The sequence below is a fragment of the Micromonospora sp. NPDC004704 genome, from assembly GCF_053601675.1.
The window spans coordinates 1-57076 of sequence record NZ_JBSGCD010000037.1 but is presented as its reverse complement, the minus strand read 5'-3'; the positions used below and the strand labels follow the sequence as shown (position 1 = coordinate 57076).

Below are 57076 nucleotides of genomic sequence, written 5' to 3'. Positions count from 1 at the left end.
TCCGGCTCCTGCCAGGACCGGGCCACCGGCCCCGCCGCCAGGTACTCCGCCACCGCCCGGGTCAGCGGGTCGGCGTCGGCGCCACGCGGGACGTACAACCCGGTGGCGACGAGCAGGGCGCGGACCCGACCGGGCCAGTCCCGCAGCAGCCCACCGGGCGGGACCGGGGCGTGCTCGTTGGTCCAGCCGACCGCCGCCGAAACCGCGGCACGGTCGCGCAGCCAGCCCGCCGCCGCAGCCTCGCACAGGCCCTCGACCTGCTCGTCCAGCCAGGCGGCTACCGCCGTACCCGAACCGCCCCGGCGGCCCAGCGCGGCGCCGGTCTCCTCCACCGCGGCGGCACCGCTCTCGACCAGGTGCGGGACGAACCGGTCCAGCAGCTCCGCCGGCCCCGGCGGCAACACCCCCGACCGGCCCTCCCAGCTCAGCGCCGCGAGCGTGACCAGCAACGGGTTGCCCGTCAGCTCGGCCAGGTCGACCCGGTCCAGCTCCACCCGGAACCGGTCCCGGTCGCGATCGGCCCGCTCCGGGTCGGCCACCCGGTCCCGGAACCAGCGCTCGGCAAACACCGACAGGTCGGCCGGGTCGAACGGCAGCAGGCGATGCTCGGCGAAGTACGTCCGCAGCGCGGTCGTCTCCTCCGCCGCCAGCGGGCGGGTGGTGAGCAGCAGCCGGTACGGGTGGTCCACCCGGGCCGCCCACTCCCGCAACTGCCCCAGGACCCGTGACCGGACGTTCGGATCGGTGATCCGGTCCACCCCGTCGACCAGCACCAGCCACCGGCCCGACCGCCCCGGCGGCTGACCCGTCAACACGGTCGGCAGCCCGAACCGGTACGCCTCGGCCAGCGCCTCCGGCAACGACCGGTCGACCAGGGCGGTCGCCGACAGCGCCAACCCGACCTGCTCCGGCGCCCCGGCCCGACCCCGACCGGTCCCGGTGCCGGTGAAGCCGCGCGCCAGTTCCCGCACCGCGTGCCCGACGAAGGTGGTCTTGCCGCTGCCCGCCGGTCCGACCAGCAACAGGTGCGGGTCGGTACGGAGCAGCCGGTCGGCCTCGAACGCCGGGACCGGCCCGATCGGACCGGCACCCGGCGCGACCCGTTGCCGTACGTAGATCGCAGAGAGCGAGGAGACCGAACCGTCGAGGAACTGGTACGCGTGCGCCGGTACCGCGTCGCGCTGGGCGGCCACCAGTGCGCGTACCGATTCCGTGGTCACCGCGGTCCGGCCCGGCCGGCGGCGCTGCCAGGCGGCACTGCCCCCGATCATCGCCAGTACGGCGATCGTGCTGACCACGATCGACGAGATGTTGTCGAACCGCTCCAGCCACTCGAAGAGGTCGAAGGCCATCAGCCGGTCCAGCTCGCGTGGAAGTCGTACCGGCACCGCTCGCAGAACCGCCCCCGGCGGCGGGTCCGGCACTCCGGGCACTCGTCCGGCAGCGGGGCGACCTCCACCTCCGGCGAGCGTGGACCCGGCACCCCACCGAGCGGTACGGGACCGGAGGCGCCGTTGTCGGGCCCGTCGTTCGGGCCGCTGAGACCGGTCGGACCGGCGGTGTCCCAGGAACGGGTGTGGTGGCCGGTCACGGTCGGCACCTGCCAGTGGCCGGGGTCGACGTCCGGCCGGAGCCGCACCCGTCCCGACGCGGCGTCCTCGATCTTCACCACCCGGTCGAAGACGGCCAGCTTGTCGTGCGCACCGGCGGCGTACGCCAACGCCACCGCCCGCCCCATCAACGCCTCGGCGTCGGCGAGCCGGCGCTCGTCGAACGCCTCCCAGGCGGCCCGGATCGCCGCCGCCAGCTCCTGCTGCCGGGTGTAGTGGGCCACCGTCGGGTTGATCCCGGTGTAGCGGGCGATGTCCTCGGTCCACTCCACCGCCACCGCCGTCTGCCCGACCTCGGCGATCCCGACCCCGGCCGGCCGGTCCTGGTCGGGCAGCACGTCGGCCGGCTCGGCCACGCCCGGCACCAGCAGGCTCAGCCAGGCCACCCGGCGGGTCTCGTTGGCCGCCATCGGCTGCACCGCCAGCCCGATGTGGTAGTCCCGGTGCCCCTCGCCCCACGACCCGATCGGATAGTCGGTGGTCTGACCGTCGACCGGTTGGGCCAGCTCGGCGAGGTCGGCGATGGTCGGGTACACCTGCTTGACGAACCGGACCCCGGCCAGCGCCGACGTCCGTACGCGCAACCGGACGTCCGCCGTCCGCTGACCCAGGGCGCCCGCGATGAGCTGCGTGAACTCGGCGGAGAGCCGGTCGAGGTCCTCCACCGGCACCACCGGGTTCGCGCCGAGCGCGTCGGCGATCCGGATCAGCTCGGTGCCCCGCCAGGCGTGCACCCCCGGCCGCTCGGCGATCGCCCGGCAGTCCACCGTGTACTGACCGGCGCACTCGCCCAGGATCGCGTCCAACTCGGCGACGGGTTCGCTCTCGTTGCGCCCGTCGGTGAGCATGATCGCGTGCCGTACGCTGCCCGGCGCCTCGTCGAAGATCCGGGCCGCCAGCCGGAGCCACCTGCTCATCGCCGTACCGCCACCGGCACCGGTACGGCGCAGCGCCTCTTTCGCGGCGGTCCGGGTGGTGTCGCCGGCAACCATCAACCGGGCCGTCCCCGGATAGATCATCTCCGCGGTGTGGGTCCCCGCCACCACGGCGAACCGGACCCCGTCCGGCAGCGCGTCGATGGCCGCGATCGCCGCCCGACGAGCCTGGATCAGCTTGCTCGTCGGTGACCCCATCGAACCCGAACAGTCCAGCAGGATCACCTCGGCGAGGTGCGGCGCCACCAGTCCGGACCCACCGTCCCCGGCCGCCGTGCCGGTCGAGCGGACGGTGGCGACCACGTCCACCAGCGTCCCCTCGGTCGGCAGGTACATCTCGTAGTGGGTGCTGATATCGAAGCTCGGGCCAGCGCTCACCGGCGCACCTCCCCGGATCGAAGCGGGCAGAGACGGCGCGGCACTGCGCGGGTACGGAGGTTCACAGCCAGGTCCAGGGACGTACCTGATTGGCCCGGTCCACCAGGGCGACCCGCTCCTGGCGCAACACACTCTGCCGGGCCAGCGAGCGGTAGACCTCGGCCAGCCGCTCCCGCAGCCGCTCCTCGGCCAGCGGCACCCCGAACACCTGTTCCGTGCCGGCCGGCTGGCGCGGCACCGCCCAGGCGAGCGCCACCTCCAGCACCTCGGCGGTGAGGCTGTCCCGGGCGGCCCCGGTCAGGTCGATCGCCTCCGCCGCGACGGCGGCGTCCACCAGGTCGACCTCGGCCGGATCCGCCACCCGGGCACCGGACAACAGCGCCCTGACCTTCGCGACCTGCGCCGGCACCCGGTAGCTGGCCGTCTCCGGCACCTCGTCCAGGGCCGCCGCGGCTCCCCGCCGGTCACCCTGCCCCAACCGGGTACGGGCCAGCCCGAACAGCGCGCTCAGCGACGAGCGCTCGGTGGCCCAGACTGCCGCGTAGTGCCGCTCGGCCGTGGGCAGGTCGCCGTCGAGTTCGCTGGTCACCGCGTACCCGAGTCGGGCCGGCAGTTCGCCGGGGAGCAGCCCGTACACGGTGTCGAAGTGCTGGCGGGCGGCGCCGATGTCGCCCGAGGCCAGGGCGACCAGCCCGTGGTGCCAGTCCAGCCGCCAGTCGTCGACCGGGGCGTCCGGCCGGGCGGCCAGCTCGGTCAGGGTGCCGGCGGCCAGCTCGGGCTGCCCGGCGTCCAGGTAGGCCCGGGTCAGCCGGAGCAGCACGTCCCGGCTGCGCTCCGGTGCCCGACCGAGCAGGCCGATCAGCTCCGCCGGCTGGACCGCGCCGACCGAGCCGAGAAAACCGGCACCGGGATCGGCGAGATCCATCAGCGGCGCCGGGAGCGCGGTGGCGACCATCGCCGCCGGCACCGGCGTGGTCAGATCGTCGTACGCGCCGAACGGGCGGGGCGCGAGCCCGAACAGGGTGGACGCCGTGGGCGGCACCTCCTGCCCCTGCTCCGCGAGCACCTGCCGGAGTACGCCGTGCACCTGCGCGTACATCTCGTCGGCGGAACCGAACCTGCGGCCCGGCTCCGGGTGGGTCGACCGGGCCAGCAACCGGCGGTACGACTCGTGCTCGTCGAGCAACTGCGGCACCGCGTCCGGCAGCCGCCCGTCCGGGAACCGGCTCACGTACTGGCTGGTGTTGGCGGCCAGGCTGAGCGCCCCGAGGGTGCGCCCGACGGTGTAGAGGTCGGAGCGGACCGAGGCGGCCCGTGCCCCGTGCCTGTGCACCTCGGGCGCCTCGAAACCACGGGTGCCGAGCAGCGGGCTGTCCAGGTCGTCGGCGCGGCGGGCGGCACCGAGGTCGAGCAGCTTGAGGCGGTTGCCGACGTGCATGACGTTGTCCGGCTTCAGGTCACAGTAGAGCCAGTCCTGCTCGTGCAGGTGCTCGAAGGCGTCCAGGATGGCCAGCCCGTACGCCAGCACCTGCGGCAACGGCAGCGGCCCCGGTACGCCCCAGCCGGACGGGCGCGGTCGCATCTCGTCCAGCGACTGCCCGCCCACGAACTCCATCACGATGTACGGCGTACCGTCGCCCGCCTCCGGCGGCACGAAGTCGTAGATCTTGACGATGTTCGGGTGGTCCAGGGCGATCAGTGCCCGCCGTTCCCCGACGAACGCCTCGGCGGCGGTGGCGTCCTCGGCGGCCCGCTGGCGCTTGAGCACCCGCCAGCTTGCGTCCATGTCCTCGTCCCGGGCGGCGAAGATCCAGCCCATCCCGCCGTAGCCGATGCAGCCCCGGATCCGGTACCGCTGCTTGATCACGTCGCCGTCGTGCAGCGGCGGGACGAACGAGAACGGGGTGCCGCAGTGCGGGCAGTAGCCGGTGGTGATGCCGGAGTCGGTGCCGTCGGTCCGGCCGACCGGGCGCCGGCAGGAGGACCGGGCACAGATCCGGGCGTGTTCGGGTACGGCGTGCTCGGCCCGGATCGCGGTGAGCGGATCCCGGGGCGGGACCACCGGCATCTCGACCAGCCCGAACCAGCGCCGGGTCCCGCCGCCGAAGCCGGGTGGTGGTCCACCGCCCGGCCGGGCGCCCGCACCCCCACCGGAGCCGCCACCGGTCGATCCGCTGCCCGACCCCGTACGCCAGCCGGCACCACCCGAGCTGACCCCGACCGGGCCCGGAACGCTCGGTCCCGCCGGGCTGCTCGCTCCCGCCGACGCTGACGGTGCGGTGGCGGGCCGGCTCGGACGGGCGGCCACCGACGGCCGGGCGAACGCGCTCGGAGCGCCGCCGCGCACCGGCCCGGATCCCGCCACCGAGCCACCCTCGACGCCGTTCGAGCCGTTGGAGCCGGCGGAGTCCTCACCGGACTGGCCGGCGCAGCGGTGGCCCCACTTGAGGCAGAAGCCGTCGAGGTCGACGGCGCCCGGACAGTCGCGGGCGAGACAGCCGTTCATGCCGGACCCTCCTCGTTCACCGCGTGCAGGTACCGGTTGACCGCCCGGTCGGCGGCCGGGGCGTCGAGCGGATCCGCCCGGAGTCGACGCCGGGCCTCGTTGTAGAGGTCGGTCAGGGCCAGGTCCTCGGAACGGCCGGCACCGAACGCCTTGCGCTGGAAGGCGTCCAGCCGGCCCCGAAGCTCGATCCGGTAGTCGTAGAGGCGTCGCCGCCGTATCCCGGCCGCGTCCCGGGCCCGCGCGGCCTGTTCCGCCGCCGAGGTCACCGCGGCACCGATCTCGGCCGGCTCGGACTCCTCGTCGACCGCGTCCCACCACTCGCCCCGGCGGCATCGGCGTTCGACCGCGCGCAGCCGTACCCGCAGGGTCGCGGCCTGCGGCACCGGTGGGCCGGAATCGGGGCCGGGGTCGGGATCGCCCGGGATCGGGGTGAGGCCCCGCCACGCGTGTCGCGCCTCGGTCTCGTCCGCGTCGAGTCGACCGATCAGCAGCCGCAACTCGTCCACCAGGCCCGGCAACCGGCCGCGCAGCTCCTCGGCCCGTCCCACCCGTACGCCGAGTTCGGTGATCCGGGCGGCGAGCCGGTCCCGGGCTGCGGCCCAGGCCACCCCGTCGGCCGCCCCCAGCGGATCCCGCTCCCCGCCCCGGCGCAGCGAGTCGATCTCGGCCTGCAAGCCCTCGACCAGCGCGTCCGGTACGGACACCCCGGCCGCCCGGCCCCGCACCTCGGCGAGCCGCCCGACCACCGTTTCGAGCCGGGTGAGCATGGTGGCGCGGGCGGCGGCGACCGCCTCGGCCACGGCCAGGATCGCGGCGTGGTGCTCGCCGGCCCGGACGATCACCTCCGGCAGCGGCAACGTGATCACCTCGACGGGTGCACCGGTGGCCGCGGTCAGGACCACCTCGCACGGGCCGCGCAGCAGTGCCCACAGCTCGGTGTCACCCGCCGGTGCGCCCGGGTCCAGCTCGGCGACCAGGCCCGACCGTTCGACCGGGCCGGCGAAGCGGCGCTGACGCAACAGGTCCGCCCGGTCGAGCAACTGCTGGGCGGCGGCGAGTTGGGCGGCGAGCTCTCCGATCCGCCACTGGACGTCCTGCCAGGCGCGGGCGGTCGCCCCGGCGGCGTCCGGCCGCTCCAACTGCCGGTAGCCGTCCGCTTCGTCGCGGACCACCAGGGCGCCGGCCAGCCGGGCGCACTCGGCCCGCAGCCGGCGCAGTTCCGCCTCCGGCTGAGCCGACCCGCCCTGCTGGTGCTGCACCTCCGGCTGGTGCTGTCCTCCCGGATGTTCCCGTGCGCGTGGTTCGGCCATCCCGTCCTCACATGCCCGGGGGCCAGGACAGGTTGGGGCCGTAGCGGGCCGGGGGCGGCCCGTTGTCCGGGTGCTCCTCCAGCCACTTCTCGTGCATCTGCACCCACCTGCCGTTCTGCCGGACCTGCTCCAGCACGTGGTTGACGAACCGGAGCAGGGCGACGTCGTCCTGCCGGGTGGCGATCGCGTGCGGTTCGTCGCTGAACCAGGTGCAGGCCGATTTCGGCTCGTCGTGCCAGTCGCAGGAGGTGTCACCGGTCGGGCGCGACGGCGGTTGGGTGACCAGCCGGGTGGTCGGGTCGAGGTCCCGGAGACCGAGTAGCACATTGTGGTCGGTGGAGATCGCCTCGACCTGCTTCTGTTGCAGCATGACCAGGCAGTCGGTCCAGTTCGGCACCGACACCGGGAGCGGCTTCTCCGGCCGGGCCCGGGTGTGCTCCAGCGAGGTGGTGCCGGTCGCCGCACAGACCGCCTTGCCGCCCAGGTCCCCGATCCCCTGGTACGGGGAGTCGCCGCGCACCAGCACGGTCTGCCCCGAGTCGAGGTAGTCGGTGGAGAAGGCGACCTCCGTGGCACGCGCGCAGGTCGCGGTCATCGAGTCGGCGACGATGTCCACCGTCCCGTCGTTGAGCCGCTGCTGCCGCTCGCCCGAGGTGACCACGACGAACCGTAGCGTCTCCTTCGGGTCCCTGCCGGGGAACATCGCCTTGGCGACCTCGTGCAGCAACTCGATGTCGAAGCCCTCGAACTCCCCGGTGGCCGGATTACGGGAAGTCATCCGGGTCATCGTCTGGTCCACCCCGGCCCGGATGTAACCCTGCTCGACGTATGTGCCCGGCGGGGTCGGATCCGGCCGCAGGCTCAGCCGCGCGTCACAGTCGGGCGCGCTGATCGGGCTGGGGGTCGGCGCCGGCCGCTGCGCCCCGACCGGGTACGGCGAAGCCACCGGCGGCGGCTGGTAACTGCTCGCACAGCCGCTCCCGGCGAGCAGCAGCACCACAGCGAGTACGGCGGTGGCGCGACGCGGTCCGGTCGGGTAACTCGTCATCGGTACTCCCTCACCCGTACCCCGATGCCGACCGCCACCCCGGCGGCGCCGATCAGGCAGAGCAGCAGCGTGACCACACCCAGCGAGGTCGGTGCCGGTGGCGTGTTGGTCAGCTCCTGGTAGATCTCCCGGTCGACCCGGTTGATCTCCTTCGTCAGCTCGGTGTCGTAGTGGGTGAACGCGGTGGCGACCTCCCCGCCGGGCAGCGCCGCGGCGACCGCCGCCGGGTGGGCGCCGAGCCGCTCGTTCTCCACGATGTACCGATCGTGACCGGTGCACCAGACGCCGACCAGGACCCGCATCTGGTCGGTGAAGCCGGCCACGGTCGAATCGCAGTGCGCGTCCCGCCGGAACCGCTCGTTCAGGGCCACCATGCCGTACTGGTTGCTGTTACCGCCGAGTCGCAGGTGGACGTCGGCACGGGCGCGAAGTGCGTCGCGCTGGATCTCGATCAGGTCCCGGTGCTGGTCGAGCTTGCGGCCCGCGACCGTCAGCCGCTCCTCGGCCTGCGGCCAGTGCCGCCAGGAGACCACCAGCCAGCAGGTGGTGGCGAGCATGGCGGCGGTGGCCAACGCCAGCCCGGGGTTGACCCGACGCTTGGTCCGCCGCCGCAGGTAGCGCTGGCTCCACCAGAGCGGGACCAGGGTGAGCAGGGTGATGCCGATCGACCCGAACAGGGCGAGCTGGCCGTCCCGCCGGGCCTCGCTCAGCCTGGTCGTCTCGTCCTCCCAGAGCTGCTGCGCGGCGGGCAGCAGGACACCGCGCAGGTAGCCGGACGCCTCCCGCAGGTACGCCGAGCCGAGCAGCGCGTCCAGCCGCCTGTCGGCCGGCTCCGCCCCCAGCTCCTGGGCCCGCCGAACGAGGTCGGTGTAGACCGGCAACTGGTTCGCCACCCGGGCCAACCCGGTGGCCCGGTCCGGGTCGCCGCCGGTCAGCCCGGCCGACTCGGCCAGCAGCCGGCGTACCTCGCCGAGCGCGTCCTCGTAGTTGCGGTTGAGCTGCACCCGCTGGCCGGAGTCGGGTGGGGCGAGGAACCGGCCGGTGGCGGCGGCATCGGCCTCGGCCAGCCACCGGTGCATCGCCTGGGCGTTGCCGCTCATCTGGGCGGCGCTGGTGACCATCACCTCCCCGGCGTCGACGGCGGCCCGTGCGGCCAGCCCGGCGATGCCGGCGGTCAGCGCGAACAGCAGCACCAGCATGATTCCGACCAGGACGAACCGGTTGGGGGTCGGCACCAGCAGCCGGCGCAACCGGCGGCGCCGGACACCCCGCAGCCGGCGACCACCCGGCCGGGCGGGCCCGGCGGCGAGGTCCGGCCGCGGATCGGTGTCCAGTTCGGTCAGTGTCATCGTCACCACCCCTCGTCGACCGGGTGCGGCGGGTCGGTGGTGACCCAACCCACATCCGCACGCAATGCTACTGAGGGCATGCGACAGGTGAGGTCCCGCGCCACGGCGGCGTGGGCTCGTCCGTTCGTCCGACATGCACTGACAGCGCAGATATCGAAACAGTCGGATGGGATGAGCGTCGACCGGCGGGACGGTCGGCAGACTGACCCGATGAGGCCACCCAGTGATCGGCGCCCGAGCCGGCTCGTCGCGGCGATCGTCGTACTCGGGCTGCTCCTGGGTGGGGTCTCCTGCGACCGGGGTGAGGCGCCGGACCGTACCGGGTCGTCCTGGGTGACCGGGGAAAGGTCCGCGACGGCCGGCGCGAGCGCGCCCACCGCGACCGCCGCGCCCGACACCCGGTGGTCGGACCCGGCCGGGGTGGGCCAGCCGTACGGCGACAAGGTCCCCGGTCTGCTCACCTTCCGCGGCAACCCGACCCGCACCTGGTACGGCACCGGCCCGCTGCCGCGCACCGCCCCGAAGCCGGCGTGGAAGTTCCCCCGCAGCGGCGGGCTCTGCGCCGAGTCCACCGACGACAAGGGCACCCGGCAGTGGTGCGGATCCGGCTGGACCGGTCAACCGGCCGTGTTCGAACGGGCCGGGCGGACCTGGGTGGTCTTCGGCGCGTACGACCGCAAGGTGCACTTCCTCGACGCGGTGACCGGCGAGCGGATCCTGCCCGACTTCCCCACCGGCGACATCATCAAGGGCTCGGTCACGGTGGACCCGGACGGCTTCCCGCTGGTCTACACCGGGTCCCGGGACAACTACTACCGGATCATCGCGATCGACCGGGGCAAGCCGACCGAGCTGTGGAAGCTCTCCGCCCGGGCGGTCTCACCGACGCTCTGGAACGACGACTGGGACGGTTCCGCCATCGTCATCGACGACTACCTGTTCGAGGGCGGCGAGAACAGCCAGTTCCACATCGTCAAGCTCAACCGGGGCTACGGCCCGGACGGGAAGGTGACGGTCGCCCCGAAGCTGGTCTTCCACGCCCCCGGCTGGGACGCGCAACTCCTGCGCGACATCGGCGACCGGATGGTGTCGATCGAGAGTTCGGTCGCCGTGTACGGCGACACCGTCTACTTCGCCAACTCCGGTGGCCTGGTGCAGGGCTGGGACATCAGCGGGCTGAAGGAGGGCCGTACGCCGAAACGGGTCTTCCGGTTCTGGATGGGCGACGACACCGACGCCACGGTGGTGGTCGACGCCGAGGGCGCGCTCTACGTCGGCGCCGAGTACGAACGCGGCACCGCCCGCTCCCGCGAGGTCGGCCAACTGGTCAAACTCGATCCCCGCCGGGCGGACGACCCGCTGGTCTGGCGGGTGCACGACACCGACGGGCGGCCCGCCGGGGCCTGGGGCACCCCGGCCCTGCACCGGGACGTGGCCATCTTCGACACCAACGGGGGTGAGGTGCTCGGCATCGACCGGGCCACCGGTACGGTCCGCTGGCGGTTCGACCTGCCCGGACCGACCTGGCAGTCCCCGGTGGTGGTCGACGACGTCCTGCTGATCGGCGACTGCGCCGGGGTTCTGCACGCCTACGACGTCGCCGACACCACGGTCATGCCGAAACCCCTCTGGCAGGTCAAGCTCGGCGGCTGCATCGAGTCCACCCCGGCCGTCTGGCGCGGCCGCATCTACGTCGCCACCCGCGCCGGCGCCTTCCACGCCCTGACCCCATAACCCCCTCCTCCCCTCCTCCCCTCCCCCCTCCCCCCGTCCGCGATCTAGGGCAAATGGGGGCTCGTTGATCTCTTGAGCACAACCATTTGCCCTAGATCGCGGACGCGCGGGGTGGGGGGGAGGAGGGGTGGGGGGAGGGAGGGGAGGGAGGGAGGGGGTGTTAGGCGGGGAGGAGGACGAGTTTGCCGCGGATGTGGCCGGCCTGGCTGATCCGGTGGGCGTCGGCGGCCCGTTCCAGCGGGAAGGTCTCCGCGACCGGGAGGGTGAAGCTGTCCTGTTCGATCAGGCGGGCGACCTGGTCCAGGGCCGGGAACGGGTTCTTGGCGCGGTTGGCGGCGAAGCGTACGCCGTACTTCTGGGCCTCGGGGTCGGCGACGGTGAGCACGTTGTCGGTGCCGTGGGCCAGCTCGATCAGGTCGGGCAGACCGCCCCGACCGGCCACGTCCAGGGCCCGGTCCACCCCGGTCGGGGAGATGTCGAGCACCCGCCGGACCAGACCTTCGCCGTAGGTGACCGGGGTGACGCCGATCGAGCGGAGGAAGTCGTGGTTCGGTTCGCTCGCGGTGCCGATCACGGTCGCACCGCGCTGCATGGCGAACTGCACAGCGGCCAGCCCGACCCCACCGGCGGCACCGTTGACCAGCAGGGTCTGCCCCTCGGCGAGGTCGAGCGAGTCCAGGGCGCGTACGGCGGTCTCGGCCGCGACCGGCAGCGCCGCCGCCTCCGGCCAGGGCAGGGCCGCCGGCTTGTGCGCGAAGTGGTCCTGCGCCAGCACGGCGTACTCGGCGTACGCGGCGCCGACGACGAACCCGAACACCTCGTCCCCGACCGAGACACCGGTGATGCCGTCGCCGATCTCGTCGACCACACCCGCGACCTCACTGCCCGGAATGGTGGGCAGGGTCAGCGGTAGGAATCCCTGCATGGCGCCGCTGCGTACCTTCCATTCCCACGGGTTGACGCCGACCGCCCGTACCGCCACCCGGATCTGCCCCGCCCCGGCGTGCGGCTCGGGCACCTCGGCCACCCGCAGCACGTCGGGCTCTCCGTACTCGCTGAACTGAACGGCCTTCACGTCGGACTCCCTTGTCAGATACCGCCGGATCACGGGTGCCGCCGGCCGCGGCACGCAGGTGGGAACAACACCGGACCCTTACCGAATCTTGCCGGATCGGCGGATTCGAGAGCCGGCACACACCGGAAAAGGACCCGGTCCGGGGCCGCCGTCGAAGGCGACCCCGGACCGGGGGTGTGCGCTACCGCTTCGGTACGTCGTCAGGTCAGAGCCGGGCGCACTGCCCGCTCGCCGGACCGCGTACGGTGTTCGGCCGGCCGTCGTTGCCCGGCGCGGGCGTGTTGCCCGAGCAGGAGAGCGGACCGTTGACCGTGTTCCCGGCGACCAGCACGGGCTGGCTGCCGGAGCTGCCGGTCACGGTGACCGGGCCGGCGATGGTGAGCGTGTCGAGGCGTACCCCGCCGGTGTTGTTGGTCACCGAGACCGGGCCGGAGATCCGGCCCTTCTCGACCAGCACCGCACCGGTCGCACCGGTCACCGTCACCGGACCCGAGACCGTGGTCCCGGTGAGGGTGAACAGCGCCGGGCGGTTGGCCGTGACCGGTCCGGAGATGGTGCTTCCGGTGCTGATCAGCGACGCCCCGGCGGCGACCGTGACCGGTCCGGAGACGGTCGCGTTCTCCAGGCAGGTCAGGCCCGACGAGACGGTCAGCGGCTTGCTGTAGCGGCCGGTGATCGTCGTGGTGCACTGCGGGCCGGGCTGACCGACCGAGGAACGCGGCGCCGCGTCCGCCGTCACCGGCGAGTTCGCGGCGAGGTGGTCGGTCAGCATGGTCAGGTCGTTGTCACCGGTGGTGACCCGGTTGGTGCCGCCGGCCAGGACGAGGAAGTTGTCCCCGCCCGCCGCCAGGAAGGAGTTCACCGTGACCCGGTAGCTGGCCGTCGGGTTGATCGCGACGCCGTTGAGCTTCATCGACGTGATCCGCGAGCCCTGCGGGGCGTCCGGGAGGTAGGTGTAGGTGAAGCCCTTCGAGACACCGAGCCAGAGCAGCGGACGGGAGGCCCCCGCCGGCTGCCACTGCTGCTCCAGAGCCTGCTTGATCTCGGCCCCGGTGTAGCTCTTGGTCACCACGTCGTTCGAGAACGGCTGGACCGAGAACGCCTCGGAGTAGGTGACCACCCCGTCCGGGGCGTACACCAGGTCGGCCCGGAGACCGCCCGGGTTCATCAGGGCGATCTGCGCCCCACCCCGACCGGCGTCCTTCGTGCCGGCGAGCTGCACGTCGGCGATGAAGTTGCCGAGAGCCGACTCCTTGCCCCGGTCCTCCTGGCCGTTGGTGGTAGCCCGCCGGATGTCGGCGGTGATCGCACCGAGCGGCCGCTGGCCGAGGACGTCGGCGTTGGCCTTGGCGGTCGCGACGAGCTGGGCGATCGCCGGGTCGGACGGTGCGCCGACCACGTCGAGCAGGCCGGCGTCGGCGGCGGTGACCGCCTTCGTCGTCGGGTCGACGCTCAGCGTCACCTGGGCGAGCTTGCGGCCGTACTCCTGTGCCTCGACGACCGGCCGGAGCCGGTCCGTGCCGGGGATCGGCATCTCGAAGGCGTACGGCTGGTGGGTGTGCCCGCTGACGATGACGTCAATGTCGGCGCTGGCGCGTACGAAGGCACCGAACACCGGGTCGGCGGCGAGCGCCTCCGGGGTGGCGATGTTCTCCAGTGCCGCACCCTCGTGCGCGACGAGGACCACGACGTCGGCCTCGCCGTTGGCCGGGTTGCCGTCCTTCAGCTCGGCGGCGACCGCCTCGGCCTCCGGAACCGGCGACCTGAAGGTGAGGCCGGCGATGCCGTCCGGGCTGACCAGCGACGCGGTCTGCTCGGTGACCACACCGACGATGCCGACGCGTACGCCGCCCACCGTCTTCACCGCGTACGCGGGCAGGGCCCGCTCGTTGCCCCGGTAGACGTTCGCACCGAGGTACGGGAAGTCGGCCCGGTCGGTGACCCGGCCGGCGAGGTCGGCGAAGCCCTTGTCGAACTCGTGGTTGCCGACCGAGGCGGCGTCCAGGCCCATCATGTTCAGCGCGTCCAAGGTCGGGTTGTCCCCGTCGATGGCCGAGATGAACGTCGACGCGCCGATGTTGTCGCCGGCCGACACGAACACGGTGTTCGGGTTGGCCGTACGGAGCTGACCGACCAGGCCGGCGAGCTGGGCGGCTCCGCCGATCGGCCGACCGTCCGGGGCGTTGCCCGGCGATTCGAGCCGACCGTGGAAGTCGTTGATGCCCAGGAGCTGCACCTGCACCGGACCGGCCGGGGCGGTGTCGAGGCCGACCACGATCGGGTTGTGGTCACTGGCCCGGTACGGGTTCGGCGCGTAGAACGCCGGGTGTCCGTCGTACTCGAACGCGAACGACTCGTGCGAGTTGATCTGCCACACGTCGACCCCGGTGACCCGGGCCGCCAGCGACGGCGACGCGATGGCGTGGTCCAGCGAACCGGACTCGCCACCGAAGACGTAGCTCGCCTCACCGGTGGTGTTCAGGTCGACGTACTGCTTGTCGTAGAGGACCTGGAGCGGGTCCTCGTGGGTGTAGGCGTTGAAGTCGCCGAGCAGCAGGACGTCGTCGCTGCCGCTGTCGGTCTTCAACTGGTCGACGAAGGTGGCCAGCGCCCGCGCCTGGCGGACCCGGTCACCGTTGAACGCGCCCTGACCGTCACCGGCGTCGGCGTTGTCGCCGGTCGCCGCGTCCGAGGTGCTCTTGGACTTCAGGTGGTTGGCGACCACGGTGAAGGTGGCCGCACCGGAGGTGAAGCTCTGCGCGATCGGCTCGCGCGCGTTGAACCAGACGCTCTCGTCGTTGACCGAGCGGGACTCGCCCTTGGGCGTGGCCTTCGCCGGCTTGAAGATGATCGCCGTGGTGATGAAGTCCTGCGCGGTCGCGGGCGGCAACTGCGCGGGCGTACGGACGTAGTCCCAGGTGCCCGCACCGGCGGCGGTGTTCAGGGCGGCGACCAGCCGCTTGAGCGCCTGCTGCGGGTCGGCGGTGTTGAACCGTACCGAGTTCTCGATCTCCTCCAGCGCGACCACGTCGGCACCGAGCGCGTTGATGGCCGAAACGATCTTCGCCTCCTGCTTCAGCAGACCGGCCTCGTCGTCCGCGCCGCGCGCCTCGCCACCGAAGTGGACGAAGTAGTTCAGCACGTTGAAGCTCGCCAGGCGGAGGTCCCCGCCGACGTTCTCCGGTGCCGCCGTACGCGGGTTGGTCGACGTGAAGGTGGTGCGGGCAGCCGGCGGGGTGGCCGCGTCGACCGGGGTGGTCGGCTGGAGCCGCCACTCGTTGAAGCCGTACGACAGCACCGTCGGGCCGAACGCACCGACCCGGTCACCCACACGCAGCGGGCTGGTCGGCGAGAAGTACGGCGGCAGGGTGTTGTCCGTCGACAGGTTGGTGGTGCGACCGTCGTCGAGCAGCAGCCGGGCGAGCTTGTTCGCGGCGGCGACCTGCTGGGCCTCGGGGGTGCCGGGGCGGGCCAGGTCGGTCGGGATGACCGCGGCGTGCTCACCGGCGGCGAGCACGACCTCGCCGTACCGGTTGGTGTTGTAGACCTCGGAGACCGTGTACGGGCCGCCCGGGGCGACCAGCATCGACTCCACCGACTCCCGCCCGGCCGGGTCGAGCGGCAGGCCGAACGCGGCCGGGGTCGGCAGCGCCACACCCTGCTCGCAGACCTGCACGTCGGCCTCGGTGCCGATGCTGAGCTGGGTGAGCCCGTTGAACTCGCTGGCCGTGCCGCTGACCCGGATCCGGTCGCCGATCGCGACCGACGGGTGGTTCGCGGCGTTCGTGGTCAGGTAGACGAAGATGCCGTCGGAGGCGGTGCCGGCGGCCGGCGCGCGTCCGCCACTGCCGACGCTCTGCACCGAGATGCCGTTGTAGCCGCCGGTGCGGTAGTCACCGGTCACCACGCCCTCGACGGTGACCCGGGTGCCGGCCAGCGGGGTCGCGTCCCCGGTGCCCTGGACCTGGGCGATGGTCCGGTCGACGGTGACGTCACAACCGACCGGGTCGGGATCGGGGTCGGGGTCCGGGTCGCCACCGGCGTTGCGTACGCCGAAGGTGTTCTGGGCCGCGTCCCGCCAGGTCCCGCCGATCTTCTGCAACGAGAAGCCGACCGGGCTCGACGAGCCCTCGGAAACGCCGATGTCGGTGCCGGTCAGGCCGTTGGCCGGGCCGCCGACGGCGGCGAAGGTGCCCTCGTAGGTGAGGTATTCGGCCACGGTGCCACCGGGTGCGACCAGCGCGATCCCGTCCGGGGCACCGTTCTGGATGCCGTCGACCGGGTAGGTCGCGACGACCACGCCGGCCGCCGGGACGACGCCGCTGAGCGTACGGGTGTTGTACGCGGCACCGTTGTTGCCGTTGTAGAGCACGATCTGCCAGCCGGACAGGTCGAACCCGGCCGGTGCCTCGATCTCGATCGCCTCACCGGAGTCGGTGCCGGCGTTGTCGTAGTGGATTTCGCTGACGAACGGGGTGGCCGTCGGTTCGGCGGCCACCGCGGCGGTGCCACTGGCCAGGCCGAGCGCACCTGTGGTGAGGAGTACGCCCAGCGCGTTGAGTGAGCGCGTGCGTCTGTTCCGGCGCATCAAACTAAGCCTCCGTAAAGGGGGGTAGACGCGCTGGAGCATATGCGGAAACAGTGTCGTTACAAGAACTGCCGGGTGTACGGGACGGTGTAAATTTTCGGCCTCGTCGCCTGCGTAAACGGGCTATCCGGTGTTGTCCGAACGTCGCTCGCATAACGCCCCCACCGCAAATGCGCACGGTACGGGCGAACGGTTGTTCCCGCCACCGGGAGGACGGACGGCGGGAACAACCGTTCGCTGAACCGGGCTCGCTACTTCAGGGCGAGGGTGCGGGCATCGGCGGCGATCACACTGGCCACCTCGGCCGGTACGAGTTTGCCGGCCTGGCGGTCGACGTAGCTGGCGAGTTCGGCGTACTTGCCGTCGACCAGCTTGGCGGTCATCGTCCCGATCGCGGCCGGGTCGGCGGCCGAGGTGAGGATGAGGTAGCCGAGCCCGGCCTGGCTCACCGTCACGGTGAAGGTGCTGGTCACGGTCGCGGTGCCCTCCGGCCCGGTGACCACGGTGTTGACGGTGTGCTTGCCGGCGGTGAGCTTGGCCAGGTCGAGCTTGCGCCCGGCGGCCGACTTCTTGCCGTCGAGGGTGACGGTGACGGTGTCGGAGTTGGTCGCGGCGACCGCGATCACCGGGGACTGCGCCCGGTCGAGGCGTGCCCCGTCGGCCGGCGAGGTGATCGCCACGGTCGGGTCACCGGAGGCGCGCTGCATGAAGGCGGAGTTCCAACCGACCAGTTCGGACGCCCGGTTGGTGATGATCGCGTCGGTGCCGGCCCGCTCCAGCCGCTGCCAGAGGCCGGCGGAGTCCATCGTCCACGCCATCACGGCCACCCCGGCGGCGTGCAGCGGGGCGATGATCTCCGGCTTGGCGAGCAGCGCGTTGCCGTCCGGGTTGTACGCGGTCAGGTGGAGCTGCTTCGAGATCGCCACCGGGTCGGCGTCGAGGCCGCTGCGGAGCAGGCCGAGCGGCAGCTCGGGGGCGAGTTCGTAGGTGTACTGGAGGGCGTCGACCTCGAAGCTCTGGACGAAGACCCGGCTCATCATCTGCTCGTCCCGAATCACCTGGATGATCGTGGCGACCTCGTCCTTCGTGTGCTTGCCCTTGATCTCCAGGAGCAGGCTCCCGCCACGCGTACGCAGGTCGGCGAGTTGCTCGGCGAGGGTCGGTACCCGCTCGCCGACGTACTGGGGGCCGAACCAGGAGCCGGCGTCGAGGGCCTTGATCTGCTCGGCGGTCAGGTCCCGGATGTTGCCGGTGCCGTCGGTGGTCCGGTCGACGGTGCCGTCGTGCAGGATGAACGGGACGCCGTCCTTGCTCGGCTGCACGTCGTTCTCGATCCAGTCGGCGCCGCCCTTGCGGGCGATCTCCTGCGCGACCAGGGTGTTCTCCGGTGCGGCGGCCGACGCGCCACGGTGGGCGATGACCGTGAACGGGCTGCCCTCGGGGCGGATGTAGCCGTTCGGCGGCAGCTCGGTGACGGTGACGTCGTCGTACGAGACGGTGGCGCCGTTGACGAACAGAGCCTGGATGCCGTCGGCGGAACGCTGAAGACTGTTGGTACGCATCGCCTCACGCCCGTCGAAGATCCAGCGGGCCTGGTTGCCGTGCACCTCGACGGCGACCCGGATGTCCCGGCCGGTGCCGGCGGCGTACGGGGCGGAGGCGGTGTTCGGCACGACCCAGGTGTTGGCGGTGGTCCGCTGGGCGAACTCGAGCCCGTTGGCGGCGGTGGTGCCGCTGCGCATGGTGGCGATCCACCACGGGGTGGCGCCGTCGGCGGGGACGTCCAGGCCGAGCGAGGCCCAGCGGGTGGCGGCCGACACCGTCTCGAAGCGCATGGTCGCCTCGAACCGGAAGTCGTTCAGGTGCCGCCCAAAAGTGATCTTGTTGTTGTCGGCCGAACTGGCGGAGGTGCCGTACAGCCGACCGTTCTCGACCTTCCAGGCACCGTCGACCGCGTTCCAGCCCGCGGGCAGGGATCCGGAGGAGAAGTTCTCCGAGACGACAACGTTGCCCGGTTCGGCGGCGGCGGGCGACGAGGCGGTGACGGCCACGGCGGCGCCACCGGTGACCGCGAGCGCGGCGAGCGCGGCGGCAGCGCGGGTACGCGTGGCGTGCAGCCCCGTCGCGGCCCGGCGCAGCGGTGATGATGCGGAAAGGACAGTCATGATCACGGACGGTACGAAGCCCACCCGACGCCATGATCAATTCGGAGTGGCCGTCACCGGAACGCCGCGTGTAGTCCCCACCACCCGACCACCCGGTTCCGTACCCGGTCGCATCGCCCCTGGTCGGCAACAGGTTTCGATGTCTGCCCGCGGCGCGCTCGCGACGGATAGTGTCCGGTGACGGGAGGTAACCGGGAGGTGATGCTCGTGGACGGTGCGGAAGCGGTGCTGCGTACGCTCGCCGGGTCGGGGATCGAGGTCTGCTTCACCAACCCCGGTACGACCGAACTGCACCTGGTCCGGGCACTGGACACCGTCCCCGAGGTGCGGCCCGTACTCGGCCTGTTCGAGGGCGTCGTCACCGGCGCCGCCGACGGGTACGCCCGGATGGCCGGCAAACCCGCCGCGACCCTGCTGCACCTCGGACCCGGTCTCGGGCACGGGATGGCGAACCTGCACAACACCCGGCGGGCCAACTCGCCGGTGGTGAACATCGTCGGCGACCACCCCAGCCGGCACAAGGTGCAGGACCCGCCGTTGGAGTCCGACATCGCCGCCGTCGCCGGTACGCTCCGTGGCCCGGTCCGGCGCCCCGAGAACCCGGCCGGCGCCGGTCCCGACGCCGCGTCCGCGTACGCCGAGGCGCTCGAATCGCCGGGACAGATCGCCACGCTGATCATGCCGGCGGACGTCTCCTGGAGCGACGGCGGTCTGGTCGGCGAGCCGATCCCGGCGCGACCGGTGCCGACCGTCGACCCGGCGGTGATCGCCCGGATCTGCACGGTCCTGCGCGGCGGTGACCGCTCCGTCCTGGTCGTCGGCGGACCGGCGGGACGGGAGGCGGGGCTGCGTGCCGCCGGCCGGATCGCCGCCAGTACCGGGGTGAAGGTGCTGCTGGAGACGTACACGCCACGGTTGGAGCACGGCGCCGGGGTCCCGTCGTTCGACCGGTTGGCGTCCTACCCGGAGCAGGTCGCGGCGCAACTCGACGGGGTCGAGCAGGTGATCGTCGCGGGCACGAAGGTGCCGGTGTCGTTCTTCGCCTACCCCGGCAAACCGAGCTGCCTGGTCCCACCCGGGGCGAACACCCAGGTCCTGGCCGAGGTCGGTCAGGACGCGGTCGCCGCGCTGACCGACCTCGCCGACCTGCTCGACCCGGCCAGCGAACCCGAGTTGCCGGCTCCGGCCCGACCGCCGCTGCCGACCGGAGCGCTCACCGCCGCCAACTGGGCCGACGTGGTCGGCGCGCTGCTGCCCGAGCGGGCGATCGTGGTCGACGAGACGATCAGCTCGCGGGGCGCGCTGGCCGCCGCCACCGTCGGCGCGCCCCGGCACGACGTGCTGGTCCAGTGCGGCGGCGCGATGGGCGAGGGGATGCCGTTGGCGATCGGCGCCGCGATCGCCGCGCCGGACCGCCCGGTGGTGACCCTGGAGGGCGACGGGTGCGCGGTCTACACCCTCTCTGCGCTCTGGACCCAGGCGCGGGAGAACCTGGACATCACCAACGTGATCCTGGTCAACCGCTCCTACGCCATCCTCCGCGAGGAGTGGCAGCACCTGGTCGGCGCGGACGTCGACCCGGAGTCCAACAGCCTCTTCGACCTCACCGGGCCGACGATCGACTACGTCAAACTCGCCGAGGGCTTCGGGGTGCCGGCCAGCCGGGCGACCACCGCCGAGGAACTCGCCGAGCAGTTCTCCCGGGCGCTGCGCGAACCCGGACCGCACGTGATCGAAGCGATCTTCCCGCCGGTCGCCTGACGACCCCCGGCGGTCTCAGTTGAGCAGCGTGTCGAGCGCGGCGCCCACCCGTGGGGTCAGACTTCGGGCGTAGGTGGCGGTCAGGTGACTGCTGTCCCGGTAGACCAGCACCCCGCCGATCACCGGGGCACACCGGTCGGCCGGGCAGATCGCGTCGGTCAGGTCTACCAGCCGCACCCCGGACAGTCCCCCGACCGCCTCCGCCTGGGCCGGACCGGCGCTGGCCGTAACGGCAAGCTCCCTCGGCGCGGTGCACCTCGTCAGCCTGGTCCGGTTCGCCGACACGCACTCGGCGACCCGTACGTTCAGGTGCGGGGTGTCGCGCAGGACCACCGTACGAATTCCCGCGTCGGTCATCGCGGTCCAGGTCCGGCGCATCGCCTCGACCGTGGCCCGGTACCCGTCGGCGCCGTTGAGCAGGGCGTCGCCACGGATCGGGACGTAGAACGCGCCACTGGTCAACAGCAGGTCGGGCCGGGCCATCCCGGTCAGCTCCGCGCGTACGTTGCGGTTCCACTCGGCACACGCCGGCTGGGTACGCGACAGCACCGAGATCTCCAGGTCGAGGAACGGGCACGACTGCTTCAGGTACGTCACCAGCCGCCACTTCCGCTCGGTGGCGACCGCCTGCAACGCCGGGATCCAGTTGCCGGCGTGCGAGTCCCCCACCACCGCCACCGTGTAGTCGGCCCCGCGGTCGCCGTAGACGCAGGTCACGATCTCGGTCCTGGTGCCCTCGGAGAAACACTTGTGCGGGTAGACATCGGGCAGGTCGTCCTTGGCGGCGAGCGGATCCGGGACGATGACGTCCACCTTGTCCACGGGCACCCCGTCCCTGCTGGTCCGGGGCGTGTCACCCAGAATCGCCGCACCCGGCGGTCCGGACCGCACCGGCACCGAGGTGCCGGACGAGGCACCGGCCCAGGGGATCGTGTCGGTCACCGGCGCCGGGCGCGGTGGCGGCCAGACGGTGAACTGGAACAGCAGCCCGGCCAGCACCGGTACGGCGGTGAAGAACAACCCCAACCGCAGCGCCCGTACGGGATAGAACGCCAGTCGCTTCGAACGCCGTACCGGGTTCTCCAGATAGTGGTACGTCGCCCAGGCCGGAAGCGCGGAGAGGAGCACAACGGCCAGTCCCGCCGCCACGCTCAACTCGCCGAACCGGGCTTGCGCCGCCACCAGGAGCGGCCAGTGCCACAGGTAGAGCGAGTAGGACAGGGCACCGATCGCGCGTACCGGGCGCAGGCCGAGCACCAGTTCGGGACCGTAGCGGCCGGCGGTCCCGGCGGCGATCACGGCGGCGGCACCGAGGGTGGGCAGCACGGCCAGGTAACCGGGGAAGGCCATGCTCGGGGTGATCCGGAGTGCGGCGACGGCGATCGCCACCAACCCGGCCCAGCCGAGCCCGGCGGCGACCGGTCGGGGCAGCCGGGACAGCCGGAAGCTCAGCAGGGCCAGGCCACCACCGAGGGCGAGTTCCCACATCCGGGTGGTGGTGACGAAGTAGGCACGGGACGGGTCGGACGAGGTCAGGTAGATGGACCAGGCGAACGACGGAACTCCGATCAGGGCGAGGGCGAGCAGGAACCACCTGCGCCTGCTGACGCCCGTACGGCCGGGGGTGTCGACCTTGGTGGCGCGGCGCCGGCGCCGGCCCGACCAGCCGACCAGGATCAGCAGCAGCGGCCAGACCAGGTAGAACTGCTCCTCGACCGCGAGCGACCAGTAGTGCTGGAGGATGCTCGGCGCGTCCCCGACCGCGAGATAGTCGACGGCCTGCTCGGCCAGCCGCCAGTTCATCACGTAGAGCCCGCTGGCGACCACGTCCCAGCCGGTGTCCGCCCACCGGGTCCTCGGCAGGAAGAACAGGGTCAGCAACAGGCTCGTGCCGAGCACCAGCCCGGCGGCGGGGAGCAGCCGCTTCGCCCGCCGGGCGTAGAAGCCGGTCAGCGAGATCCTGCCGGTGCGCTCCAACTCCTCGACCAGCAGCCCCGTGATCAGGAAGCCGGAGATGACAAAAAAGACGTCCACCCCGACGAAGCCGCCGGGGAGGACGTCCCGGCCCGCGTGCGACAGCAACACGAGTACGACCGCGACCGCGCGCAGTCCCTCGATGTCACCGCGGTAACCGGCCCGGTTGTCGGTCTTCGGCTCCGGTCGGCTGTCCAGTCGTGTCATCGCGCGCACCCCTCCATGCCCGTCCCGTGCCGGCGGCGGACCCCGGGCGCGGAGGGGGCGCGGCCCGGGAGGCTCGGTAACGGGTTTCAGGGGCATGATAGTGGCCGATAACCCCTGGTCAGCGCATTGAGGACGCCGGCCGATGTTTCATGTTCCCGGTACCGGTCCGCTCCACGCGTCGTGTCCGGGACGGGCGAGGGTCAGCGGGGCGCCACCGAGATCTGCCGGCCGAGCAGTTCGGGCGGGAGCGAGAACTGCGCGTACTCCGTGCCCTGCAGGTCCATCTCGATCGCGCTCGGATATCCCGCACGATCCTCGACGAACATCAACCGGTCGTCGGCGGGCCAGAACGCGTCCGCGCTGGGCAGTACTCCGAGCACCACCCCGGTGGTGGCGTCGACGAGCTGCGGATCCTGCTGTCCCTGTACGACGACCGACCGCCCGTCCGGCGACCACGAGTACGGCCCGGCCACATCCCCCCTGATCGGCAGGAACCGCGTCGGCTTGCCGGTGTCGGCCGAGAAAAGCTGTAGCCCACGTCGTGCGGCACGGGTCTTCTCCGAGTTCGGCGCGGCCGGATCCGTCTGCGCAAGCACCACCTCCTTGCCGTCCGGCATCCAGGTGAACTGGCAGTAGTCGGTGCAGAGGTACGTTGCCGCGCTCGCCGAGAACTCGCGGACCTTTCTGTCCGCGACGGTCACGATGATCGCGGTATAGCCGCCGCCCGTCTGCATGTTGATGTTCGTCAGCAGCACCTTGCTGCCGTCCGGCGACCACTTCGCGGTCATCACGTGGCTCCCGGTCCGGACCCACCTGACCGCACCGGTCGCCACGTTCAGCAACCCGGTCTCACCCGGCCGGTTGTAGTCGTAGACGGCGGCGAGGTTGCCGCTCGGCGCCGCCCACACCTCGTCGTAGGCGGTGTAGGCGACGTAGGAGTTCCGGGTGCGGTCGAGGACGTAGGCGGGCTGGCGCGGGGTTCCGGTGGTGGTCGCCCCGGTGACGATCCAGCTACCGCTGAGTTGCAGCGGCCTGCTCCACCAGGCGCTGCCCGCCGCCTGCACGGTCGAGGGCGTCGGCGACGCCGAGGGTCCGGTCGGGTCACCGGAGGTGGGGACGATGAGGTGCGGTCCGATGGGACGTACCTCCGGACCGGGGCGCAGCCAGACGAAGGGTGACGCGATCACCGCGATCGCGACCACCGCCGCGGCAACGCCGACGATGCGACGCTGGCGCCGTACCCGCCGGCCCCGGGCCATCGCGAGCGGTGCCAGGTCGGTCGCGACGCGCGCTTCACCGGCCAGTCCGTGTACGGCCCGACGCAGGGCCTCGTCAGTCGCGTGGCTCATCGCGCCGTCTCCCAACGGGTCTGAGGTTCATCCCGCTCGGTCTGCTCGTACCGTTGCTCCGGGCTGTTCCGCTCGGCCAGATTGGCGAAGTCGGGAACCAGGTCACGCAGCTTGCTCAGTGCCCGCGACGACTGGCTCGCCACCGTGCCGACCCGGCAGCCGAGCAGCGCGGCGGTCTGTTCCACACTGAGGTCTTCGAGGTATCGCAGCACCAGGACCGCACGCTGCCGGGGTGGCAGCATTCGCAGCGCGTCCCGCAGCATCATCTGCAACACGGTGTCGTCGGCGGTGTCGCCGTCGGCCACCGGTTCCGGGGTGACGCCGAGCGGCACCTCCGGTCTCCGTTTCCGCCGCCGCCAACCGGAGACCTGGTCGTTGTAGAGGATCCGGCGCACGTACGGCTCGGCGTCGCCGCGGATCTTCGGCCAGCGCGCGTACGCCTTGGCCAGCGCGTCCTGTAACAGATCCTCGGCGGCGTACTGGTCACCGGCGAGGGCGTACGCGACCCGCAGCAGAGCCGCACCACGTTCGCTGACGAACGCGGTGAACTCGTGCTCGGAACCCTGGTCCACGGCCCACCTCCGCCATTACGACGCTGCCGCCCCCGGGAAGTTTGCTCACCCCGTGAATGTCAGTCCTGGCCGGCGACCCGCAGCAAGGCGGCGAAGTCCGCGTCGAAGACGACCATCACCTCGTTCGCGCCCACCCAGAACTCATCATCACTCAGCTCCTTCGCGGCCACGATCCATGCCGTGCCCGCCGGGAAGTCGAGGCGTAGGGCAGCGGGTGCCGCACCGGGCGGGTCGACGATGTCATCACGCCAGACGATCGTGGCGCGGGAAACCGGATCCGCGACGAGGCGAGCCCAGCGGTGGTGCTCGACGGGACTCCAGGTAGCGAACCCACCTCCGTCGGAGGCGGTGTGTGCGGTTGTCAGGGACGGAGTCAGCTCCAGGCTGAAGTGCCCGAACGTCATGTCCCACTCGGCCTCATGATGGCTGCCGTCGGAGAGGCTGAAGTGGACGCCCTCGAGCAGCGCATGCCACTCGCCGCGATCCCACAGGGCATCGTCCCGGCGATCGACACCGAGCGCGTAGTACCTGAGGTCGCTGATCCGTTGCCCGGTCAACGACCGGGTCACCTCGTCCAGCCGCCTCACCGCGTCCTCGCTTGCGTCACCCACCAATCACCCCTGCCCATCCGACCCACCCTCCTCAGCGCCGACCGGCGCTGTGACGGTTCACTGCCCCTCTGGGGGCAGTGAACCACCACAGCCGAGGGGAAACGTCCTCGGGTCAATCGCCGGATCGGCCGGTCGGGGGCATCCCGGAGATCCCCCTGGCATGCTCCGCCGAGCCTTCAGCACAGCTTCGGTCCATGCTCGACTGGGCGGCACGTCCATCGATTGGAGCTGTCGCGTCATGCGAAGAGCAATCCGTACCACGGTCGGTTTCTCGGCCGCCCTCGTCCTCCTGCTCGGCGCCACCGCCGCACCCGCTGGGGCGGCGGCCAGCGGGACAGCCGGGGCGGAGACGACCACGAACGGTTGGCGTCCACCCGCACTCGACTGGCAACCGTGCCCCGACCTGCCGAACGACGACAGCCTGCGCTGCGCCACCCTCGTCCTGCCCGTCGACTGGTCCCGTCCGCACGGCGCGACCTTCCCGCTGGCGCTCGCCAAGCGGGCCGCCACCGGCCCGGCCGCCGGGCGGATCGGCCCACTGGTGATCAACCCCGGTGGACCGGGCGCCTCCGGTGTGAACGCGGTGATCGAGCGCCCCGAGCGCTTCGGCAGCCCGGAGATCCGGGAACGGTTCGACATGATCGGCTTCGACCCCCGTGGTGTGGCCCGCAGCAACCCGATCCGCTGCTCCCTCGCGCTGCTCGGCGAGCAACCCTTCCCCGTACCGGCGGACCAGGCGGAGTACCGCGCGCTGGTCGCGTACAACCACCGGCTGTACGACAACTGCCGGGCGAACACCGGCCCGCTGTTCGACCATGTCGACGCGGTCAGCGTGGCGGACGACATCGACGCGATCCGGGCCGCCCTCGGCGTACGGCAGATCAGCTACAACGGTGCCTCCTACGGCACCCTGATGGGCCAGATGTACGCCGAGCGTCATCCACAGCGGGTACGGGCGCTGGTGATGGACAGCACCATGGACCACAGCCTCGGGACCGGGGCGTTCATCCGTACCGAGTCGGTCGGGGCGGAGCACTCCTTCGAGCAGTTCGTGGCCTGGTGCGACCGGGACACGAGCTGTGCTTTGCACGGTCGGGACGTACCCGGGATCTTCGCGGAGCTGATGCGGCGCGCGGAGGCCGGCACCCTGGTCGACCCGGACACCGGCGCCGGTCTGACCTGGCTGGACCTGAGCCGCCGGACCCTCGGCGCGTTCTACCTGCCGGCATGGGCGGACCTCGCCAACCTGCTCGCCGCCATGATCGACAGCGCACCCGCCCCGGCGGCGGCATCGGCGCGAGGGAAAACCGCCCCCGACGAGTTGGTCGAGTATCCGATGCCGGTCTTTTGCCAGGACTGGGCGTTGCCGGTCGACGGGCTGTCCCAGTTCCGCCGGTACGTGGAACTGGCCCGGGAGGTAGCACCGAACATGCGGGCCTCGGCACCGGCCCTCACCGCCCTCGGACTCTGTCTCGGCTGGAAGGGTGAGGTCGGCAACCCGCAACACCGGCTTCGGGTACGCACCGAGCTGCCCCTGCTGATCGTCAACTCGTTCCACGACCCGGTCACCCCGTACGAGTGGGCGGTGGGCGTGGCGGACCAGTTGGGGCGGCACGGTCGACTGGTCAGCTTCGAGGGTGCGGGTCACGGGGTCTACCCCGGTACGCCGTGCACCACCGCCTTCGTCGACCGGTACCTGGTCGACCGTCAGCTCCCGCCGCCCGGTGCGACCTGCGCCGCCGCACCGACACCGACCCCGACCCCGACCCCGACGTACGCGCGACGCGGTGCCGGCGTGCCGGAGCTGCCGGGGCCGGTCCGGCCCGGTTGGTCCGCCGTCATCCGGTGACGATCGTCCGGTGCGGGTTGCCCGTTCCCGGCTTCCCGCACCGGAACCGTCCCGGATGTGCCCCGTGGACGAGGCGAAGATCGCATAGGCTCCCTCCGCTGCAAAGCACGTACGGGGGAGGAACGCGGGATGACCGCCGAAGGAACCGATCCGGCACCACCCGAGGCACCCGGCCCGGATCAGGCGGTGCCCGCAGGGCGGCCATCCGACCGATCGAACATCGACTGGGATTCGTGGGAGCACCCGTTCGACGATCCGGACCTGGTCCATCGACGGCTTCCGGGTCTGACCGGCCCTGCGCCGCAGGACACCAGGCTGAGTGGGTTCGCGGTCCTCGCTTTCGTGTTCGGCCTGCTCGGCGGGCTGCTCGGCCTCGTTTTCGGGATCATCGCGCTGCGCGACATCGGCCGGACCGGTCGTCGGGGCAAGGGGCTCGCCATCGCCGGCCTGTCACTGCTGGGCGTCTGGATGATCGTCGCCGCCGTGGGCCTGGTCGTGTTCCTACAGACGGCCGACCGGGTCAACGCCATCCACGACCTCCGGTCCGGCGACTGCCTGAACCTCGACGAACCCGGACCGGGTACGCCGTTCATCAGCGACTCGTTCACCGTGATCGAGTGCACGCAGCCGCACAACGCCGAGTTCGTCGGGCAGGCACCGGGCCACTACGACGACCCGACGGAGAAGCACCCGCCGGAGTTCCTGGGCGCCTACCCGGGCGCCGACACGCTCACTCGGCGGGCCGAGACCTGGTGCCCGACACTCGGACGCGACTACGTACTCGATCCGCTCTCGTTGCCGGCCGGCACCCACCTGCGCTGGTTCCTGCCCCGCGAATCCGAATGGACCCGGTCCCGTGGCTCGATCGCCTGCTTTCTCGCCGGTGGGAACGGCGCGTTCGACCGGCCGTTGAAGATGAACGCGGCGACCGTGGACGCCGAACAGTTGCGCTTCCTGCTCGCGATCAGGGAGGCCAGGGAGGAGATCGAGCGGGTCAGTGCCCTGGGCCGTACCGCCCCCATGACGGAGCTGGGTGACGCGGCGACGAGGGTGGTGATGGAGCAGTCGGAGCGGAGGCAGCGACTGAGGCTCGGCCCCTGGCCAGCTCCGGTGCAGCCGGCGATGGACCGGCTCGTGCTGGAGGCGGAGGCCGCCGAACCGCTCTGGCGTGACCTCGGCAACGCGGCCAGCCCGGACGCACTGTTCGAGCGGCTGACTCGGGCCGAGCAGCACACCAACCCCGAGACCGAGTTGGCCGTACGGCGTGCCCTGGGGCTGCCCACCGTGCAGGGCGAACCGGTGGGCTGAGCCGGTCCGGTCCCGCCGGGAGTCAATCTGTCGATGATGCCCCACCGGGCCCACGGCCAGCGGCAATATCAGATTCGTCAGCGCGTACGGCTGTCTCGCCTCGGGAGGAACACCGCTCATGTACCAGTCGGCCTCGTACGCGGCGGCGCAACGCCGTTCGCGACGGCTGAAGCTGCTCCTGCCCGCCGCGCTGGCGCTGGTGCTCGTCGCGATCGGGCTGTTCGTCAGCCAGCCCTTCTGGCACGACCCGCCGAGGCCGACCGCCGAGCCGATCCTGCCCGCCTCGACCAGGATCCCCGGCACCGCGCCGGAGCTGCCGTGGCCGTCGACCGGGCAGGCCGCGGTCTCCATCGAGGGCCTCGGCGCCCTGGGCAACTTCGGCAGCCCGACCCCGGTGGCGATCGGCAGCGTGGCGAAGGTGATGACCGCGTACGTGGTGCTGACCGATCATCCGCTCGGTGTCGGCGAGTCGGGGCCGAGCCTGACCGTCAGCGCGGCGCAGGCCGCGGCGTACCCGGCGGAGAAGGCGCGGGGCGAGTCCCTGATCCGGGTCGCCGCCGGGGCGCAGTTCACCCAGCGGCAGGCGTTGCAGGCGGTGATGCTGCCGTCGGCGAACAACATGGCCCGGATCCTGGCCGCCTGGGACGCGGGCAGCGTGGCCGCGTTCGTCGACAAGATGAACGCGATGGCGACCGGGCTCGGCATGGTCAACACCCGGTACACGGACCCGGCCGGGCTCGCCCCGGACACCGTGAGCACCGCCGTCGACCAGGTGATCCTGACCCGGAAGGCGATGGCCCTCCCGGCGTTCGCGGAGATCGTCGCCCAGTCGAAGGCGACCGTCCCGGTCGAGGGAACGATCACCAACTACAACGACCTGCTCGGGCGGGACGGCGTGGTGGGGGTCAAGACCGGCTCGACCGACGAGGCCGGGGGCTGTTTCACCTTCGCGGCCGTGGTGAAGGTCGGCACCACCAGCCTCCTTGTTGTCGGCGCGGTGCTGGGGCAGCCGGGTGCGCACACCCCGGAGCAACTCCGGGCGGTGTTCCGGGCGACCACCCCGCTGGTCCGTTCGGCCGCCGCCGCGCTGGGCGTACACACTGTGGTCACGGCCGGGCAGGAGGTGGCCGACGTACGCGGCCCGCTCGACACCGGTACGACGACGCTGCGGGCCGCCCGGGATGTCGAGGTGATCGGCTGGCCGGGCCTGGAGGTACGGCTCGGCACCGAGATCCCGCCCGTACCGAGGCAGCTCTCGGCCGGCGCCGAACACGGTCGGGTGACCGCGACCGTCGGTGAGCAGCCACCGGTCGGTGGGCCGCTGCACACCGGCGACCAGCTCGAACCACCGGGAGTCTGGGACCGTCTCACTCGGCGGTGAGATCGCGCTGGAAGATCGTCGTGTCGATCCACCGGCCGTGCTTGAAGCCGACCGACCGGAGCCGGCCGACCTCGACGAAGCCGTGCCTTCGGTGCAGGGCGGCGGAGGCGTCGCTGCCGGTGTCCGCGATGACCGCGACAACCTGCCGTACGCCGGCCGCCGCGCACCCGTCCAGCACCGCGCCGAGCAGCAGCGACCCGAGCCCCGCACCGGTACGCCCCGGCGCAAGGTAGATCGTGTTCTCGGCGCTGTGCCGGTACGCCGGCTTGGGGCGCCACTGGCTGGCGTACCCGAATCCGGCCAACTCCCCACCGACCTCGACCACCAGGAACGGCAGCCCGGCCCCGCGGAGCGTCTGCGCCTTCTGCCGCCAGTCGGCGGGGGTCGGCGGGGTCTCGTCGAAGGTCGCCACGCTCCCGGTCACGTAGTGGGCGTAGATCCCCGCCACCTCGTCAAGATCCTCCGGCTCGACCGGCCGGACCACCCTCGTCGGCATCCGTCTTACCTCCCTGGCCTGGTGTCCCGCCGGGTCAGAGATCGGACGGGTTGGTGTTCGCCCCGCAGAGCAGCACCCCGACCCGCTCACCCGGCTCCGGGCGGTAGGCGCCCGAGGCGAGCGCGGCGTACGCGGCGGCGGCGCCGTGTTCGACCACGATCCGCCACCGGTCCCAGAGCTGCCGCCGGGCGTCGACCAGGTCGTCGTCGGAGATCAACACGCTGCGTACGCCGGTCCGGACGGCAACCGCGTACGCGATGTCGCCGACCCGCCGGGCGCCGAGCGAGTCGGCGGCGATCCCCGACACCGGTACGTCGACCGGCCCGCCCCGCTCCAGCGCGTCACGCAGGGTCGGAATGGTCACCGGCTCCACCGCGACGACCCGGGCGACCCCCTCGGCGGCGGCCGCGACACCGGCCATCAGCCCACCACCGCCCACCGCGACGAGGATCGTGTCCACCTCCCCGTCGAGCTGGTCGATGAACTCACTCCCGGCGGTGCCCGCACCGGCGACGATCTCCGGCTGGTCGTACGCGTGGCAGTGGACCGCCCCCGTCTCGGCGACCGCCTTCAGCGCCGCCTCGTACGCCTCGGCGTACTCGTTGCCGTGCTGGACCACGGTCGCCCCGTACGCCCGGAGCTTGGCCACCTTCACGGCGGGCGCGGTCAGCGGGACGAAGACCGTGGCCGGCACCCCGAGCGCCCGAGCCGCGTACGCGTTCGCCAGGCCGGCGTTGCCACCGGACGCGACCACGATGCCGACGGACGGGTCGAGTTCACCGGATTCGCGGGCGGCGAGCACCCGGTTGAACGCACCCCGGGCCTTGAACGAGCCGGTGTGCTGCATGAACTCGCACTTGAACCAACCCGCCCCGGCCCAGGTCCCCGGATCGACCTCGATCAGCGGAGTACGCCGCACCTGCCCGGCGATCCGTACCGCCGCCGCGTCGACATCAGCTCGGGTGATCATGTTCGGCCGCCCTCTCTCCGCTCCGGAAACGGCCAGCCGTTGCCGGCTGGCCGTTTCCAGATGCTAACCGGCGAGCGGCCGGGCCCTTCCTCCCGAGACGCCAACCGCGCGGCCCGGTTCCACCCGGTTCACGTCCTGGCGTAGTAGACCCCGGTGCAGTACTCGGTGCTGCCCTGGACCAGGCATATTTTCAACGCGACGGACGTGTTCTCGGCGATGTCCCCGGTTGCCCAGCCGGTGCAGGTCGGCGAATTCTGGCCACGGGTCGACGCGATCCGATCGGTCTGCTGGAAGCCACTCGAAGAGCCGATGTCCATCCGGATCTCGACGCCCAGTCCGTCGGCGCGGTTGTCGCACGCCCCGATGGCATCGCCCGGACTTCCGTCCATGGGGTCGGCGCGGAATTCGCCATTGCCGACCGTCTGGCCCAGTCCGTTGTAGATGGTGACGATGCGGGAATAGGACTGGGTGTAATCAGCGCCATGGAGCGTGACCGTCGTACTGGTGGTGTAGTCGGAAGGCAGTGCCGCCGAAGCGTGCGTCTGGCCGACCACCAGCGTGAGCGTCGTCGCGACGACGGCCACCAGCGCCGTCCTCAGAGCTGAATTCAACTTGCGTCTCATGTCATCCGCCTCCCGTGGGGTACGGGCAACCATGTATCCGCACCCCCGTACGCACTGTCGTGACGGTAGCGACCACACCGGACCGGTCGACCACCCGCGATCAGATGTCGTCACGACCATCTATGTCACGACCAAGATAGATGGAGATCAAGAGAGCATCAAGACCCTCGTCAAATGATCATGGGCCGGCGTTTCCGCCGACCCATGATGGTGATGGTGGAGCTGAGGGGACTCGAACCCCTGACCCCCTCGATGCGAACGAGGTGCGCTACCAGACTGCGCCACAGCCCCTCGCCCGACTCTCGCCGGACGATGATCGACCCGCCGTCGGAATTCCAACGGCGAACCGGCGCCAAGGCTAACAGGTGCCGCACCCGGCGGGCGAATCCGCCCCCGGCGTGCCGGAGCCGTCCCCCGACAGGCTCGACCGCGCTCAGGCGGAGTGGGAGCCTCGGCCGGCCTCGTAGGGGCGACCGCGCAGGCCACCGGAGCGCCGGTACGAGACCGACGCACGCGCCCGGCCACCGCTGGCCGCCGCCGGAAGGTCGTCCGGCCGGTCCAGGCCCATCGCGGCGCGGCGTACCGCCTCCCGCTGGGCGGCCAGTCGGCGCTGCGCCTCCCGGCGGGCCGCCGCGCGGCGGGCCTGCTCGCGGCGTACCTCGGCCTGTCGGGCGGCGAGCCAGGCCGCCTCCCGGGCCTGGATCCGGCGGCGTCGGCGTCCGGCGATGGCCCGGTTGCGCAGGTGTACGACGTACGCGGCGAGCAGTGCGCCGGTGACCGCGAAGCTGATCCAGAAGCCGGGGCTGACCGCGATGACACCGATCAGCTCGGCCAGGTTGAGCAGGAGGAGCGCGGCGAAGACCCGGCGGCGCCGGTAGACGGCCGGGGTGTGCCGCTGGACCGGGGGACGGCGGCGCGGGCGCGATCCCGACCGGGGTACGGCACGCAGGCGGCTGGCCCGTCGACCGGTGGCCGGGGGCGCGGAGACGGGGTCGGCCATCCCGTACACCGGGTTGTTGGCGCCCGACAGATCACCGCGCAGAGTAACCGTCAGGACACGCGACGGATTGACCGGCTGCCGACCCGGAACAGTACGGCGTCGCCGGCGGCGCTGAAGCACCCGCGCCGTCGACTGCGCCCGCTCCGCCACCAGCCGCTCGGTGGCGTCGTACCGGCGAACCAGCGCCGGTGCGAAAGCGAGCAGACCTGCGGCGGCGAGGACGGCGAGGAGCACCGAGGCCGGCACCCTCACCCCTCCCGTCACCCACGTCGGGTAACCCCGCCGGCCGTCGGGACACCCGCCGAGCTGGCAGGGTCGCTACGACCGCCGGACGGTTACCACACATCCAGTTACTTCAGGTTACGGGCGGTGCACCAGGATCACCGTGCGCCGCGCCGACTACCAGCAGCAACAATGATCAAGATGTGACGGTACGGATCCGGTGCCAGCGGGCCAGCAGACCACCCTCGGCGGCGACTTCCTCGCTGGTCATCGCGTATCCGATGTGGTCCCGCCAGGCGCCGTCGATGTGCATGTAACGGGGGTGGTACGACTCCTCGCGGAAGCCGAGCTTCTCCACCACCCGGCGGGACGGGCCGTTCTCCGGGCGGATGTTGACCTCGATCCGGTGCAGTCCACCGGGGCCGAAGGCGTGGTCGGTGACGAGCGCCAACGCGGTCGGGATCACCCCGCGCCCGGCCACCCGCGCGTCCACCCAGTAGCCGACGTACGCCGAACAGAACGCCCGGCGGACGATGTTGCCCAGGTTGATGTGCCCGACCAGGCGCTCCCGCCCGTTCTCGCGCAGGCAGACCGCGAACGGCATGCTCTCGCCCCGGCGGCTGGACCGGCGCTGGTCCCGGTAGACGTACCGGAACGCGACCGGGGAGTTGAGTTCGTCCCAGCCGCCCTGCGGAGCGGTCTCCCAGGGGGCCAGCCACGCCTGGTTCGCCCGACGCACCTCGGACCAGGAGGCCGCGTCCCCGCGCTTGTACGGCCGCAGCAGCACCGGACCGTCGGCGAGCGCGACCGGCCAGCCCGGTGTCCCGATCAGGCTCATCGGCGCCGGTCCAGCAGCAGGACGTCCACCGTGGAACCGGCCGCCGCCGTGGTCACGCGCTCCCCGAGCACCAGCAGGCCGTTCGCCTCGGCCAGTCCGGCCAGGGTGTGCGGCCCGCCGCGCAGCGGTTGGACCGTGTAACCGCCGCCGCGCCGCTCGGCGACGTGGGCGGGGCGGAACTCCCGCAGCCCGCCGGGGGACGACACGGTCTCCAGCAGGTGCGCGCGCACGCTCGGCCGGAACACGGGCTCGGCCCCGGCGAGCAACTGGATCGCCGGGCGGGCCAACATCTCGAAGCCGATCAACGCGGCACCGGGTTCACCGGGCAGACAGACCACCGGAACCTCCTCGGCACCGACCGTACCGAATCCGAGCGCACTACCGGGGTACAGGGCCACCTCGGTGAAGGTCACCGGCCCGGCCCGGCCGGCGTCCCGGCGGGACAGGATGCGCCGGACCATGTCACCGGGGCCGGTGCCGGTGCCACCGGTGGTGATGATCAGGTCGGCCCGCAGGGTCTGGTCCTCGAGCAGCCCGCGCAGCCCCTCCGGGTCGTCGTCGCAGATCCCGACCCGGTACGCGAGCGCGCCGACCTCGGCCGCGGCGGCGGTCAGGGCGTGCGAGTTGGTGTCCACCACCTGACCGGGCTGACTGGGTCGGCCCACCTCGACCAGTTCGTCACCGGTCGCCACGATCACCACCCGGGGACTGGGGCGGACCACCACGTGCCCGATACCGGTCGCGGCGAAGACGGCGACGAGCGCGGGCGAGACGTACGTGCCGGAGCGGGCGAGCAGTGCCCCGGCCGGCAGTTCCTCGCCGACGCGGCGCAGCCCGTACCCGCGTTTCGGCACCCGGAAGATCTCCACCGCGGCCATGCCCTGGTCGGTCCACTCCACGGGTACGACGACGTCGGCGCCGATCGGCAGCGGGGACCCGGCCGCCACCGAGAAGCAGGAGCCGGGGGTGAGCCGGACCGGGCGCCAGCTCGCCGCCCCCAGGTCACCGACGACGTTGAGCCGGACCGGTCGGGTGTCGCCGGGGCGGGGACGACCGGGCGCGCTGGTGCCGGGCGGGATGAAGCCACCGCCCCGACCGGCACCGGCGAGGTCCTCCCAGCGGGCCGCGTACCCGTCGATCGCCGCCTGGTCGAACGCCGGGTACGCGTGCGGCGCGAGAACGTCCTCGGCGAGGACGTTCCCGTACGCCTGGGTCAGGTCGAGGTCGAGCGGAGGCAGCGCTCGCAACCTGCGCAGCGTGCTGCCCAGGTAGTCGGCGAGCGGCGTCAGCTCGTTAGCGGCCGCCTCGGCATCGGCCGTGGCTGTCATGTATTGCGCCCGCCGAACGCCTCCGAGTTGACGAAGTCGGCCAGCCACTGCCGGAACTCCTGGCCCAGGTCGTCGCGCTGGCTGGCGAGCTGCACCACCGCCTGGAGGTAGCCCAGCGGCATGCCGGTGTCGAACCGGGTGCCCCGGTAGACGATCGCGTGCACCGGCGTCCCCTCGTCCAGCAGGGTCGCCATGGCGTCGGTGAGCTGGATCTCACCGCCGCTGCCCGGCCCGGTACGCCGGATCGCCTCGAAGATCTTGCCCGGCAGGATGTACCGGCCGAGTACGGCGAGATTGCTCGGGGCGTCCTCCGGTGCCGGCTTCTCCACCAGGCCGGTCACCCGGACCACCTCGCCGAGGTCGGTCAGCCCCTCCTCGGCCGGCGCGACCGAGGCGATGCCGTACCGCTTGGTCTCCTCGGGGCTGACCTCCATGAAGGCGAGCACGATGCCGTTGGTCCGGGCCTGCAGGTCGAGCATGGCCGGCAGCAGCGGTTCGGACAGGTCGACGAACTCGTCGCCGAGCATCACCGCGAACGGCTCCTCGGTCCCCACGTGCGACTCGGCACACCCGACCGCGTGGCCGAGCCCGAGCGGCTCGTGCTGGCGGGAGGTGAAGATCTCGACCAGCTCGCTCGGCCTGCGTACCGCTTCGAGCCGCTTCTGGTCGCCCTTCTTCTCCAGGTGCGCCTCCAGTGACGGCGAGCGGTCGAAGTGGTCCACCATGGAGGTCTTGCCCCGGCCGGTGACCAGCAGGACGTCACGGATTCCGGCCGCGGCGGCCTCCTCGATGATGTACTGCAGAACCGGTCGGTCCACCACCGGCAGCAGTTCCTTGGGCACCGCCTTGGTGGCGGGCAGGAACCGGGTAGCCAGTCCGGCCGCGGGGATCACCGCTTTGACGGCCCGTCCGGGGGTCGCGCTGGAGGTCGTTCCTGGGGACGCTGAGTGCTCCGACATGCCGCGAGACTATCGGCCACGGCCCTGGCGCGGCGGGTGTGGCCCGGAAGACGCGCCGCCACCGGCCGGACCGGGGTGCCCGCCCGCCCGGGGCAGTCCGTCGTCCGGCGTCGCCGCTCCGGCCGGCACGGGCATCTCCTGGACCACCGGGTGGTCGCCGGCCACCGCCACCCGGTGGGTGTCCCGCCCGCCCGCCTTCGCCGCGTACAGCGCGTCGTCGGCGGCGTCGAGCATCCGGGCGGCGGTGGTGGCGTGGTGCGGATAGACGGCGATGCCGATGGATACGGTGACCGGAACGAGCGCCCTGGGGGCCACCGACACCGATCCCGGTGGTGCGGGGATCGCGATCGGTGTGTCCCGGACCGCCGCGCCGAGCCGCTCGGCGACCGTGACCGCCCCGCGCGCGTCGGTCTCCGGCAGCAGCAGTACGAACTCCTCCCCGCCCTGCCGGAACGCGAGGTCGACCTCACGGATCACCCCCCGGATCCGCCGGGCGAACTCGGTCAGCACCACGTCCCCGGCCGCGTGCCCGTACGTGTCGTTGACCTCCTTGAAGCGGTCCAGGTCCAGCACCAGGAGGCTGATCATGCGGCCGAACCGGCTGGCCCGCTCGACCTCCCGCCGCACCGACTCCTTCAGGTAGCGGTAGTTCCACAGCCCGGTCAGCGGATCGGTCAGCGACAGCCGCTGCGCCTCCTCGTGCACCCGTACGTTGTCCACCGCCACGGCCGCGTGGCAGGCGAAGCTGCGCAGGGTGACCAGGTCGGTGTCGTCGAAGTCGTCGGAGCCGTGCCGGTCGTAGAGGACCAGCACGCCGACGGTGGCGGCGGCCGGGGGCGGGTTGAGCGGGTCTGCCGGGTGCGGCGGCGGACCGGCCGAGCCGGGTGCGGCGAACGGCACCGCCACGTACGTCCGGCAGTTCGGCTCGTACCCGGAGCGGGGTGGGCCGTCCCGGTCGATCCGGCCGCGCAGCGGCTCCCCGGTGGCGGCGACCGTACCGAGTACGCCGTACCCGAGCGGCACCCGTACCGCGCCCGGATCCGCGCCCGGCAGACCGTCCAGCCCCTCGGCGCACTGGCCGACCAGGGTGCCGTTGTCCGGGTCGAGCAGGAGCAGCAGACCGGCCCGCGCCCCGGTGGCGACCAGCGCGGTCTGGAGAATGACCTGGAGGATCCGGTTCAGGTCGTGGGTGCTGGCCAGGGTGTCGCCGAGCAGCGCGAGGTGGCCCCGGAGCTGGTCCCGGCTGGTGGTCAGGGCGTGTACGTAGGACTGGGTCTCGCGGGTCATCCGGTTGAAGGTCCGGGCGAGCCGACCGACCTCGTCCGGCCGGTTCACCGGCACCCGGGCGGTCAGGTCCCCGTCCGCGACCCGGTCGACGGCGGACGCCAACTCGGTCAGCGGGCGGGTGGTCGAGCGGGCCAGCCGCCAGGCCGCCAGTACGGCGAGCAGCCCGGCGAGGAGCACCGCCCCGGCGAGGATGGCGTAGATCCCCTGCGGCGGGTTGGGCGGTACGGAGAGCACCAGCGGCAGCGGCTGGCCGGGGGACGGGCCGACCCGCCGCACGTACCTCCCTGCGTCGGTCTCACCGACCGCGTCCCCGTCCAGCCCTCTGGCGGCGACCAGGACCGCGTCCCGGCTCGCCCTCGGCTCGGTGCTCTGCATGGCGGTCCCCGGGGCTGGCTCGCCCCGGCAGAGGGTGACTTCGGTGCCGGTGGCCGCCGCGAGTCGGGAGACGAATCCGGGGTCGAGTTGCTGGGCCGCCGAGACCGTGCCGATCGGAGCGCCGGCCGGGTCGCGCAGCTCCACCCGTACCGCCAGGGCCTGGACCGGGGCGCTGACCGGGTAGCCGCCGGCGCAGTCCGCCCACGGCGCGGGCGGCGCGGCCGGGGTGACCAGGGTGGTGCCGCCGGTCGCGTCGGTGACCCGGATCGCGCCGGCGAGACCTCGGGCGATCACCTGGCGGGCGGTGGCGGTCCGGCCGGCCGGGTCGCCGGCCACCGCGACGGCGTCGGCCGCCGCGTAGAGCTGCTGGCAGAGGGCACTGACCGAGGTCCGGACGGTGGTGGCGGCGAGGTCGAGCCGCTCCCGGGACCGATGGTCGTTGACCACGGCGACGGTTCCGCCGGCGAAAAACGCGCCGAGCAGGACCGGGCCGAGCACGACGGCGAGGAAGGCGGTGGTCAGCCGTCCACGCAGCGTCACTTTTTCCCCCGGGAAGTTCCGCGTTGGTTGCTGGGATGCTGAGACAGCCCGACATAGGCAACTGGAGTTACCGCAGGAGTGTTACGTGCCGGATTTTCCGGATGAAGCGGAAGTGACTGATGGGACGCACGGGGAGAAGGTCGCTCTCCGGGCCGTCCTGCTCGCCCGCCGCCGGGCGCTGCCGGCCCCGGACCGGGTCGCCGCCGCCGCGCTCGTCCAGGCCGAGCTGACCCACCTGGTACGCCGCACCGCGCCGCGCCGGGTCACCGCGTACGTGCCGGTCGGCTCCGAACCCGGCGGCCCGGACCTGCCCGACCGGCTACTCGAAGCGCTCGCCGCGCCCGCTCCGGCCGCTCCCGCCGCCGCAGCCGCCACGGAAGGGCTCGACCGGCGGGGTGAGCTGCTGCTGCCGGTGCTCCGGGCCGACCTGGACCTCGACTGGGCCCGGTACGCGGGCTCCGGGGCGGACGGCGGGACGCTGGTGGCCGCCGGCCGGGGGCTGCGCGAGCCGTCCGGGGCGCGGTGGGGCACCGACGCGATCGGCGACGCCGACCTGGTGATCGTGCCGGCGCTGGCGGTCGACCTGCGCGGCATCCGGCTGGGCCGGGGCGGCGGCTCGTACGACCGGGCGCTGGCACGGGTGGCGCCCGGCGTGCTGACCGTGGCCCTGCTGCACGACGGCGAACTGGTCGACCGGGTGCCGGCCCAGCCCCACGACCGCCCGGTACGGGCCGTGATCACCCCGTCGGACGGGTTCCGTCTGCTCTCTCCGGGGTGAGTCGGACGGGTCCGTCCGGCCCGGCCGATCGGGGCGGGCGTCACGCCGGACACGTCGGGTGGACGAGAATGGGTCCGATGACGCACCATTGGCACTCGAATACGACGAGTGCCAAACGAAAAGCAAGATCCGGAGGAGTCCGTGCCCACGTACCAGTACGCCTGCACCGCGTGCGGCCACCAGCTCGAGGCGGTGCAGTCGTTCACCGACGCGCCGCTGACCGAGTGCCCGGCCTGCGCGGGGCGGCTGCGCAAGGTGTTCAACTCGGTCGGCATCGTCTTCAAGGGTTCGGGCTTCTACCGCACCGACTCCCGGTCGGCCGGTTCTGACACGGTCCCCGGTGGCAGCGCCGCCCCGGCCAAGTCCGAGTCCTCGAGCAAGTCGGAGTCCTCGACCGGGTCCGGCTCGACCTCGTCCGGCAGCTCGTCTTCGAGCAACGGCGGGTCCGGCAACGGCTCGGGCGGCGGGAGCAACGGGTCCGGCAGCACGTCGAAGTCGACGGCGGGAACGAGCAGCTCGGGCAGCTCCGGCAGCTCCTCGTCCAGCAGCGCCGCATAACAGATCCACAACCCGACACCGGGGTTGTCCACAGCACGTCGAGTTATCCACAGGGGAAACCGGGCGCCTGCGCGCCCGGTTTCCGTACGCCTAGCCTCCTGCCACCGGAGTGCGCCCGCACCGGACGCCCGGTCGAACGGGAGGCACCCACCGATGGCGACCCCATCCCGACCGGTACGGCGACCGCCGTCGCTGGCCCCGTCCCACTGGCCGACCCTGCCCCGCCGCGGTACGGCACTCCGCTTCGCCCTGGCCGCGCTGCTGCTGACCCTCGCCGCCGGGGTGGTCTACGCCCGCGAGCCGCGACCGTCCTGCCCCGAGGCCGCCGCAACCGGACCCGACCCGGCACCGCCGGACCTGTCCGGTTCCTCGTCGGCCGGTCCCCGACCACCGGGCGATCCACGGTCACCTGGCGATCCAGGGTCACCGGCTGATTCGGGGACTCCGGATGGTCCGCGATCGCCGAATGATCCACGCTCGGCGGCCGGGGCGGCGTTGCCGCTGCCGGTGGGCACGGTCGGGGTGCCGATCCGGCTGGCCGAGCCGGCCGCACTCGCCGTCGTACGACCCGGGACCCAAGTCGACCTGCTCGCCACCGGCGCCGGTGGCCGATCGACCGGACCGGCCCTCGTCGCCGCCCGCGCTCTGGTCCTGGGCGTGCTCACCGCCGACCCGACGACGGACGGACCGACCGCCCTCTATCTGGCCCTGCCGCCCGGGGAGGCACATCGCGCGATCGCCCTGCCCGACGGCACCCGCTTCGCCATCACGGTCCTGGCGCAGTAGCTCCGCCGCCGACTAGTCCCAGTGCGGTGGGCGGTCGGCGAGCAGCCGCTCGTCGTTGGAACTCGAGCGCTCGCCCCAGCCCCGGTCGGTGTCGTCGACCGACTGCTCGGGGATCACCACGAAGTCGTCGTCGGAAAGATCGACCGTACGCTCGCCGTCCAGGCCCGCGCCGGCCGCCCGAGGCTCGTCCACCCTTTTCACGCTCAGTAGCCTACCCACGGTTGAGAGCCCACCCACCGGCCGAGAGCCCGCACACCGGTCGGCAAACGTGCCCCGGCGTGCGTCGGCTCGTGGCTCGATGGCTCGGGTAGCGTCGAACGCCGTGACCTCCCCCAGCGACGAGCCCATCGACGACAGCTTCTGGCGGCGGCCGGCCGAGCCCTCGACCAGCTCGCCGGAAACACCACCGGCCGACCGTTCCGGCACACCGCAGACGACCGAGGCGGACAGCAACGCACCGACGTCGGCGTCCGACCGCCCCGCGAGCGACAGCAACGCGCCCACGACCCCGGCAGACAGCAACGCACCAACCTGGGCGTCCGAGCGCCCCGCAGGCGACAGCATCACGGCCGGCAACAGCACGCCGACGACCCCGGCGGACAGGATCACGGCCGGCAACAGCATGCCGACGACCTCGGCGGACGACAGCCCGCCGGCACTCGGGACGGACAGCAACGGCGGACGGCCAACCGCCGCGTCGGCGCTCTACTCGGCCCCGGTTGGGACGCCACCGCCGTCCCCGTTCGCCGGTGGCCCGGCTGGTGCACCACCGGCCGTACCACCGGCGCCGTACTTCGGGTCGCCGCAGGGCGGTGCGTTCGGGCCGCCGCAGGGGGTGCCGGGGGGATCGGGGCCGGGTGGCTATCCCGGCCCGCCGCAGAGCGCGGTGCCGGCACCGGGCTGGCGGCCACCGGTACACGTACAGCCGGCGCCGCCGCGCCCGTTGCCGCCCCAGAACGTGCCCGCCCTGGAAGCGCAGGAGGCGAGCGCCCGGACGGTGACGTACGGCATCGGGCTGATCGCCGGGGCGATCCTGCTCGTGGTGATGTGCCTGCTCTGCTCCCGCCTGCTGTTCTGAGCCCGGCTTGCCGTGCCGAGCCGTGCTTGATGCGCCGAGCCGTGTCCGGGACCGGTACGGGTCAGAGCACCCCGTTCCAGACCACGTGGGCGCCCGAGTCACCGGTCAGGTAGACGTAGACGGCGCTGAGCACGCCCAGCACGATCACCAGGCCGGTGAGCACCAGCGCCACCCAGCCCGGCAGGTTGGTGCTCCGGGCGCGGGCACTGGTGACGTAGAGCAGCAGCCCGGTGACGATGCCCAGCCCGAGGCTGAACCAGAACAGCAGGTCGCCGTACTCCTGGTGCTCGGTGAGCTGGGCGACGATCGGCGGCGGGTAGCCCTTGGCGATCAGTGCCTCCAGCAGTTCCTCGCCGGAGAGCTTGGCGAAGAGCGCCGAGGCGGGCGCGAGCACGGCCAGGATCGCCACCGCCCAGCCGGTCTTGGCCCGGAACCGGGGCAGGATCCCGTACCCGATCGCCAGCAGCACCAGCAGCGGTACGAAAACCACCGCGGCGTGCACGACCAACGGATGTACGGGAAGGCCCATGATTTCCAAGAACACGATTTCCTCCTCCAGCGGCCGACCACACCGCGAGCCACGGTACGCATAGATCGGGAACGCTTCCCTCAACAGTCGTACACGAAGGCAGAGCCGGTACGGTTCACCCCGGTTCCCAACTCGCCGCTGACCTGGGCCGGCGGGTGTGCCGCGCACCACCGCGATCGGGGACGGCTTGATGGCCCCGCATACCCGTGCTGTTATTGCGTGATGACGGGCGAGGAGATGCTGCGGTCGAGGGGCCTTCGGGTCACCCGGCCTCGTCTCGCCGTGCTCGAGGTGCTCGCCGGTGGTGGACACCTGGAGGTCGACGAGATCCTGCAACGGGTCCGCCAGCGTCTCGACTCCGTCTCCACCCAGGCGGTCTACGACGTACTCGGGGCGCTGTCGCGGGCCGGTCTCTCCCGGCGGATCGAACCGGCCGGCAGCCCCGCCCGGTACGAGGCACGAGCCGGCGACAACCATCACCACGTGGTCTGCCGGAGCTGCGGAGAGATCGCGGACGTCGACTGCGTCCACGGTTCGGCGCCCTGCCTGGATCCGAAGGACTCCGGCGGCTTCGAGGTCGACGAGGCCGAGGTCACCTTCTGGGGCCTCTGCCCGAACTGCCAGCAGCGCCGCACCGCCGACCAGTAGCCGACCGGTACGAGCGGCGCCCCCGCCGCCGAGGCAAGCGCGCGACCTGGGGCCACCGATGGTGGCACTCTTGGCTGATGAACCCGGATGACCAGCGAGCGGAACCGGACCCGGACGACGACCTCGGCCTGTTCGGTCCCGGCTCGGTCACCTGGAAGGTGCATCGGGAGCCGATTCTGCTGGTCGCCGGGCTGCGCTCGTTCTACCTCCAGGCGCTGCACCCCAGGGCGATGGCCGGGGTGGCCCAGAACAGCAATTTCAGGTCCGACCCGTGGGGTCGCCTGGTCCGCACCGCTCGCTACGTCGGCACCACCGTCTACGGCACGACCGCCGAGGCGGAGGCGGCCGGGCGGCGGCTGACCGCACTGCACGCCCGGATGCGGGCCACGGACCCGGAGACCGGGCAGGAGTTCCGGATCGACGCCCCGGACCTGCTGCGCTGGGTGCACGTGGCCGAGGTGGAGTCGTTCCTCAGTACCGCCCGGCGGGCCGGTCTGCGGTTGTCCGACGCCGAGACCGACGCGTACTACGCCGAGCAGCGGCGGGCCGCGGCCCTGGTCGGCCTCGACCCGGACACCGTGCCCGGTACGGCTGCCGCCGTCGCCGACTACTACCGGGAGATGCGACCGCACCTGCGGATGACCAGGGACGCGGCCGAGATCGCGCTGTTCCTCACCGCACCGCCGATTCCCTGGAAGGTGAGCCGGCCGACCCGCCTCTGGCTCAGCCTCGGTCCGGCCCGGCTGGCCTACTTCGGGATCGCCGGCACGGCGTTCGGCCTGCTGCCGTCCTGGGCCCGGCGGCTCTACGGCGGGCTCGGCCTGCCGACCACGGACCGGTCGGCCGAACTCGGCGCGCGAACGCTGCGGCTGGCGCTGAACGCGGTCCCCCGCCGCTACATCGAGGGCCCGATCTATCAGGCGGCTCAGGCACGGGCGGCCCGGCTGGCCGACCCCGGCCGGTCCCTACCGTGACCACCCTGGTCGGCCCCGGCGTGACGACCCTCGGTCGGTCCCGGCGTGACGACCCTCTCGGTCGGTCCCGAGCGTGAGCGGAGGGGCTAGTTGTCGCCGGGGCCGGTCGGTGTCACCGGGAGCAGGGTGCGCTCGACTGCCGCCCACGGTTCCTTGGCCGGGGCGCCGGCCCCGCCGGGGCAGCTACGCCGGAAGTCGCACCAGGCGCAGCCGGGCCCCGGTGCGACCGGGAACGCCTCGTCCGGGTCGGTGCCGTCGGTGATCGCCCGTTCGGCGGCCATGATGTCGCGGGCGGTGTCCTCGGCCCGGCTCACCTGACGGGCGATCGACTCCGGGGTGTGGTCGTACGCGGCGACGGTGCCGCTCGGCAGGTGGTGCAGTTCGACCCGGCGGCAGGGGCGGCGGAACACCCGTTCGGCCGCGTACGCGTAGAGCGCGAGTGCCTGCGAGCCCCGTGCGTCGTCGACGTCCAGGCCCGTACGGCCGGTCTTGTAGTCGACGATCGCCAGCTCGGGCCCGTCGGGGCCGGTCCGGGCGTCGATCCGGTCGGTCCGGCCGTTGAACGCCAGCACCGAGGTCTTGACCGCGACCACCCGTTCCACCCCGAGCGGCTCGACACCCGGCTCCAGCGTGTCCACATAGGATTCGAGCCACTGCAGGGCCCGGCGGTACGCGGTCCGCTCCTGCTCGTCGTCGCGGTATCCCTCGCCGACCCAGGTGCCCTTGAGCAGCACCGGCAGTGCCTCCGGTCGGCGCTTGGCCTCGGGCAGGGCGTACCAGTTGCGCAGTGCGGTGTGCACGCTCGCGCCGAGCGAGTTGTGCGCCCAGGGCGGTCCCTTGACCGGAGTCGGCCGGTCGAGGTACGAGTAGCGGTAGCGGCGGGGGCAGTCGGTGTAGCTGCCGAGCTTGCTCGGGGTGCAGACGAAGAGCCGCTCCGGCATCCCTTCGAAGCCCAACTGCTCCGGCTGGTTGCCGCGCGGGCGCGGGGCCCGGTTACCCGGTGAGGTCGGTCTGCGCACGGTGCCGATCCTGCCACCCCCCACCGACAGTCCGGTCGATGCCCGTTCGCCACGCGCGTCAGGACTGTTGAAAGACCTTGACGAAGGCGCTGACCGCGTCGGCGATGAGCTGCACCGCGATCGCGGCGAGCAGCAGACCGGCGATCCGGGTGAGCACCTCGATGCCGCTGGGCCGCAGCACCCGGACGATGCCGCCGGAGAACCGGAGGGTGAGCCAGACCGCGGCCATCACCGCGACGATGCCGAGCGCGATGGCGAGCTGGTCGGAGAAGCCGTCGGCGCCCTGGACGAAGAGCATGGTCGCGACGATCGCACCCGGACCGGCGAGCAGCGGGGTGCCGAGCGGCACCAGGGCGATGTTCGAGGTGGTCTGCTGGCCGGGGTCGTCGGCCTTGCCGGTCAGCAGTTCGAGCGCGACCAGGACCAGGAGCAGCCCACCCGCGCCCTGTAGCGCGGGCAGCGACACGTGCAGATACTCGAGGATCGTCTGCCCGGCGACCGCGAAGATCACGATCACCCCGAGGGCGAGCGTCACCGCCTGCCGCGCCGCCCGGTTCCGTTCGCGGGCGGCGAGCGGTCCGGTCAGGGCGAGGAAGATCGGCACCATACCCGGCGGGTCCATGATGACCAGCAGGGTGACGAACACCTCCACGAAGAGCTTGAGATCCACCCGGTCACGGTAGTTGGCCCGCCGCGTTATCCCACGTCGGTGTGCGCGAGGCCACCGCAGTCATCGCCACCGATCAGGACGAAGCAGCCAGCGGGCACCGATCAGGACGAAGAAACCACGGGTACGCCGCTCGCCGCAGCGACGATCCGCTCGTACGCCGGGACCGACGTGGTGAACGCACCCAGCCGTACGGTCTTGTGCTCGCCGTGGAAGTCCGACGAACCCGTCACCACCAGCCCCAGTTCGGCCGCGAGCCGGCGTACGTGCGCCTGCTCGGTCGGCGAGTGGTCCTCGTGGTCGGCTTCCAGCCCGAACAGCCCGGCGGCGGCCAAGTCGACGATCAACGAGTCCGGCACCACCTCGCCGCGCCGGGTGGCCCGGGGGTGGGCGAAGACCGGCACCCCGCCCGCCTCGCGGACCAGCCGGATCGCGTGGAAGACGTCCAGGTCGTCCTTTGGTGCCCGGTAACGCCAGCCGAGCCACCGCGGCTGGAACGCCTCGCTGGTGGTGCCGACCAGGCCGGCCCGGATCAGCGCCTGCGCGATGTGCGGTCGGCCGACCGTCCCGCCGGCCGCCCGTGCCTGGATGTCGGACCAGTCGACGTCGATCCCGTCGGCCCGCAGCGACTCGACGATCCGCTCGGCGCGTACCTCCCGGGCGGCCCGGATCCGGGTCAGCTCGGCGACCAGTTCCGGGGAGTCCGGGTCGAAGAGGTACGCGAGCAGGTGCAGGGCGATCGAGGGCTCGGTGCCGTACCAGCGGCAGGAGAGCTCGGCTCCGCGTACCAGGGTCAGGCCCGGCGGTAGTGCCGCGACCGCGGGCGCCCAGCCGATGGTGGTGTCGTGGTCGGTGATGGCCACCGTGTCGAGCCCGGCGTCTGCCGCGGCCTGCATCAGCTCGGCCGGGGTGAGGGTGCCGTCGCTGGCCGTCGAGTGGGCGTGCAGGTCGATCCGGGCGTCCGGACCGGGCGTGGGCAGGGGGTTCGGTGCGGACGCGATCACTGGTACCAGGCTACCGCCCGCCCGGACGTCCCCGGCCGGGCACCCGAACCGGCAACAACCGCCCCCCGGTCGGTTGCCTGAACCGGCACCGCCCGGCACCGGTCAACCGGTGGCGCCGGAGACCACCAGGAGCCGGTCGTTCGTCCCGGTTTCGGGCACCGGAAGCCGGTCGACGACCGGGTCGGGGCCGGGCACCCGGTCCGGGGTGACCCGAAGCAGTCGGCCCTGGTCCCCGGCGTGCAGCAGGATCCCGCCGGCGGTCCAGGCCACCGGGCCGGCCAGCCTCGGCCCGGCCGCGCGGACCACCGGCGCCGACCCGAACACGGTGCTAAGGTCGATCACCAGGGCGAGTTCGGCCGTCGCGTTCCCGGCACCGGCGGTGTCGCCGAACCAGTGTTCGAACACCCCGTTGGCGACCAGCCAGCGGCCGTCCGGGGAGATCGTGCCGCGCCCTCCGGGGGCGAGCGGCAGCGCGCAGGTCACCCTGATCGGGGCCAGTTCCCGGGCCGCGTCCAGCAGGGCCAGGCAGGGGCGGTCGCCGTCCGCCGCCGGCAACTGCCCGACCATGGTACGGCCGTCCGGCAGCGGACCGTAGATGGTGACCGCCGGATCCCCGCCGGACCTCCGGTACGCGCCCCGGTCCGGCCACCACAGGTCGTACTGCTCGTCCGCACCGACCGTACGCCGCCGGAGCAGCACGGCGGCACCGACGAAGCCGGCGGGTACGACCCGCTCCGGTGCGTCGGTGTGCCGGACCGGGCCGAGCCGCCCCTGCTCGACCGGGGCGAGGAGGAGTTGGCCGCCGGCCCGCCAGGCGACCCGCCGCCCGTCCGGTGTCACCACCGCCGCCCGTACGTCGGTCAGCAGCGGCGACGGCGGTCCGGTGTTCGGGACGTACCAGAGGGTGGAGCGGCCGGGCGGGTGCGCGCCGACGACCAGCCAACCGCCCGGGGTTCGGCTCGCCTGCACCACGGGTCCGACCGCGGCGAGGTCGACCAGTTCACCGGTGACCGTACGCAGACCGGCCGGGACCACCACGTCGACCGGCAGGGCCAGGGTGCCGGGCCGGACGACGCTCGACGGGTCCCCGATCGGCAGCACGGCCACCCCGGCGAGTACGCCGACCAGCGCCACGGTCGCCGCCCCCGCGACGGCGGTACGTCGACGGCGGATTCTCCTGCCCCGCAGCCGTACGGTCGCACTCAGCTCGTCGGCCCGACCCCGGTCGAGGTACCCGGCCACGGGCGGCGGATCGGCGGCTCCCGGCGCGGTGCCGGCCCGCTCGGCCAGACACTCGCGCAGCACCCGTTCGAGCCTGCCCGTGGTCACACTGGTTGGACGCCCCGACCCGGATCCCGGGTTGTCGTCACCGGTCGGTCGGCACCGAGGTTGGCGTGGGCGGTGGCTGGGCGGCCGTGTTCGTCGGTGACGGCTGGGCGGCGGTCAGCTTCGGCACGAACTGCCACTGCGCGCTGACCCCGGCCGGCAGCGGCACGACCCGCTGGGTGCCGTCGGCCCGGCACAGGACCACACCGCGGTCGTCGGCGGTGAGCAGGGTCCGGTCGTCGGCCCAGGCCGGCGGGACCGTGGTACGGACCGGACAGGCGACCGTCTCGGTCCGCCCGGCCACCGCCCCGCCCAGGTCGACCAGGCGTACGTCGTCCGCCCGGCTTTCCGCGAGCCAGGCGCCGTCCGGGGTGATCCGGTCGCCGGTGGTGCCGCGTTCCAGGTCCAGCGCGCAGGTGCCGGTCCGCTCGACCGCCAGGCCGTTACCGGTCGGGCGGAGTTCGGCCAGGCAGGGCCGCTGCTCACCGGTCCCGCTCACCAGCCCGCGCAGGACGCCGCCGTGGGGACCGTAGATCGCGGTGACGTCGGTGTTCCAGTTGGGCTGGTGGGGCCGCGCGGGATCGAGGACGTCGAAGCCGCCGGAGTCGGAGGTCACCACCACCGACCGGTCGAGGAACCCCACCGGTGAGGTGCCGGTCGGCACGTCGACCCTGGTCCGTACGGCGAGTCCGGTGTCGCTGACCCGGGCCACGTAGAGCGCGGTCTCGATGACGAAGGCGAGCTGGTCCCCGCCGGGGCTCAGCACCCACCGGTCCCGGTTGCCGCTGAGCGAGATCGAACTGCCGTCCGTACGCAGGAACCGGATACCGCCCGCTCCGCCGTACACCCAGCCGGTGGGGACCCGGTAGATCCGGGTCACCGTGCCGACCCCGGCCAGCGGGAGCGACCGGCCGTCGGTGGTCCAGAGCCGGTCGCCGGCCCACAGGTCCAGGCCGATGCCGGTGTCGGTGGTGGGGCGGGGCTCGACCGGTGGGCCGGTGGGTTCGGCGTCGGGTTGGCCGTTGAAGGCGATCACGGGGTTCTCCCGGCCGCCGTTGCCGCCGGAGAGGTCCCGCAGCGACACGATCCCGCCGACGGTGACCAGCATCGCCAGCGCGGCGGCGACCGAGGAGGCCGCTGTCCGGCGGCGGCGGGCCGCCCGTCCGCGACGGATCGCGACGGCGGCCGGATCGTTGATCGAGGGTAACGACTGGGTCCGGTCGGCGAACATGCCCCGCAGTGAGTCTTCGAGCATCGTCATCGACCCTCCGCCCGGGCCGCCGGCCCCGCCGGTGCGGACGCACCCGGAACCGCCGGCACCGGCAGTCGGGCCGCCGGTGCGGTGCGTGGCACGGCCGGCACCCGACGCGGCGCGGGTGCGGGCGCCTCGGACCGGGCGGCGGGCGGCTGCGGGTCGGTCCGGGCCGCGTCCGGTCCGGCGGCAGCGGTACGGGCGGTGATCGCCGCTTCCGTGCCGAGTGTCGCCTCCGCTCCGGCTTCCGCACCGAGTCGCCGGCGCAGCGTGTTGAGCGCCCGGAAGGTCTGACTCTTCACCGTGCCGGGCGAGATGTTGAGCATCGCGGCGGTCTGCGCCTCGGTCATGTCCTCGTAGAAACGGAGCACCAGGACCGCCCGCTGCCGGGCCGGGAGGGTCCGTACGTGCCGCCAGAGGGCGTCCCGTTCGAGCTGCTCCTCGATCTGGTCCGGGGCCGGCCGCTCGGGCAGCACCTCGGTCGGGCGCTCGCCGTGCCACCGCCGCCGCCACCAGCTCGTCGCGGTGTTGACCAGCACCCGACGGGCGTACGGCTCGACCGCCTCGATCTCCCCGAGCCGCTTCCAGGCCAGGTACGTCTTGGTCAACGCGGTCTGCAACAGGTCCTCGGCGGTCGCCCAGTCCCCCGCCAGCAGATACGCGGTACGCAGCAGGGCGGCGGATCGGGCCGCGACGAACTCGCGGAACTCCTCTTCCAGGTCTGACCTGGCCGCCACCTGTCGCCTCCCGAAGCTGTACCAACCGTCAGGCTGTCACAGCCGAGGGCATCGGGTCGACGGCGATCGGGTGCGGGTTCCCTCCGATTTTCGGTTGGAAAGTCCCGCACCCGCCGTAAGCGATTGACTGCTCTGAGTTACGCCCCGTCGTCGGCCTTGGCCTCGTCGGCTTCCTTGCCGAGCCGCGCCTCCACTGCCTGCGGCTCGTACATCTCCTCGACCACACGCAGGTAGAGCTCGTTCGGGTTGGGCAGGTACTTGACCTCGCGCAACGCCTGGTCCTGACCGGCCGACTCCAGCACGAAGGTGCCGTAGTTCAGGGTCCGACCCAGCGGCGACTGCTCGTACTTCATGTCGGTGACCCGGGCCAGGGGCATCATCGCGACCCGCCGGGTGATGATCCCGTTGACCACCATCACCCGCTTGTTGGTCAGGATGAAGCGGTCGAAGAACCAGTCCGCGACCTTCCACGCCACGTACCCCATGACCCCGAGCCAGATCAGCGCCGCGACCAGGGTGAGCCCGGCGATCTGCTGCCCGGCCAGGAAGCCGGAGAGATAACCGAGGACGAAGGTGGCGGCGAGCCCGATCAGTACCGGCGTGGCCAGGTAGATCTTGTGTCGCTTCCACTCGCCCCGGTACCGCTCGGTGGGGAAGAGGTAGCGCGCGACCAGCGCGGTGGGCTCGTCCTCGAGTGGCAGCACCCGACGCGGGCCGAGCGGCATGCCCGAGGCGTCCACCCGGAGTCCGGCCAACTCCTCTTCGGAGATGTCCGGGGGCCGGTAGCCGGCGTCCGGGTCACGCTCCCAGTTCCTGCCGGAGCGTGACTCGTCGTCGTAACCGGGACCCTCCGGGTAGGGCGGTCCATCCGGATAGGAGGGACTGCCCGCGTAGGGTGAGCCGTCGCCGAGATCGTCGTCGGGTCGGACCCGGGGAATCGGCTCGGTGTCCCGCTCGCGACGCCAGCGTTCGGCATCGTCGGGGTCGGGGGGTGGCCCGGACGGATTGCCCATGCCCGGCTACGCGAAGAGGCTGGCGAAGAAGTCGCTGAAGCCCTGCGCGATATCCATGACGCCGCCGCCCAACGACTTGAAGACGTCGGCGGCCGAGTCAGGTCGGAACGCGATGAAGAAAATTAGGAAGGCGATTCCGCCCCAGGTGAGGACCTTCTTGACCATGACGGGCCATCCCCTCATCGGCGCCGAGTGGCGTCACCGCAACAGCACGTAGCGTATCAGTCAGGTGTCGTACCGTGAATTCCAAGTTTGTGCCATTTTCGGCCCGGCCCGGGATGGTCGTCTAGACCAGACCGTGCAGGTACGGAGATGGCGCGCCGTACACCAGCTCGGGCGGCAACCACTCGGTCAAGTCGTGCAGCACGACATCTTCCGCGAGGAGGTAGCCCGCGCTCGACGGCCAGGTTATCGCATATAGCCACCGTCCCCGAGCTTCGCCGACGTGCGCGCTTCGGTCTGTCGGGGATTTGACCGACCAAAGTGGAGTCGGATGCCCGTCGGCCCGGACCTTCGCATGTGGTGGGTGCTCGGCGTGTCCGGGCAGCTCATCGGTCATGACGTCGGCGAGCAGCGCGCCGGGGTCGAGACCGGCGATCCCGGCGAACCGGGTGCCGAGACCGACGCCGGGTTCCTCGGCCACCAGGACCAGGTCGGCCGGTCCGCCGCCCAGCGGGGCGGGCCCGCTGCACGCCACGGCGGTGGCTCGCACACCCGTACGATCGTCACCGGCCCAGACGGCACCGGTCATCACCCATCCGGGTGGCAACGGCCAGGGGCACCAGAGCGGCATCGGGGAAGCGGCCGGCTCGGGCGTGTCCCTGATCCGGGCGGTCGTGCTCGCCACGATCTCCGGCCCGACGTGCCCGGCCGTGTGCAGTGGTGGCACCGGGCCGCAGTCCGCGCAGCGCCAGTCGGTGTGCATCAGGTCCGGCGGCGCCACCTCGCCACCGCACCTCGGACAACTCACCGCAAGACTCACACGAACTACAGTCCACGCCGCAGCACCCCGTAGTCAAGCGAACCGGCCTTTTCGGTCAACTTGCCTCGGAGCGGCGGTCAGTCGGGCGAGCCGGACGAATGCCCTTCCGGCGGCGGCGCGGCATGCGCCCGGACCCAGGCGTGCATGGCGATCCCACTGGCCACCCCGGCGTTGATCGAGCGGGTCGACCCGTACTGGGCGATGGAGAAGAGTTGGTCGCAGGCGGCACGGGCCGGATCGGACAACCCCGGCCCCTCCTGCCCGAAGATCAGTACGCACCGGGCCGGCAGGGTGACCGTCTCCAACGGGCGCGAGCCGGGCAGGTTGTCGATCCCGATCACCACGAGGTCGGCCGAGCGCGCCCAGTCGACGAACTGCTCGATCGTCTCGTGGTGCCGGACATGCTGGTACCGGTCGGTCACCATGGCGCCCCGCCGGTTCCACCGCCGCCGCCCGACCACGTGCACCTCGGCCGCGAGGAAGGCGTTGGCGTTGCGTACCACGGTGCCGATGTTGAAGTCGTGCTGCCAGTTCTCGATCGCCACGTGGAAGGTGTGCCGGCGCCGGTCCAGGTCGGCGACGACCGCCTCCTGTCGCCAGTACCGGTAGCGGTCCACCACGTTGCGCCGGTCGCCGTTGGCGAGCAACTCCGGGTCGTACCGGGGATCGGTCGGGTGGTCACCCGGCCACGGGCCGACGCCGACCTCCGACTCGTCGCCCACCGGGGCCCCACCTTCCACGATCTGCAGAGGGTACGGCCCGCCGGGCGAAGCCCTCAGCGCAGGCCCAGCGCGGTACCGAGCCGGCCGAGGAAACCACCGGAACCGTCGGGCAGCCACTCCCCCGCCGTGCCGAGGTGCCGGTCCACCGGGTGGGCGGCCTGGCGTACCCGGGCGGCCACCGACTGCACCCACTGCCGGTACGCCGCGGAGTCGGCCGGGTCCGCCCGGTCGCCGAGCAGTTCGACCGCCGCGTGGCAGGAGACCAGTAGCCCGGCCAGCCGGTCGTGCCGATCGGCCCGCTGCCCCTCGTTCGGCTCCGTGACGAGCGCTGGCGGGTGGACGAGGGACGGTCTGCCGGCCGTCGTGGAAGGCGAAGGTGGCGCGGAAGGCGGTGCCGGCGGGCGGACTCCGGCGTACAGCGGCGCGTCGTCGGGTTCGGCGTAGATGGCGGCGACCACGGCCCGGACCAGGTCGCTGTCGAACGCCCGCCCGGCGGCGATGCCCTCCAGGCCGGCCAGTCCCTCGAGCACCGCGTGGCGCGGGCTCGCCGGCTGGGGCGAGGTCGCCGCCACCAGCACCCGACCCGGCAGCCGGATGAGCAGTTTCCACTCGTCGGTGGAGTAGGCCATGGTGGGCGCTCGTCCGGTCGGGCGACCGGCGGCCGGCGGCTCACCCGGCGAGGAGTGGTTCATGGGGGACCTCCCGGCGCCAGCATATGACCGCCGGAGCAGAGGTATGAGTCTTGCGGCTCAGAAAACGGCGGACCTCGGCCGTTGGGCAGGGTCGGGCCCCGGATCAGAAACGGAGCCGGACGCAATGAGCGGCGGGGCCCTCCCCGGCACCCGCCGCCCACGCTCTGATAGGAGAGATTCTGCCCGACGACGGCGGTACGCAGAAGAGTCAGAACAGAGACAGAGGTCACAGTTACTTTTTCGCAACACTACTTTACGTGAGAGTTGATGTTGCAGTGACCGATGGTCATCACCACGATTCCCCCACCTCAATAGCGTGATCGTCGGATCACCGCAGGTCGTGACGCCGATCTACCTGGAAGCGCTCCCGTCACTTTTAGTAATTAGTTAGTTTTCTTTTATTTCGCGATGCGCACAGGCCCGGGGACCGATCAACGTCGATGGTGCCCGGTACCGGACGCATCGACCGGATCGGTCCCCTTCACTGGGGTGGATCGGGGTGACCCTGGCCACGCTGGGCGTTTCGCCACGGGGGGACCGGGAATTCCAGTACGGGTGAACAGGTTCTTGCAGTCGTAGGTCTCAACCCGTGAACGGAGAGTTCAATGGCGACCGTTGAGCTGACTTCAGCCAACTTCGACGAGGTGACCAGCTCGGAGGGCACCGTTCTGGTGGACTTCTGGGCAGATTGGTGTGGCCCCTGTAAGCGGTTCGCCCCGGTCTACGAGAACTCGTCCGAGAAGCACCCGGACGTGGTCTTCGGCAAGGTGGACACCGAGGCCCAGCAGGAGATCGCCGCCAAGTTCGAGATCCGCTCGATCCCGACGATCATGGCGGTCCGGGATGGCGTGATCGTCTTCTCCCAGCCCGGTGCGCTCCCCGAGACCGCTCTCGAGTCACTGATCGAGCAGGTCCAGGAGCTCGACATGGACGACGTACGCAAGCAGCTCGCCGACCACGAACACTGACCGAGGGCCCAGGGCGGAGCAACCGCCGTCCCACCCCGGCACACCCGCATCCCGGCCGGACACCACACGGTGTCCGGCCGGTGTCGTGTTCCGGGGGTCAGCGGGGGGTGGGGCCGTAGCGCTCCTCGCGGACGGCCTGGGGCAGGGAGCAGGCGGCTGTGCCGCCGGGCATCCGGTGGCGGTTGCGGGCCACCCAGCGGTACGCGGGCCAGGCGAGCGCGCGTACCGGGGGGAGGCGGAGCAGCCGGCCCAACACCCGCCACACCGGCCGGCTGTCACCGAGCAGCCGGGCGATCGCATCGGGACCGGCCGCCCGGACACCGTCCGCGCCAACCCACTGGACGGCGGCATCGCACTCCGCGACGGTCAGGCCGAGCGCGTCGATATCGGTGAACTGCCACGGCAGCACCCGGGCGCGGGTCGGGATGCGACGACTGACGAACTCCGCACACGTGGTGCAGAACGCGCAGTCGCCGTCGTACACGAAGGTGGACCGGTCCATGCGTCCATCCTCCTCCGCCGCGCCGGCTCGGGCCAGGTCATGTCGCGACGATCATGCCCGGCCACGAGCGGAGCGGGACCGTCCTATCCGACGGCCGTCAGGTAACCGGAGAGCGTCGCGTCCAGCACCTCGCGGCCCGGACGTGCCCACACCCCGGCGTGGAACACCTCGACCTCGATCGGCCCGGTGAAACCGGTCGCGTCCACCGCCTCCCGGAACCGGCGCAGGTCGACGCAGCCCTCACCGGGCAGACCGCGCCCGAGCAGCACCCCCTCCGGCAGCGGGGTGATCCAGTCGGCGAGCTGGAAGCAGGCGATCCGCCCCTCCCGACCGGCCCGGTCGATCTGCGTCCACACCTGGTCGTCCCACCACAGGTGGTACGTGTCGACCACCACACCGACCGCCTCGGCCGGATGGGGCGCGGCCAGGTCGAGCGCCTGCCCGAGACTGGCCACCACGCAACGGTCGGAACAGAACATCGGATGCAGCGGCTCGATCGCCAGTCGGACCCCGGCGTCGAGCGCGTACGGCACCAGCTCGCCGATCGAGTCGCTGACGTGCGCCCGTGCCCCGTCCAGGTCCCGACTGCCCTCGGGCAGTCCGCCGGAGACCAGCACCAGCACCGGGGCGCCCAGCGCAGCGGCCTCGTCGATCGCCCGCCGGTTCTCGTCGTACCAGTCGGGGGTGTTGAAGAAACCGCCGCGGCACAGTGAGGTCACCGCGAGCCCGGCGCCCCGAACCAGCGCCGAGGTCTTCGCCACGCCGTAGGCCCGGGTTTCCTCGCGCCAGAGGCCGACCCGGGTGACCCCGGCGTCGACGCAGCCGGCGACGAGGTCCTCCATCGGCCAGTACTTGGTGGTCGCCTGGTTGAGCGAGAACCGGTCGCGCGCGGACTCGCTCACCGGTCGGGCTCGCCGGTCAGCTCGGGGATCTCGATCCGTACGCCGTCACGGGCCGACCGCAGCCCCAGCTCCGCGAGCTGGACGCCACGCGCCCCGGCCCACAGGTCCCAGGTGTACGGCTCGTCCTCGACCACGTGCCGCAGGAACAGCTCCCACTGCGCCTTGAAGCCGTTGTCGAACTCCTCGTTGTCCGGCACCACCTGCCACTGGGACCGGAAGTCCTCGGTGGCCGGCAGGTCCGGGTTCCACACCGGCTTCGGGGTGGTCGCCCGGTGCTGGATCCGGCAGTTGCGCAGCCCGGCCACGGCGCTGCCCTCGGTACCGTCGACCTGGAACTCGACCAGCTCGTCGCGGTAGACCCGGACGCCCCAGGACGAGTTGATCTGGGCCACGATCGGGGTCGCCTGTCCCGGCCGGTTGATCTCGAAGATCCCGTACGCGGCGTCGTCGGCGGTCGCGTCGTACGGCTCGCCGGCCTCGTCCCAGCGGGTCGGGATGTGCGTGGTCGCGTGTGCCGTCACCGCGCTGACCTGGCCGAAGATCTGCTCCAGGACGTAGTGCCAGTGCGGGAACATGTCCACCACGATGCCGCCGCCGTCGGCCGCCCGGTAGTTCCAGGACGGACGCTGCGCCGGCTGCCAGTCACCCTCGAAGACCCAGTAGCCGAACTCGCCGCGGATGGAGAGGATGCGGCCGAAGAAACCGCCCTTGACCAGCCGGTCCAGCTTGCGCAGGCCGGGCAGGAAGAGTTTGTCCTGGACCACGCCGTGCTTGATGCCGGTGGCATCGGCGAGCCGGGCCAACTCGACCGCGCCGGAGAGGTCCTCGGCGGTCGGCTTCTCGGTGTAGATGTGCTTGCCGGCCTCGATCGCGAGCCGGAGCGCCTTCTCCCGCTGGGCGGTGACCTGTGAGTCGAAGTAGATCTGCACGTCCGGCCGGGCCAGGGCCGCAGTCAGGTCGGTGGTCCACTCGGTCAGGCCGTGCCGCTCGGCGATCTCCCGGAGCTTGGACTCGCTGCGGCCGACCAGCACGAGTTCGGGCCAGAGCCGGTTGCCGTCGCGCAGCGGCAGCCCGCCCTGTTCGCGGATCGCGAGCAGTGATCGGACCAGGTGCTGCCGGTAGCCCATCCGGCCGGTCACGCCGTTGAGCACGATCCCGATCGTGGTACGGGCCATGCCGTTGCCTCCTCAGGCTGTCGCGGTCGATCCAGCTAACTGTTCGATCCGGGGGGTACGGGGTACGGGACACGCCAGCGAGCGCCAGGTAAGCGCTTTCCCGCGCACGTTACTGGTCCGAACCCGGATTCGGCAAGGGCTTTCCTTCCGGCCGGACCGGCTCGCGCTATCCTCACTCGCAGCCGGCTTCAGGGCGGCCGGGGAGAGGTCGGATCGATGGCCACCTTGGCAGATGTGGCGCGCCGGGCGGGAGTCTCTCCCGCGACCGCGTCCAGAATCATCAACGGCAGCGCAAAACCGGTCACCGACGCGCTCCGGGAGCGGGTGTTGGCGGCGGTCGAGGAACTCCAGTACGTCCCGAACGCGCACGCCCAACTACTCGCCCGCAACCACCGCTCCGCCGTCGGCGTCATCGT

Annotated in this window: 50 protein-coding genes, 1 tRNA gene and 1 pseudogene (1 of these 52 cut by a window edge); 13 read left to right on the top strand and 39 right to left on the bottom strand. The window is 72.2% G+C overall.

All coding sequences use genetic code 11. The annotated features are described in order from the left end of the window. The 6 genes from ACWEFB_RS32335 to ACWEFB_RS32310 form a co-directional block, all read right to left on the bottom strand. On the bottom strand, positions 1 to 1388 hold the 5' portion of the coding sequence (locus ACWEFB_RS32335; RefSeq protein ID WP_452291517.1) for an NACHT domain-containing protein. Its footprint begins 391 nt before the window's first position; only the first 1388 of its 1779 coding nucleotides appear in the window; the start codon lies at positions 1386 to 1388; its stop codon lies beyond the left edge, outside the window. Continuing rightward, the gene (locus ACWEFB_RS32330; protein ID WP_452291515.1) at positions 1352 to 2923 is read right to left on the bottom strand and encodes a VWA domain-containing protein; all 1572 of its coding nucleotides are present in this window, start codon (positions 2921 to 2923) and stop codon (positions 1352 to 1354) included. Before ACWEFB_RS32330 ends, ACWEFB_RS32335 begins: the two co-directional genes overlap by 37 nt. Positions 2924 to 2984: 61 nt before the next feature. Beyond that, complete coding sequence (locus tag ACWEFB_RS32325) at positions 2985 to 5429, bottom strand: tetratricopeptide repeat protein (RefSeq protein WP_452291513.1); 2445 nt, start codon at positions 5427 to 5429, stop codon at positions 2985 to 2987. Next, positions 5426 to 6739, bottom strand: a complete 1314-nt coding sequence (locus tag ACWEFB_RS32320; RefSeq protein WP_452291511.1) for a hypothetical protein — start codon at positions 6737 to 6739, stop codon at positions 5426 to 5428. Before ACWEFB_RS32320 ends, ACWEFB_RS32325 begins: the two co-directional genes overlap by 4 nt. Before the next feature lie 7 nt (positions 6740 to 6746). Further along, positions 6747 to 7787 (bottom strand): transporter substrate-binding domain-containing protein, encoded by a 1041-nt coding sequence (locus ACWEFB_RS32315; RefSeq protein WP_452291509.1) that lies wholly within the window; start codon positions 7785 to 7787, stop codon positions 6747 to 6749. Continuing rightward, positions 7784 to 9136 (bottom strand): hypothetical protein, encoded by a 1353-nt coding sequence (locus tag ACWEFB_RS32310; protein ID WP_452291507.1) that lies wholly within the window; start codon positions 9134 to 9136, stop codon positions 7784 to 7786. Before ACWEFB_RS32310 ends, ACWEFB_RS32315 begins: the two co-directional genes overlap by 4 nt. Before the next feature lie 210 nt (positions 9137 to 9346). Here ACWEFB_RS32310 and ACWEFB_RS32305 point away from each other — a divergent pair, with 210 nt between their 5' ends. Then, complete coding sequence (locus ACWEFB_RS32305) at positions 9347 to 10870, top strand: outer membrane protein assembly factor BamB family protein (protein ID WP_452291505.1); 1524 nt, start codon at positions 9347 to 9349, stop codon at positions 10868 to 10870. Between the two features lie 160 nt (positions 10871 to 11030). Here ACWEFB_RS32305 and ACWEFB_RS32300 read toward each other — a convergent pair whose 3' ends face one another. From ACWEFB_RS32300 to ACWEFB_RS32290, 3 genes are all read right to left on the bottom strand, one after another. Next, positions 11031 to 11945 (bottom strand): NADP-dependent oxidoreductase, encoded by a 915-nt coding sequence (locus ACWEFB_RS32300; RefSeq protein WP_452291503.1) that lies wholly within the window; start codon positions 11943 to 11945, stop codon positions 11031 to 11033. 205 nt (positions 11946 to 12150) lie between these two features. Then, a complete protein-coding gene (locus ACWEFB_RS32295) occupies positions 12151 to 16533 on the bottom strand; it encodes an ExeM/NucH family extracellular endonuclease (protein ID WP_452291501.1) in 4383 nt (1460 codons plus the stop codon). A gap of 251 nt (positions 16534 to 16784) precedes the next feature. Beyond that, positions 16785 to 18698 (bottom strand): glycerophosphodiester phosphodiesterase, encoded by a 1914-nt coding sequence (locus ACWEFB_RS32290; RefSeq protein WP_452291499.1) that lies wholly within the window; start codon positions 18696 to 18698, stop codon positions 16785 to 16787. Between the two features lie 177 nt (positions 18699 to 18875). On the opposite strand from ACWEFB_RS32290, the gene ACWEFB_RS32285 reads away from it, so the two are divergent. Then, a complete protein-coding gene (locus ACWEFB_RS32285; protein WP_452291497.1) occupies positions 18876 to 20459 on the top strand; it encodes an acetolactate synthase large subunit in 1584 nt (527 codons plus the stop codon). A gap of 15 nt (positions 20460 to 20474) precedes the next feature. Here the strand turns inward: ACWEFB_RS32285 and ACWEFB_RS32280 are convergent, their stop codons facing one another. The 4 genes from ACWEFB_RS32280 to ACWEFB_RS32265 form a co-directional block, all read right to left on the bottom strand. Continuing rightward, positions 20475 to 22640: an acyltransferase family protein gene (locus tag ACWEFB_RS32280; RefSeq protein WP_452291495.1), complete on the bottom strand. Its 2166-nt coding sequence runs from the start codon at positions 22638 to 22640 to the stop codon at positions 20475 to 20477. A gap of 200 nt (positions 22641 to 22840) precedes the next feature. Next, the gene (locus ACWEFB_RS32275; RefSeq protein ID WP_452291493.1) at positions 22841 to 23989 is read right to left on the bottom strand and encodes a TolB family protein; all 1149 of its coding nucleotides are present in this window, start codon (positions 23987 to 23989) and stop codon (positions 22841 to 22843) included. Further along, positions 23986 to 24561 carry a SigE family RNA polymerase sigma factor gene (locus tag ACWEFB_RS32270; RefSeq protein WP_452291491.1) on the bottom strand — a complete coding sequence of 192 codons (576 nt, stop codon included), beginning with the start codon at positions 24559 to 24561 and terminating at the stop codon, positions 23986 to 23988. The genes ACWEFB_RS32275 and ACWEFB_RS32270 overlap by 4 nt, the downstream gene beginning before the upstream one ends. 59 nt (positions 24562 to 24620) lie before the next feature. Continuing rightward, on the bottom strand, positions 24621 to 25172 hold the full coding sequence (locus ACWEFB_RS32265) for a hypothetical protein (protein WP_452291489.1): 552 nt from the start codon (positions 25170 to 25172) through the stop codon (positions 24621 to 24623). A 238-nt stretch (positions 25173 to 25410) separates the two neighbouring features. Here ACWEFB_RS32265 and ACWEFB_RS32260 point away from each other — a divergent pair, with 238 nt between their 5' ends. From ACWEFB_RS32260 to ACWEFB_RS32250, 3 genes are all read left to right on the top strand, one after another. Further along, positions 25411 to 27021, top strand: coding sequence for an alpha/beta hydrolase (locus tag ACWEFB_RS32260; protein ID WP_452291487.1), 1611 nt, complete (start codon positions 25411 to 25413; stop codon positions 27019 to 27021). A 129-nt stretch (positions 27022 to 27150) separates the two neighbouring features. Next, on the top strand, positions 27151 to 28329 hold the full coding sequence (locus ACWEFB_RS32255) for a DUF4190 domain-containing protein (protein ID WP_452291485.1): 1179 nt from the start codon (positions 27151 to 27153) through the stop codon (positions 28327 to 28329). A gap of 118 nt (positions 28330 to 28447) precedes the next feature. Continuing rightward, positions 28448 to 29710, top strand: coding sequence for a D-alanyl-D-alanine carboxypeptidase family protein (locus ACWEFB_RS32250; RefSeq protein ID WP_452291483.1), 1263 nt, complete (start codon positions 28448 to 28450; stop codon positions 29708 to 29710). On the opposite strand, the gene ACWEFB_RS32245 is transcribed toward ACWEFB_RS32250, so the two are convergent. The 9 genes from ACWEFB_RS32245 to ACWEFB_RS32205 all read right to left on the bottom strand — a co-directional run bounded on the left by ACWEFB_RS32245 (position 29697) and on the right by ACWEFB_RS32205 (position 38348). Then, positions 29697 to 30206 (bottom strand): N-acetyltransferase family protein, encoded by a 510-nt coding sequence (locus tag ACWEFB_RS32245; protein ID WP_452291481.1) that lies wholly within the window; start codon positions 30204 to 30206, stop codon positions 29697 to 29699. The two genes, ACWEFB_RS32250 and ACWEFB_RS32245, sit on opposite strands and share 14 nt — an antisense overlap. A 34-nt stretch (positions 30207 to 30240) precedes the next feature. Further along, on the bottom strand, positions 30241 to 31176 hold the full coding sequence (locus tag ACWEFB_RS32240; protein WP_452291479.1) for a threonine/serine dehydratase: 936 nt from the start codon (positions 31174 to 31176) through the stop codon (positions 30241 to 30243). Positions 31177 to 31304: 128 nt separating this feature from the next. Next, a complete protein-coding gene (locus ACWEFB_RS32235) occupies positions 31305 to 31799 on the bottom strand; it encodes a hypothetical protein (protein ID WP_452291477.1) in 495 nt (164 codons plus the stop codon). Between the two features lie 214 nt (positions 31800 to 32013). Then, positions 32014 to 32090: transfer RNA gene (locus tag ACWEFB_RS32230), tRNA-Ala, on the bottom strand. Between the two features lie 142 nt (positions 32091 to 32232). Beyond that, positions 32233 to 33051, bottom strand: a complete 819-nt coding sequence (sepX, locus tag ACWEFB_RS32225; protein WP_326563134.1) for a divisome protein SepX/GlpR — start codon at positions 33049 to 33051, stop codon at positions 32233 to 32235. Positions 33052 to 33217: 166 nt separating this feature from the next. Then, positions 33218 to 33859: a GNAT family N-acetyltransferase gene (locus ACWEFB_RS32220; RefSeq protein WP_326562446.1), complete on the bottom strand. Its 642-nt coding sequence runs from the start codon at positions 33857 to 33859 to the stop codon at positions 33218 to 33220. Beyond that, on the bottom strand, positions 33856 to 35187 hold the full coding sequence (locus ACWEFB_RS32215; RefSeq protein ID WP_326562445.1) for a molybdopterin molybdotransferase MoeA: 1332 nt from the start codon (positions 35185 to 35187) through the stop codon (positions 33856 to 33858). The genes ACWEFB_RS32220 and ACWEFB_RS32215 overlap by 4 nt, the downstream gene beginning before the upstream one ends. Further along, positions 35184 to 36146: a UTP--glucose-1-phosphate uridylyltransferase gene (locus ACWEFB_RS32210; RefSeq protein WP_452291475.1), complete on the bottom strand. Its 963-nt coding sequence runs from the start codon at positions 36144 to 36146 to the stop codon at positions 35184 to 35186. Before ACWEFB_RS32210 ends, ACWEFB_RS32215 begins: the two co-directional genes overlap by 4 nt. 9 nt (positions 36147 to 36155) lie before the next feature. Then, entirely contained in the window at positions 36156 to 38348 is a 2193-nt protein-coding gene (locus ACWEFB_RS32205; RefSeq protein ID WP_452291473.1) for a diguanylate cyclase, read from the bottom strand. An 85-nt stretch (positions 38349 to 38433) separates the two neighbouring features. Between ACWEFB_RS32205 and ACWEFB_RS32200 the strand changes: the two genes are divergently transcribed. Then, complete coding sequence (locus ACWEFB_RS32200; protein WP_452291471.1) at positions 38434 to 39126, top strand: 5-formyltetrahydrofolate cyclo-ligase; 693 nt, start codon at positions 38434 to 38436, stop codon at positions 39124 to 39126. 108 nt (positions 39127 to 39234) lie between these two features. Then, positions 39235 to 39360 (top strand): annotated as a pseudogene (locus tag ACWEFB_RS32195) (FmdB family zinc ribbon protein); the annotation flags it as partial. Between the two features lie 62 nt (positions 39361 to 39422). On the opposite strand, the gene ACWEFB_RS32190 reads toward ACWEFB_RS32195, so the two are convergent. After that, the gene (locus ACWEFB_RS32190; RefSeq protein ID WP_452291541.1) at positions 39423 to 39716 is read right to left on the bottom strand and encodes a hypothetical protein; all 294 of its coding nucleotides are present in this window, start codon (positions 39714 to 39716) and stop codon (positions 39423 to 39425) included. Positions 39717 to 39837: 121 nt separating this feature from the next. Between ACWEFB_RS32190 and ACWEFB_RS32185 the strand changes: the two genes are divergently transcribed. Beyond that, the gene (locus ACWEFB_RS32185) at positions 39838 to 40470 is read left to right on the top strand and encodes a flagellar biosynthesis protein FlgA (protein ID WP_452291469.1); all 633 of its coding nucleotides are present in this window, start codon (positions 39838 to 39840) and stop codon (positions 40468 to 40470) included. A 12-nt stretch (positions 40471 to 40482) separates the two neighbouring features. Here ACWEFB_RS32185 and ACWEFB_RS32180 read toward each other — a convergent pair whose 3' ends face one another. Then, entirely contained in the window at positions 40483 to 40671 is a 189-nt protein-coding gene (locus ACWEFB_RS32180; protein ID WP_442792112.1) for a hypothetical protein, read from the bottom strand. 121 nt (positions 40672 to 40792) lie between these two features. Here ACWEFB_RS32180 and ACWEFB_RS32175 point away from each other — a divergent pair, with 121 nt between their 5' ends. Then, complete coding sequence (locus ACWEFB_RS32175; RefSeq protein WP_452291467.1) at positions 40793 to 41548, top strand: hypothetical protein; 756 nt, start codon at positions 40793 to 40795, stop codon at positions 41546 to 41548. 61 nt (positions 41549 to 41609) lie between these two features. Here ACWEFB_RS32175 and ACWEFB_RS32170 read toward each other — a convergent pair whose 3' ends face one another. After that, the gene (locus ACWEFB_RS32170; RefSeq protein ID WP_452291465.1) at positions 41610 to 42092 is read right to left on the bottom strand and encodes a DUF2231 domain-containing protein; all 483 of its coding nucleotides are present in this window, start codon (positions 42090 to 42092) and stop codon (positions 41610 to 41612) included. A gap of 207 nt (positions 42093 to 42299) precedes the next feature. On the opposite strand from ACWEFB_RS32170, the gene ACWEFB_RS32165 reads away from it, so the two are divergent. Beyond that, positions 42300 to 42725, top strand: coding sequence for a Fur family transcriptional regulator (locus ACWEFB_RS32165; RefSeq protein ID WP_452291463.1), 426 nt, complete (start codon positions 42300 to 42302; stop codon positions 42723 to 42725). Positions 42726 to 42802: 77 nt separating this feature from the next. After that, a complete protein-coding gene (locus ACWEFB_RS32160) occupies positions 42803 to 43699 on the top strand; it encodes an oxygenase MpaB family protein (protein WP_452291461.1) in 897 nt (298 codons plus the stop codon). An 86-nt stretch (positions 43700 to 43785) separates the two neighbouring features. Here ACWEFB_RS32160 and ACWEFB_RS32155 read toward each other — a convergent pair whose 3' ends face one another. From ACWEFB_RS32155 to ACWEFB_RS32105, 11 genes are all read right to left on the bottom strand, one after another. Then, positions 43786 to 44640: a RecB family exonuclease gene (locus ACWEFB_RS32155; RefSeq protein WP_452291538.1), complete on the bottom strand. Its 855-nt coding sequence runs from the start codon at positions 44638 to 44640 to the stop codon at positions 43786 to 43788. Positions 44641 to 44776: 136 nt separating this feature from the next. Beyond that, positions 44777 to 45388 carry a MarC family protein gene (locus ACWEFB_RS32150; protein ID WP_326562436.1) on the bottom strand — a complete coding sequence of 204 codons (612 nt, stop codon included), beginning with the start codon at positions 45386 to 45388 and terminating at the stop codon, positions 44777 to 44779. Positions 45389 to 45489: 101 nt separating this feature from the next. Further along, complete coding sequence (locus ACWEFB_RS32145; RefSeq protein ID WP_452291536.1) at positions 45490 to 46386, bottom strand: PHP domain-containing protein; 897 nt, start codon at positions 46384 to 46386, stop codon at positions 45490 to 45492. 105 nt (positions 46387 to 46491) lie between these two features. After that, a complete protein-coding gene (locus tag ACWEFB_RS32140) occupies positions 46492 to 47718 on the bottom strand; it encodes a hypothetical protein (protein WP_452291459.1) in 1227 nt (408 codons plus the stop codon). A 37-nt stretch (positions 47719 to 47755) separates the two neighbouring features. Beyond that, entirely contained in the window at positions 47756 to 48976 is a 1221-nt protein-coding gene (locus ACWEFB_RS32135; protein ID WP_452291457.1) for a hypothetical protein, read from the bottom strand. Next, on the bottom strand, positions 48973 to 49704 hold the full coding sequence (locus tag ACWEFB_RS32130) for a SigE family RNA polymerase sigma factor (RefSeq protein ID WP_452291455.1): 732 nt from the start codon (positions 49702 to 49704) through the stop codon (positions 48973 to 48975). Before ACWEFB_RS32130 ends, ACWEFB_RS32135 begins: the two co-directional genes overlap by 4 nt. A 137-nt stretch (positions 49705 to 49841) precedes the next feature. Beyond that, entirely contained in the window at positions 49842 to 50717 is an 876-nt protein-coding gene (locus tag ACWEFB_RS32125; RefSeq protein ID WP_326562432.1) for a PH domain-containing protein, read from the bottom strand. A 6-nt stretch (positions 50718 to 50723) separates the two neighbouring features. Next, positions 50724 to 50900 (bottom strand): hypothetical protein, encoded by a 177-nt coding sequence (locus ACWEFB_RS32120; protein ID WP_326563356.1) that lies wholly within the window; start codon positions 50898 to 50900, stop codon positions 50724 to 50726. 103 nt (positions 50901 to 51003) lie between these two features. Continuing rightward, positions 51004 to 51687, bottom strand: a complete 684-nt coding sequence (locus tag ACWEFB_RS32115; RefSeq protein ID WP_452291533.1) for a DUF6758 family protein — start codon at positions 51685 to 51687, stop codon at positions 51004 to 51006. 89 nt (positions 51688 to 51776) lie between these two features. Further along, on the bottom strand, positions 51777 to 52421 hold the full coding sequence (locus tag ACWEFB_RS32110) for a TrmH family RNA methyltransferase (RefSeq protein ID WP_452291452.1): 645 nt from the start codon (positions 52419 to 52421) through the stop codon (positions 51777 to 51779). A 53-nt stretch (positions 52422 to 52474) separates the two neighbouring features. Beyond that, positions 52475 to 53113, bottom strand: a complete 639-nt coding sequence (locus tag ACWEFB_RS32105; protein WP_452291450.1) for a hypothetical protein — start codon at positions 53111 to 53113, stop codon at positions 52475 to 52477. Between the two features lie 605 nt (positions 53114 to 53718). Here ACWEFB_RS32105 and trxA point away from each other — a divergent pair. Beyond that, on the top strand, positions 53719 to 54081 hold the full coding sequence (trxA, locus tag ACWEFB_RS32100; RefSeq protein ID WP_452291448.1) for a thioredoxin: 363 nt from the start codon (positions 53719 to 53721) through the stop codon (positions 54079 to 54081). Between the two features lie 97 nt (positions 54082 to 54178). On the opposite strand, the gene ACWEFB_RS32095 is transcribed toward trxA, so the two are convergent. From ACWEFB_RS32095 to ACWEFB_RS32085, 3 genes are all read right to left on the bottom strand, one after another. Further along, positions 54179 to 54583 carry a thiol-disulfide oxidoreductase DCC family protein gene (locus ACWEFB_RS32095; RefSeq protein ID WP_326562428.1) on the bottom strand — a complete coding sequence of 135 codons (405 nt, stop codon included), beginning with the start codon at positions 54581 to 54583 and terminating at the stop codon, positions 54179 to 54181. Between the two features lie 83 nt (positions 54584 to 54666). Continuing rightward, positions 54667 to 55425 (bottom strand): sugar phosphate isomerase/epimerase family protein, encoded by a 759-nt coding sequence (locus tag ACWEFB_RS32090; RefSeq protein ID WP_452291531.1) that lies wholly within the window; start codon positions 55423 to 55425, stop codon positions 54667 to 54669. Positions 55426 to 55481: 56 nt separating this feature from the next. Then, the gene (locus ACWEFB_RS32085; RefSeq protein WP_452291446.1) at positions 55482 to 56660 is read right to left on the bottom strand and encodes a Gfo/Idh/MocA family protein; all 1179 of its coding nucleotides are present in this window, start codon (positions 56658 to 56660) and stop codon (positions 55482 to 55484) included. A 216-nt stretch (positions 56661 to 56876) separates the two neighbouring features. Between ACWEFB_RS32085 and ACWEFB_RS32080 the strand changes: the two genes are divergently transcribed. Continuing rightward, a partial coding sequence (locus tag ACWEFB_RS32080) for a LacI family DNA-binding transcriptional regulator (RefSeq protein ID WP_452291444.1) occupies positions 56877 to 57076 on the top strand: 200 nt, incomplete at its 3' end.

Bases quoted from the DNA above. Each gene is read 5' to 3' on its own strand.
- ACWEFB_RS32250 (WP_452291483.1), top strand. From the start codon at position 28,448: ATGTACCAGTCGGCCTCGTACGCGGCGGCGCAACGCCGTTCGCGACGG.
- ACWEFB_RS32295 (WP_452291501.1), bottom strand. From the start codon at position 16,533: ATGCGCCGGAACAGACGCACGCGCTCACTCAACGCGCTGGGCGTACTC.
- ACWEFB_RS32255 (WP_452291485.1), top strand. From the start codon at position 27,151: ATGACCGCCGAAGGAACCGATCCGGCACCACCCGAGGCACCCGGCCCG.
- ACWEFB_RS32315 (WP_452291509.1), bottom strand. From the start codon at position 7,787: ATGACGAGTTACCCGACCGGACCGCGTCGCGCCACCGCCGTACTCGCT.
- ACWEFB_RS32120 (WP_326563356.1), bottom strand. From the start codon at position 50,900: ATGAGGGGATGGCCCGTCATGGTCAAGAAGGTCCTCACCTGGGGCGGA.
- ACWEFB_RS32220 (WP_326562446.1), bottom strand. From the start codon at position 33,859: ATGAGCCTGATCGGGACACCGGGCTGGCCGGTCGCGCTCGCCGACGGT.
- ACWEFB_RS32325 (WP_452291513.1), bottom strand. From the start codon at position 5,429: ATGAACGGCTGTCTCGCCCGCGACTGTCCGGGCGCCGTCGACCTCGAC.
- ACWEFB_RS32125 (WP_326562432.1), bottom strand. From the start codon at position 50,717: ATGGGCAATCCGTCCGGGCCACCCCCCGACCCCGACGATGCCGAACGC.
- ACWEFB_RS32260 (WP_452291487.1), top strand. From the start codon at position 25,411: ATGCGAAGAGCAATCCGTACCACGGTCGGTTTCTCGGCCGCCCTCGTC.
- ACWEFB_RS32160 (WP_452291461.1), top strand. From the start codon at position 42,803: ATGAACCCGGATGACCAGCGAGCGGAACCGGACCCGGACGACGACCTC.
- ACWEFB_RS32155 (WP_452291538.1), bottom strand. From the start codon at position 44,640: ATGCCGGAGCGGCTCTTCGTCTGCACCCCGAGCAAGCTCGGCAGCTAC.
- ACWEFB_RS32320 (WP_452291511.1), bottom strand. From the start codon at position 6,739: ATGGCCGAACCACGCGCACGGGAACATCCGGGAGGACAGCACCAGCCG.
- ACWEFB_RS32185 (WP_452291469.1), top strand. From the start codon at position 39,838: ATGGCGACCCCATCCCGACCGGTACGGCGACCGCCGTCGCTGGCCCCG.
- ACWEFB_RS32290 (WP_452291499.1), bottom strand. From the start codon at position 18,698: ATGACTGTCCTTTCCGCATCATCACCGCTGCGCCGGGCCGCGACGGGG.
- ACWEFB_RS32105 (WP_452291450.1), bottom strand. From the start codon at position 53,113: ATGAACCACTCCTCGCCGGGTGAGCCGCCGGCCGCCGGTCGCCCGACC.
- ACWEFB_RS32090 (WP_452291531.1), bottom strand. From the start codon at position 55,425: ATGGAGGACCTCGTCGCCGGCTGCGTCGACGCCGGGGTCACCCGGGTC.
- ACWEFB_RS32095 (WP_326562428.1), bottom strand. From the start codon at position 54,583: ATGGACCGGTCCACCTTCGTGTACGACGGCGACTGCGCGTTCTGCACC.
- ACWEFB_RS32305 (WP_452291505.1), top strand. From the start codon at position 9,347: ATGAGGCCACCCAGTGATCGGCGCCCGAGCCGGCTCGTCGCGGCGATC.
- ACWEFB_RS32245 (WP_452291481.1), bottom strand. From the start codon at position 30,206: ATGCCGACGAGGGTGGTCCGGCCGGTCGAGCCGGAGGATCTTGACGAG.
- ACWEFB_RS32215 (WP_326562445.1), bottom strand. From the start codon at position 35,187: ATGACAGCCACGGCCGATGCCGAGGCGGCCGCTAACGAGCTGACGCCG.
- ACWEFB_RS32210 (WP_452291475.1), bottom strand. From the start codon at position 36,146: ATGTCGGAGCACTCAGCGTCCCCAGGAACGACCTCCAGCGCGACCCCC.
- ACWEFB_RS32085 (WP_452291446.1), bottom strand. From the start codon at position 56,660: ATGGCCCGTACCACGATCGGGATCGTGCTCAACGGCGTGACCGGCCGG.
- ACWEFB_RS32165 (WP_452291463.1), top strand. From the start codon at position 42,300: ATGACGGGCGAGGAGATGCTGCGGTCGAGGGGCCTTCGGGTCACCCGG.
- ACWEFB_RS32135 (WP_452291457.1), bottom strand. From the start codon at position 48,976: ATGACGATGCTCGAAGACTCACTGCGGGGCATGTTCGCCGACCGGACC.
- ACWEFB_RS32275 (WP_452291493.1), bottom strand. From the start codon at position 23,989: ATGAGCCACGCGACTGACGAGGCCCTGCGTCGGGCCGTACACGGACTG.
- ACWEFB_RS32240 (WP_452291479.1), bottom strand. From the start codon at position 31,176: ATGATCACCCGAGCTGATGTCGACGCGGCGGCGGTACGGATCGCCGGG.
- ACWEFB_RS32235 (WP_452291477.1), bottom strand. From the start codon at position 31,799: ATGAGACGCAAGTTGAATTCAGCTCTGAGGACGGCGCTGGTGGCCGTC.
- ACWEFB_RS32310 (WP_452291507.1), bottom strand. From the start codon at position 9,136: ATGACACTGACCGAACTGGACACCGATCCGCGGCCGGACCTCGCCGCC.
- ACWEFB_RS32280 (WP_452291495.1), bottom strand. From the start codon at position 22,640: ATGACACGACTGGACAGCCGACCGGAGCCGAAGACCGACAACCGGGCC.
- trxA (WP_452291448.1), top strand. From the start codon at position 53,719: ATGGCGACCGTTGAGCTGACTTCAGCCAACTTCGACGAGGTGACCAGC.